This window comes from Luteimonas yanweni (genome assembly GCF_039548475.1).
GTDB lineage: Bacteria > Pseudomonadota > Gammaproteobacteria > Xanthomonadales > Xanthomonadaceae > Luteimonas.
Genome location: NZ_JBCLVC010000012.1, coordinates 1 through 56,036, shown reverse-complemented (window position 1 = coordinate 56,036; position 56,036 = coordinate 1). Strand labels below are relative to the sequence as shown.

At 69.5% G+C, this 56,036-nt stretch carries 50 protein-coding genes, 1 tRNA gene and 1 pseudogene; 39 read left to right on the top strand and 13 right to left on the bottom strand.

Annotation, left to right across the window (positions count from 1 at the left end):
- The 3 genes and pseudogenes from WCE39_RS08425 to WCE39_RS08415 all read left to right on the top strand — a co-directional run.
- Positions 1–1,027 (top strand): OmpA family protein (locus tag WCE39_RS08425; protein ID WP_343276239.1); only part of this gene is annotated, 1,027 nt, incomplete at its 5' end.
- 184 nt (positions 1,028–1,211) lie between these two features.
- Positions 1,212–2,300, top strand: a complete 1,089-nt coding sequence (locus WCE39_RS08420; protein WP_343276238.1) for an OmpA family protein — start codon at positions 1,212–1,214, stop codon at positions 2,298–2,300.
- A gap of 106 nt (positions 2,301–2,406) precedes the next feature.
- A pseudogene (locus WCE39_RS08415) lies at positions 2,407–2,910 on the top strand (hypothetical protein); the annotation flags it as partial.
- A 144-nt stretch (positions 2,911–3,054) separates the two neighbouring features.
- Here the strand turns inward: WCE39_RS08415 and kbl are convergent.
- Together kbl and tdh are read right to left on the bottom strand one after the other, a co-directional pair.
- The gene (gene kbl / locus WCE39_RS08410; protein WP_449284002.1) at positions 3,055–4,248 is read right to left on the bottom strand and encodes a glycine C-acetyltransferase; all 1,194 of its coding nucleotides are present in this window, start codon (positions 4,246–4,248) and stop codon (positions 3,055–3,057) included.
- A gap of 150 nt (positions 4,249–4,398) precedes the next feature.
- Complete coding sequence (gene tdh / locus WCE39_RS08405) at positions 4,399–5,430, bottom strand: L-threonine 3-dehydrogenase (protein ID WP_343276242.1); 1,032 nt, start codon at positions 5,428–5,430, stop codon at positions 4,399–4,401.
- A 159-nt stretch (positions 5,431–5,589) separates the two neighbouring features.
- On the opposite strand from tdh, the gene WCE39_RS08400 reads away from it, so the two are divergent.
- The 7 genes from WCE39_RS08400 to WCE39_RS08370 all read left to right on the top strand — a co-directional run bounded on the left by WCE39_RS08400 (position 5,590) and on the right by WCE39_RS08370 (position 15,463).
- On the top strand, positions 5,590–7,791 hold the full coding sequence (locus tag WCE39_RS08400; RefSeq protein ID WP_343276236.1) for a S46 family peptidase: 2,202 nt from the start codon (positions 5,590–5,592) through the stop codon (positions 7,789–7,791).
- Between the two features lie 37 nt (positions 7,792–7,828).
- On the top strand, positions 7,829–10,000 hold the full coding sequence (locus tag WCE39_RS08395) for a S46 family peptidase (protein ID WP_343276235.1): 2,172 nt from the start codon (positions 7,829–7,831) through the stop codon (positions 9,998–10,000).
- Positions 9,997–10,641 (top strand): histidine phosphatase family protein, encoded by a 645-nt coding sequence (locus tag WCE39_RS08390; protein ID WP_343276234.1) that lies wholly within the window; start codon positions 9,997–9,999, stop codon positions 10,639–10,641. Before WCE39_RS08395 ends, WCE39_RS08390 begins: the two co-directional genes overlap by 4 nt.
- 3 nt (positions 10,642–10,644) lie before the next feature.
- Entirely contained in the window at positions 10,645–11,946 is a 1,302-nt protein-coding gene (folC, locus tag WCE39_RS08385; RefSeq protein ID WP_343276233.1) for a bifunctional tetrahydrofolate synthase/dihydrofolate synthase, read from the top strand.
- A 29-nt stretch (positions 11,947–11,975) separates the two neighbouring features.
- The gene (locus tag WCE39_RS08380; protein ID WP_343276232.1) at positions 11,976–13,064 is read left to right on the top strand and encodes an SPOR domain-containing protein; all 1,089 of its coding nucleotides are present in this window, start codon (positions 11,976–11,978) and stop codon (positions 13,062–13,064) included.
- Positions 13,065–13,145: 81 nt separating this feature from the next.
- Positions 13,146–14,618 (top strand): amidophosphoribosyltransferase, encoded by a 1,473-nt coding sequence (purF, locus tag WCE39_RS08375; protein ID WP_343276231.1) that lies wholly within the window; start codon positions 13,146–13,148, stop codon positions 14,616–14,618.
- A gap of 8 nt (positions 14,619–14,626) precedes the next feature.
- Positions 14,627–15,463, top strand: coding sequence for a ferritin-like domain-containing protein (locus tag WCE39_RS08370; RefSeq protein WP_343276230.1), 837 nt, complete (start codon positions 14,627–14,629; stop codon positions 15,461–15,463).
- Between the two features lie 173 nt (positions 15,464–15,636).
- Here the strand turns inward: WCE39_RS08370 and lpxH are convergent, their stop codons facing one another.
- Positions 15,637–16,389, bottom strand: coding sequence for a UDP-2,3-diacylglucosamine diphosphatase (gene lpxH, locus WCE39_RS08365; protein WP_343276229.1), 753 nt, complete (start codon positions 16,387–16,389; stop codon positions 15,637–15,639).
- Positions 16,390–16,584: 195 nt separating this feature from the next.
- Here lpxH and gltX point away from each other — a divergent pair, with 195 nt between their 5' ends.
- On the top strand, positions 16,585–17,985 hold the full coding sequence (gene gltX / locus WCE39_RS08360) for a glutamate--tRNA ligase (RefSeq protein ID WP_343276228.1): 1,401 nt from the start codon (positions 16,585–16,587) through the stop codon (positions 17,983–17,985).
- Between the two features lie 166 nt (positions 17,986–18,151).
- Positions 18,152–18,640, top strand: a complete 489-nt coding sequence (locus WCE39_RS08355; RefSeq protein WP_343276227.1) for a transcriptional repressor — start codon at positions 18,152–18,154, stop codon at positions 18,638–18,640.
- 55 nt (positions 18,641–18,695) lie between these two features.
- On the opposite strand, the gene WCE39_RS08350 is transcribed toward WCE39_RS08355, so the two are convergent.
- Positions 18,696–20,906 carry a TonB-dependent receptor gene (locus WCE39_RS08350; protein WP_343276226.1) on the bottom strand — a complete coding sequence of 737 codons (2,211 nt, stop codon included), beginning with the start codon at positions 20,904–20,906 and terminating at the stop codon, positions 18,696–18,698.
- Positions 20,907–20,976: 70 nt separating this feature from the next.
- Between WCE39_RS08350 and WCE39_RS08345 the strand changes: the two genes are divergently transcribed.
- Positions 20,977–21,378 (top strand): MerC domain-containing protein, encoded by a 402-nt coding sequence (locus tag WCE39_RS08345; protein ID WP_343276225.1) that lies wholly within the window; start codon positions 20,977–20,979, stop codon positions 21,376–21,378.
- 77 nt (positions 21,379–21,455) lie between these two features.
- Positions 21,456–21,647, top strand: coding sequence for a 30S ribosomal protein THX (locus WCE39_RS08340; protein ID WP_343276224.1), 192 nt, complete (start codon positions 21,456–21,458; stop codon positions 21,645–21,647).
- Positions 21,648–21,725: 78 nt separating this feature from the next.
- On the opposite strand, the gene WCE39_RS08335 is transcribed toward WCE39_RS08340, so the two are convergent.
- On the bottom strand, positions 21,726–22,940 hold the full coding sequence (locus tag WCE39_RS08335) for a dipeptidase (RefSeq protein WP_343276223.1): 1,215 nt from the start codon (positions 22,938–22,940) through the stop codon (positions 21,726–21,728).
- A gap of 96 nt (positions 22,941–23,036) precedes the next feature.
- Positions 23,037–24,266 carry an imidazolonepropionase gene (hutI, locus tag WCE39_RS08330; protein ID WP_343276222.1) on the bottom strand — a complete coding sequence of 410 codons (1,230 nt, stop codon included), beginning with the start codon at positions 24,264–24,266 and terminating at the stop codon, positions 23,037–23,039.
- 106 nt (positions 24,267–24,372) lie between these two features.
- Between hutI and WCE39_RS08325 the strand changes: the two genes are divergently transcribed.
- Positions 24,373–25,674, top strand: coding sequence for a formimidoylglutamate deiminase (locus tag WCE39_RS08325; RefSeq protein ID WP_343276221.1), 1,302 nt, complete (start codon positions 24,373–24,375; stop codon positions 25,672–25,674).
- Positions 25,675–25,756: 82 nt separating this feature from the next.
- On the opposite strand, the gene WCE39_RS08320 is transcribed toward WCE39_RS08325, so the two are convergent.
- A complete protein-coding gene (locus WCE39_RS08320) occupies positions 25,757–26,677 on the bottom strand; it encodes a hypothetical protein (RefSeq protein WP_343276220.1) in 921 nt (306 codons plus the stop codon).
- 235 nt (positions 26,678–26,912) lie between these two features.
- Here WCE39_RS08320 and WCE39_RS08315 point away from each other — a divergent pair, with 235 nt between their 5' ends.
- From WCE39_RS08315 to WCE39_RS08300, 4 genes are all read left to right on the top strand, one after another.
- Complete coding sequence (locus WCE39_RS08315; RefSeq protein WP_343276219.1) at positions 26,913–29,036, top strand: N-acetylmuramoyl-L-alanine amidase; 2,124 nt, start codon at positions 26,913–26,915, stop codon at positions 29,034–29,036.
- 151 nt (positions 29,037–29,187) lie between these two features.
- Positions 29,188–29,658: an RNA polymerase sigma factor gene (locus WCE39_RS08310; protein ID WP_343276218.1), complete on the top strand. Its 471-nt coding sequence runs from the start codon at positions 29,188–29,190 to the stop codon at positions 29,656–29,658.
- Between the two features lie 2 nt (positions 29,659–29,660).
- Positions 29,661–30,248 carry a hypothetical protein gene (locus WCE39_RS08305; protein WP_343276217.1) on the top strand — a complete coding sequence of 196 codons (588 nt, stop codon included), beginning with the start codon at positions 29,661–29,663 and terminating at the stop codon, positions 30,246–30,248.
- Between the two features lie 68 nt (positions 30,249–30,316).
- Entirely contained in the window at positions 30,317–31,978 is a 1,662-nt protein-coding gene (locus tag WCE39_RS08300; RefSeq protein ID WP_343276216.1) for a serine hydrolase, read from the top strand.
- A 162-nt stretch (positions 31,979–32,140) separates the two neighbouring features.
- Here the strand turns inward: WCE39_RS08300 and WCE39_RS08295 are convergent, their stop codons facing one another.
- From WCE39_RS08295 to WCE39_RS08285, 3 genes are all read right to left on the bottom strand, one after another.
- A complete protein-coding gene (locus WCE39_RS08295; RefSeq protein ID WP_343276215.1) occupies positions 32,141–32,641 on the bottom strand; it encodes a methylated-DNA--[protein]-cysteine S-methyltransferase in 501 nt (166 codons plus the stop codon).
- Positions 32,638–34,194 carry a DNA-3-methyladenine glycosylase 2 family protein gene (locus WCE39_RS08290; protein WP_343276214.1) on the bottom strand — a complete coding sequence of 519 codons (1,557 nt, stop codon included), beginning with the start codon at positions 34,192–34,194 and terminating at the stop codon, positions 32,638–32,640. Before WCE39_RS08290 ends, WCE39_RS08295 begins: the two co-directional genes overlap by 4 nt.
- 89 nt (positions 34,195–34,283) lie before the next feature.
- A complete protein-coding gene (locus tag WCE39_RS08285) occupies positions 34,284–35,585 on the bottom strand; it encodes an alkaline phosphatase family protein (RefSeq protein WP_343276213.1) in 1,302 nt (433 codons plus the stop codon).
- A gap of 281 nt (positions 35,586–35,866) precedes the next feature.
- Between WCE39_RS08285 and WCE39_RS08280 the strand changes: the two genes are divergently transcribed.
- The 20 genes from WCE39_RS08280 to WCE39_RS08185 all read left to right on the top strand — a co-directional run bounded on the left by WCE39_RS08280 (position 35,867) and on the right by WCE39_RS08185 (position 53,886).
- On the top strand, positions 35,867–36,277 hold the full coding sequence (locus WCE39_RS08280; RefSeq protein ID WP_343276212.1) for a hypothetical protein: 411 nt from the start codon (positions 35,867–35,869) through the stop codon (positions 36,275–36,277).
- A gap of 43 nt (positions 36,278–36,320) precedes the next feature.
- Positions 36,321–37,160 carry a virB8 family protein gene (locus WCE39_RS08275; protein ID WP_343276211.1) on the top strand — a complete coding sequence of 280 codons (840 nt, stop codon included), beginning with the start codon at positions 36,321–36,323 and terminating at the stop codon, positions 37,158–37,160.
- Complete coding sequence (locus tag WCE39_RS08270) at positions 37,157–37,921, top strand: TrbG/VirB9 family P-type conjugative transfer protein (RefSeq protein WP_343276210.1); 765 nt, start codon at positions 37,157–37,159, stop codon at positions 37,919–37,921. Before WCE39_RS08275 ends, WCE39_RS08270 begins: the two co-directional genes overlap by 4 nt.
- Positions 37,918–39,078, top strand: coding sequence for a TrbI/VirB10 family protein (locus tag WCE39_RS08265; protein WP_343276209.1), 1,161 nt, complete (start codon positions 37,918–37,920; stop codon positions 39,076–39,078). Before WCE39_RS08270 ends, WCE39_RS08265 begins: the two co-directional genes overlap by 4 nt.
- Positions 39,079–39,095: 17 nt before the next feature.
- Positions 39,096–40,151 (top strand): P-type DNA transfer ATPase VirB11, encoded by a 1,056-nt coding sequence (virB11, locus tag WCE39_RS08260; RefSeq protein WP_343276208.1) that lies wholly within the window; start codon positions 39,096–39,098, stop codon positions 40,149–40,151.
- Positions 40,148–40,888, top strand: coding sequence for a lytic transglycosylase domain-containing protein (locus tag WCE39_RS08255; RefSeq protein ID WP_449284001.1), 741 nt, complete (start codon positions 40,148–40,150; stop codon positions 40,886–40,888). The genes virB11 and WCE39_RS08255 overlap by 4 nt, the downstream gene beginning before the upstream one ends.
- A gap of 48 nt (positions 40,889–40,936) precedes the next feature.
- On the top strand, positions 40,937–41,323 hold the full coding sequence (locus WCE39_RS08250; RefSeq protein WP_343276207.1) for a TrbC/VirB2 family protein: 387 nt from the start codon (positions 40,937–40,939) through the stop codon (positions 41,321–41,323).
- Positions 41,316–41,621: a type IV secretion system protein VirB3 gene (locus WCE39_RS08245; protein ID WP_343276206.1), complete on the top strand. Its 306-nt coding sequence runs from the start codon at positions 41,316–41,318 to the stop codon at positions 41,619–41,621. Before WCE39_RS08250 ends, WCE39_RS08245 begins: the two co-directional genes overlap by 8 nt.
- Complete coding sequence (locus tag WCE39_RS08240) at positions 41,618–44,116, top strand: VirB4 family type IV secretion/conjugal transfer ATPase (RefSeq protein ID WP_449284000.1); 2,499 nt, start codon at positions 41,618–41,620, stop codon at positions 44,114–44,116. The genes WCE39_RS08245 and WCE39_RS08240 overlap by 4 nt, the downstream gene beginning before the upstream one ends.
- 40 nt (positions 44,117–44,156) lie before the next feature.
- Positions 44,157–44,894 (top strand): hypothetical protein, encoded by a 738-nt coding sequence (locus WCE39_RS08235; protein WP_343276205.1) that lies wholly within the window; start codon positions 44,157–44,159, stop codon positions 44,892–44,894.
- A gap of 11 nt (positions 44,895–44,905) precedes the next feature.
- Positions 44,906–45,913 (top strand): type IV secretion system protein, encoded by a 1,008-nt coding sequence (locus WCE39_RS08230; protein ID WP_343276204.1) that lies wholly within the window; start codon positions 44,906–44,908, stop codon positions 45,911–45,913.
- Between the two features lie 228 nt (positions 45,914–46,141).
- Positions 46,142–48,046, top strand: a complete 1,905-nt coding sequence (thrS, locus tag WCE39_RS08225) for a threonine--tRNA ligase (RefSeq protein WP_343276203.1) — start codon at positions 46,142–46,144, stop codon at positions 48,044–48,046.
- 93 nt (positions 48,047–48,139) lie between these two features.
- Positions 48,140–48,661, top strand: a complete 522-nt coding sequence (gene infC, locus WCE39_RS08220) for a translation initiation factor IF-3 (RefSeq protein ID WP_343254984.1) — start codon at positions 48,140–48,142, stop codon at positions 48,659–48,661.
- A 248-nt stretch (positions 48,662–48,909) separates the two neighbouring features.
- On the top strand, positions 48,910–49,107 hold the full coding sequence (gene rpmI, locus WCE39_RS08215) for a 50S ribosomal protein L35 (RefSeq protein WP_055249161.1): 198 nt from the start codon (positions 48,910–48,912) through the stop codon (positions 49,105–49,107).
- Between the two features lie 13 nt (positions 49,108–49,120).
- Positions 49,121–49,480, top strand: a complete 360-nt coding sequence (gene rplT, locus WCE39_RS08210) for a 50S ribosomal protein L20 (RefSeq protein ID WP_343276202.1) — start codon at positions 49,121–49,123, stop codon at positions 49,478–49,480.
- A gap of 153 nt (positions 49,481–49,633) precedes the next feature.
- Complete coding sequence (gene pheS, locus WCE39_RS08205; protein ID WP_343276201.1) at positions 49,634–50,659, top strand: phenylalanine--tRNA ligase subunit alpha; 1,026 nt, start codon at positions 49,634–49,636, stop codon at positions 50,657–50,659.
- A 43-nt stretch (positions 50,660–50,702) separates the two neighbouring features.
- Positions 50,703–53,078, top strand: a complete 2,376-nt coding sequence (pheT, locus tag WCE39_RS08200) for a phenylalanine--tRNA ligase subunit beta (RefSeq protein WP_343276200.1) — start codon at positions 50,703–50,705, stop codon at positions 53,076–53,078.
- Between the two features lie 13 nt (positions 53,079–53,091).
- Complete coding sequence (locus tag WCE39_RS08195; RefSeq protein WP_343276199.1) at positions 53,092–53,394, top strand: integration host factor subunit alpha; 303 nt, start codon at positions 53,092–53,094, stop codon at positions 53,392–53,394.
- The gene (locus WCE39_RS08190; protein WP_343254937.1) at positions 53,387–53,743 is read left to right on the top strand and encodes a MerR family transcriptional regulator; all 357 of its coding nucleotides are present in this window, start codon (positions 53,387–53,389) and stop codon (positions 53,741–53,743) included. Before WCE39_RS08195 ends, WCE39_RS08190 begins: the two co-directional genes overlap by 8 nt.
- A gap of 66 nt (positions 53,744–53,809) precedes the next feature.
- A tRNA-Pro gene (locus WCE39_RS08185) sits at positions 53,810–53,886 on the top strand.
- Positions 53,887–53,969: 83 nt separating this feature from the next.
- On the opposite strand, the gene WCE39_RS08180 is transcribed toward WCE39_RS08185, so the two are convergent.
- From WCE39_RS08180 to WCE39_RS08170, 3 genes are all read right to left on the bottom strand, one after another.
- Complete coding sequence (locus WCE39_RS08180; protein WP_343276198.1) at positions 53,970–55,076, bottom strand: tyrosine-type recombinase/integrase; 1,107 nt, start codon at positions 55,074–55,076, stop codon at positions 53,970–53,972.
- Position 55,077: 1 nt separating this feature from the next.
- Positions 55,078–55,269 (bottom strand): hypothetical protein, encoded by a 192-nt coding sequence (locus tag WCE39_RS08175; protein ID WP_343276197.1) that lies wholly within the window; start codon positions 55,267–55,269, stop codon positions 55,078–55,080.
- Positions 55,269–56,036 (bottom strand): phage antirepressor KilAC domain-containing protein (locus WCE39_RS08170; protein WP_343276196.1); only part of this gene is annotated, 768 nt, incomplete at its 5' end. The genes WCE39_RS08170 and WCE39_RS08175, both read right to left, overlap by 1 nt.

The window sequence follows — 56,036 nt, the reverse complement described above, 5'->3', positions numbered from 1 at the left end:
CGCCCAGGAATTCGACGATCGCTGGTATCTGACCGGTGGTGCCGGCTTCAACCTGCAGGACAACGATCGCGGTACGCGCGACGCGCCGTTCGCGACGCTTGGCGTGGGCAAGTTCATCGCCCCGGAGTGGTCACTGGACGCGGAGCTGAACTACCAGAACCCGAACAATGACGCGAACCAGGACCTGAACTGGAGCCAGTACGGCATCTCGCTCGACCTGCGCCGCCACTTCATGGCCGAGGGTCGCAACTGGGCCCCGTACGTGCTGATGGGCGTGGGCTACCAGCGTTCGGAAGAAGAGTACGACGCGTTCCCGAGCACGATGTCGCCGGGCCAGCGCGAGGACGGCAACTTCGCCGCCAAGGTCGGCGTGGGTGCGCAGGGCGGCGTGGGCCGCGTGAAGATCCGCACCGAGCTGGCCTACCGTGCCGACTTCGACGACACCAGCGTCAGCGCCCCGAGCGAGGACTGGTTCGGCGACGTGCTGGCTTCGGTTGGCGTGGTGATCCCGCTGGGTCCGGAGCCGACCGCCCCGGTGGCCCCGGCGCCGGTGGCCCCGAGCTGCGCGGACATGGACAGCGACGGTGACGGCGTGAACGACTGCGACGACCGCTGCCCGGATTCGCAGCCCGGCCAGACGATCGGTCCGGACGGCTGCCCGGTGCCGGTGTCGATCGACCTGAAGGGCGTGAACTTCGACTTCGACAAGTCGACCCTGCGTCCCGACGCGGTGTCGATCCTCAACGAGGCGATCGAGATCCTGAAGCGCTACCCGGAGCTGAAGGTCGAAGTAGCAGGCCACACCGACTCGAAGGGCACCGACGCGTACAACCAGTCGCTGTCGGAGCGCCGCGCGACCGCGGTGTACGACTACCTGGCCTCGAACGGCATCGACTCGTCGCGGATGGTGGGTCCGACCGGTTACGGCGAGAGCCGCCCGATCGCGCCGAACACCAATGACGACGGTTCGGACAACCCGGACGGCCGCGCGCGCAACCGCCGCACGGAGCTGAACGTCCAGAACTGAGGACGTCGCTACAGGTGACACCACGAAGCCCGGCCCAGTGCCGGGCTTCGTTTTAATGCATGGTTAACATCTACCTGAATTGTGTATGATTGCGCCGCGACTGGCAGGTTGGGCGGCCGGGTGGCCAGTCCCCCCATGCCCACCGCCTTCCCCCGATTCATTCCTGACTGGTTAGGAGTAACTAATGAAAATTCGCGTCTTGAGCACTGCCCTGTTGGCAGGCCTGGTTTTCTCGCAGGTCGCTTCCGCCCAGGAATTCGACGATCGCTGGTATCTGACCGGTGGTGCCGGCTTCAACCTGCAGGACAACGATCGCGGTACGCGCGACGCGCCGTTCGCGACGCTTGGCGTGGGCAAGTTCATCGCCCCGGAGTGGTCACTGGACGCGGAGCTGAACTACCAGAACCCGAACAATGACGCGAACCAGGACCTGAACTGGAGCCAGTACGGCATCTCGCTCGACCTGCGCCGCCACTTCATGGCCGAGGGTCGCAACTGGGCCCCGTACGTGCTGATGGGCGTGGGCTACCAGCGTTCGGAAGAAGAGTACGACGCGTTCCCGAGCACGATGTCGCCGGGCCAGCGCGAGGACGGCAACTTCGCCGCCAAGGTCGGCGTGGGTGCGCAGGGCGGCGTGGGCCGCGTGAAGATCCGCACCGAGCTGGCCTACCGTGCCGACTTCGACGACACCAGCGTCAGCGCCCCGAGCGAGGACTGGTTCGGCGACGTGCTGGCTTCGGTTGGCGTGGTGATCCCGCTGGGTCCGGAGCCGACCGCCCCGGTGGCCCCGGCGCCGGTGGCCCCGAGCTGCGCGGACATGGACAGCGACGGTGACGGCGTGAACGACTGCGACGACCGCTGCCCGGATTCGCAGCCCGGCCAGACGATCGGTCCGGACGGCTGCCCGGTGCCGGTGTCGATCGACCTGAAGGGCGTGAACTTCGACTTCGACAAGTCGACCCTGCGTCCCGACGCGGTGTCGATCCTCAACGAGGCGATCGAGATCCTGAAGCGCTACCCGGAGCTGAAGGTCGAAGTAGCAGGCCACACCGACTCGAAGGGCACCGACGCGTACAACCAGTCGCTGTCGGAGCGCCGCGCGACCGCGGTGTACGACTACCTGGCCTCGAACGGCATCGACTCGTCGCGGATGGTGGGTCCGACCGGTTACGGCGAGAGCCGCCCGATCGCGCCGAACACCAATGACGACGGTTCGGACAACCCGGACGGCCGCGCGCGCAACCGCCGCACGGAGCTGAACGTCCAGAACTGAGGACGTCGCTACAGGTGACACCACGAAGCCCGGCCCAGTGCCGGGCTTCGTGCGTCTGGAGGCTGCTAGACTCTCGCCCTGTGCACGACGAAGCGGGGCAAGAGCAATGAAGCGGTCAGCGTTGATGGGTGTGGCGGCAACGGGACTCCTGGTTCCTGGAATGGCCCTGGCGGCGATCGACTGCGGCAGCCTGCCGAGCGCGGGCGTGGCCTCGCAGCGCGTCACGGTGCTTGCGCCGCTGGCGACCGAACTGGCCGCGCCCTCGTACATGCTCGGCGCCAACAGCGGCGTGCTGGGGCATGCGTACGACGAATCACAGACGGTGGACGAAGTGCTGCTGCGCCGGCGAATCGAAGGCTGCCGCAACGTGGCGATCGCAGCGCCCGCGAGCGTGGCGGATCCGAACGACCCCGGTGCCTACAAGCCCAAGACCGAATTCGACAACACGCCCTGGCGTTTCGACATGAACCAGAACGGCCGGCAGATGACCGCCGACGAGTTCGATGCCTGGATGAAGACGCGCGGCGTCCGGATCGCTCGCGGCCGGGCTCCCGTGCCGGCGGCGGGCGCCGTGGCCGCCCCGGCCGGCGATGCGCTGCCGACGGTCCCGGGCGTGCCTCCCGGGACCGCACCTGTCGAAGCAGCGGCAAAGGAAACCCAGCCTGCACAGGTTCCGGCGGACGACGGCTCCGAGCCGCGCTGACCCCTTTGCGGCATGGCGGCCCGCGGCGAAGCTGCGCCGCGGTGTCGCGCATCAGTCCTTGATGACGCCCAGCTCGCGCCCGATGCGGGTAAAGGCGTCGATGGCCCGGTCCAGGTGCTCGCGCGTGTGTGCGGCCGACAGCTGCGTGCGGATGCGCGCCTGGCCCTGCGGCACCACCGGGAAGAAGAACCCGATCGCGTAGATGCCTTCCTCGAGCAGGCGCTCGGCGAAGCGCTGCGCCAGCGGCGCGTCGTACAGCATCACCGGGCTGATCGGATGCGTGCCGGGCTTGATGTCGAAGCCGACCGCGGTCATGCGTTCGCGGAAGTACGCCGTGTTCTCCGCCAGCCGCTCGCGCAGTTCGCCGGCGGCGTCGAGCATCTGGAAGGCCTTCGTGCCCGCGGCCACCACGTGCGGCGGCAGCGAGTTCGAGAACAGGTAGGGCCGCGAGCGCTGGCGCAGCAGCTCGATCACCTCGGCCTTGGCCGTGGTGAAGCCGCCCAGCGCGCCGCCCATCGCCTTGCCCAGCGTGCCGGTGATGATGTCGATCTTTTCCAGCACGCCCTTGACCTCGGCCGAGCCGCGGCCGGTGGCGCCGATGAAGCCGGTGGCGTGGCATTCGTCGATGTGCACCAGCGCGCCGTACTTCCCGGCCAGCGCGGTGATCTCGTCCAGCGGCGCGATGAAGCCGTCCATCGAGAACACGCCGTCGGTGGTGATCATGATCGTGCGCGCGCCGTCGGCCTTCGCCTGCTTGAGCTGCGCTTCGAGCTCGCCCATGTCGCAGTTGGCGTAGCGGTAGCGCTTCGCCTTGCACAGGCGCACGCCGTCGATGATCGAAGCGTGGTTGAGCGAGTCGCTGATGATCGCGTCGCCTTCTCCCAGCAGCGGCTCGAACAGGCCGCCGTTGGCGTCGAAGCAGGCGGCATAGAGGATCGTGTCCTCCTTGCCGAAGAAGTCCGAAATCGTCCGCTCCAACTCCTTGTGCAGGTCCTGGGTGCCGCAGATGAAGCGCACCGAGGCCATGCCGAAGCCGTGGGTGTCCAGTGCATCCCGCGCGGCGGCGATCACGTCCGGATGGTCGGCAAGGCCGAGGTAGTTGTTGGCGCAGAAGTTCAGCACCCTGCGGCCGTCGGCAAGTTCGATCTCGGCCGACTGCGGGCTGGTGATGATGCGTTCTGCCTTGAACAGGCCGGCCTCGCGGATTTCGGCAAGGGTCTCGCTGTAGCGTGTGGTGAGGGACACAGGACACTCCTCGATGGTTGGGGAGGCAGATGGCGCCGCTGCGGCGCGACCTTCGGCGGCATGGAAGCCGCCGATGAGCCTACATGGGCGTATTCACGGCGTGTCGCGCCGCGGCGGCTCCACCTGCCCGCCGGGACGGACGACCGCCGGCTACCAGCTCAGGACCACCTTGCCCGACTTGCCGCTTTCCATCAGGTCGAAGCCCTTCTGGAACTCGTCGGCGGGCAGCTGGTGGCTCAGCACCTTGTGCAGCGGGAAGCCCGACAGCACCAGCTGGGTCATCTTGTACCAGGTCTCGTACATGCGCCGGCCATAGATGCCGTGCAGGGTGAGGCCCTTGAAGATCACCCGGTCCCAGTCGATGCCCGCGCCCTTGGGCAGCAGGCCGAGGAGTGCGACCTTGCCGCCGTGGTACATGCAGTCGAGCATGTCGTTGAAGGCCGCCGGGTTGCCGCTCATCTCCAGGCCCACGTCGAAGCCGTCCATGTGCAGCTCGGCCATGACGTCCTTCACCGAGGTCTTGCTGACGTTGACCACCCGCGTGGCGCCCATGTCGGCGGCCAGCTTCAGGCGGAAGTCGTTGACGTCGGTGACCACCACGTTGCGCGCGCCGATGTGCTTGCAGATGCCCGCGGCCATCACGCCGATCGGGCCGGCGCCGGTGATCAGCACGTCCTCGCCGACCACGTCGAACTCCAGCGCGCAGTGCGCGGCGTTGCCGTAGGGGTCGAAGAATGCGGCCAGCTCCGACGGGATCTGGTCCGGGATCGGCCACAGGTTGCTGGCCGGCATCACGATGTACTCGGCGAAGGCGCCGTTGCGGTTGACGCCGATGCCAACCGTGTTCGGACACAGGTGCTGGCGGCCGGCGCGGCAGTTGCGGCACTGGCCGCAAACGATGTGGCCTTCTGCGGACACGCGCTGGCCGATCTCGTAGCCGGTCGCGCCAGGACCCAGCTTCACCACGCGGCCCACGAACTCGTGGCCGATGACCAGGCCCTGCGGGATGGTGCGCTGCGCCCACTCGTCCCAGAGGTAGATGTGCAGGTCGGTGCCGCAGATCGCGGTCTTTTCGAGGCGGATCAGGACCTCGTTCGGGCCGGGTTCCGGCACCGGAACCTCTTCCATCCAGATGCCGCGGGCAAGCTCGCGCTTGACCAGCGCCTTCATGGTGGCGGGGATGGTGGATTGCTGGGACTGCGACATGGTTGGGCCGGTCGATGGTCGAAAGGCCCATTGTACCGCCGCGGGGGCGTGCCACCCGGGTCGTGACCGGCGGCATTTGCACCCGGTCGCCGCGCCGGCCTATGGTCGCGGGCTGTCCAGCCCACCGGGAATCCCATGCGCCTGAGCTCCATCGCCACGGCCCTCGCCGCCGCCCTGCTGCTGCCCACCGCCGCCCTGGCCGACGAGGGGATGTGGCTGCCCTCCCAGCTGCCGGAGATCGAATCCGCAATGCGCGCGTCCGGCTTCCAGGGCGACCCGAACGACCTGTCCGACCTGTCGAAGCCGCCGATGAGCGCCGTGGTCTCGCTGGGCGGCTGCACGGCGAGCTTCGTGTCGCCGCAGGGCCTGGTGGTCACAAACCATCACTGCGCGCATGGTGCGATCCAGCTGAATTCGACGCCTGAGAACAACCTGATCGCCAACGGCTTCAACGCCGCGACGACGGCCGACGAAGTGTCGGCGGGCCCGGGCGCGCGGGTGCTGGTGACCGACCGCTTCGAGCGCATCACCGACCGCATCCTTGCCGATGCCCGCGGCAGGACCGGCCGCGCCTACCACGACGCCGTCGAGGCCGCGTCCAAGGCCGCCGTGGCCCAGTGCGAGGCCGAGGAGCCCGGCTACCGCTGCAGCGTGGTCGACATGTATTACGGCACCGATTTCGACCTGGTGCGCCAGCTCGAGATCCGCGACGTGCGCCTGGTGTACGCGCCGCCGGACGCGATCGGCAGCTACGGCGACGAGATCGACAACTTCATGTGGCCGCGCCACAGCGGCGACTTCACCTTCTACCGCGCCTACGTCGGGCCGGACGGCAAGCCCGCGGCGTATTCGCCGGACAACGTGCCGTTCAAGCCCGCCGCCTGGCTGACGGTCTCGACCGATCCGCTGGCCGAGGGCGACTTCGCCATGTTGGCCGGCTATCCCGGCCGCACCTTCCGCCATCGCACCGCGGCCGAGTTCGCCGACCAGGTCGAATGGCAGCTTCCCTCGCGCGTGGAGCTGATGACCGCGCTGCTGGGTGCGGTGGAGCGCGGCAGCGCGGGCGATGCCGATGCCGAAGTGCGCTATGCCGCCCAGGTGGCGAGTCTCAAGAACACGCTCAAGCGGGCCCGGGGTGAGCTCGACGGCCTGCGCCGCAGCGATGCCGTCGCCGGCCGCCGCGCGGAAGAGGCGGCGATGGCGAAGTGGCTGTCCGGCCAGCCCGATGCCGCCGCGACGCGGGCCGACATCGAAGCCGCGGCCGCGGTGATCGCCTCCGCCCGGGCCACGCGCGAGCGCGACCAGCTGTTCGGCCTGATGCAGGCCCAGACCCAGCTGCTGGGCGGCGCGATGCGGCTGCAGCGCCTGGCGCTTGAGCGCGGCAAGCCCGACGCCGAGCGCGAAAGCGGCTACCAGCTGCGCGACGAGGCCCGGATCGAAGCCGCCCTGCGCCAGGCCCAGCGCCGCTACGCGCCGGCAGTGGAGCGCGCGATCCTGGCCGAGCTGCTGGGCCGCCATGCCGCGCTGCCGGCGGAGCAGCGCGTGCCCGAGGTCGATGCCGTCTTCGGTACCGACGCAGCGACGATCGCGTCGCGCCTGGAACGCCTGTACACCGGTGCCGCCCTGGCCGACGAAGCCGAGCGCCTGCGCCTGTTCGCCGCCGCCCCGGCCGAGGTCCAGGCCGCCACCGATCCGCTCATGCAGGCCGCCGCGACCCTGCAGCAGGCCGACCTGCGCTTCGAGGGCGAGGCCAAGGCCCGCGCCGGCGAGCTGCTGCGCCTGCGCCCGGCCTATATGCGCGGCATGATCGGCCACGCCCGCAGCGAGGGCAGGGCGGTCTACCCGGATGCCAACTCCACCCTGCGCGTGAGCCACGGCCGCATCCAGGGCCTGCAGCCGCGCGATGCGGTCAGCTGGTCGCCGCTGACCACGGTCGAAGGCATCGTCGAGAAGCACACCGGCGTGGCGCCCTTTGACGCGCCGCAGCCGCTGCTCGATGCCATCGCCCGCCGCGACTTCGGCGCCACCGTCGATCCCGGCCTCGGCACCCAGACCGTGAACCTGCTCACCAACCTCGACACCACCGGCGGCAACTCCGGCTCGCCGGTGATGGACGCGCGCGGCCGCCTGATCGGCCTGAACTTCGACAGCAACTGGGAGGCGGTCAGCGCCAGCTGGAAGTTCGACCCGCGCTACAAGCGCGCGATCCACGTCGACGCCCGCTACATGCGGTGGATCATGGCCCGCGTCTATCCCGCGCCGCAGCTGCTGCGCGAGATGGGGCTGCCGCTCGACCAGGCCGACCGGCAGGCTCCCGCCGCCGCCGGCGGCCGTTAAACTCCGAACCATCCAACCCGTCCAGGACACCGAACCTATGGGCAAGACCCTTCTCGCCGCCGCCGTCGCGGCCTTCGCGGCCGCTGCCGCCAGTCCCGCCCACTCCGGCGAAGGCATGTGGGTGCCGCAGCAGCTCCCCGAGATCGCCAAGCCGCTGAAGAAGGCAGGACTCAAGCTCAAGCCCGAACAGCTTGCCGACCTGACCGGGGACCCGCTCGGTGCCGTGGTCTCGCTGGGCGGCTGCACCGCGAGCTTCGTCTCGCCGCAGGGCCTGGTGGCGACCAACCACCACTGCGCCTATGGCGCGATCCAGCTCAACTCCACGCCCGAGAACAACCTCATGCGCGACGGCTTCTACGCCGCGGCGATCGGCGACGAGATCAGCGCCGGCCCGAACTCGCGCATCTTCGCGCTGGAGTCGATCGAGGACGTGACCGCCAAGGTGCAGGCCGCCGTGTCCGCGGCGCCCGATGCGATCGGCCGCACCAATGCGCTCGACGCGATCGAGAAGTCGCTCGTCGCCGGCTGCGAGGCCGACGAAGGTTACCGCTGCCGCCTGTACAGCTTTGCCGGTGGCAACACCTACCGCCTGTTCAAGAACCTCGAGATCAGCGACGTGCGCCTGGTCTACGCGCCGCAGGGCAGCGTAGGCGCCTACGGCGGCGAAACCGACAACTGGATGTGGCCGCGCCACACCGGCGACTTCGCCTTCTACCGCGCCTACGTCGGCAAGGACGGCAAGCCGGCCGCGTTCGCCGAAGACAACGTGCCCTACCAGCCGAAGCGCTGGCTGGAGTTCGCCGACAAACCACTGGGCGAGGGCGACTTCGTGATGGTCGCCGGCTATCCCGGCCGAACCGCGCGCTACGCGCTGGCCAGCGAGTTCAAGGACACGCAGGACTGGCAGTACCCGACCGTGGTCCGCCACTACAAGGCGCTGCAGAAGATGGTCGCAGAGGCCGGCAAGGCGAACCCCGACATCGAAGTGAAGTACGCCAGCACCATGCGCGGCTGGGAAAACGTCTACAAGAACTACGACAGCCAGCTCGCCGGCTTCGAGCGCACCAAGGCGATGGCCACCAAGGAGCGCCAGGAGGCCGAAGTGCTGGCATGGGCGCGGGAGGAGGGCGAAGCCGGCCAGGCCGTGCTCGACGCCTACGCGCGCATCCTCGAGCTCAACGAGGCCAGCCGCGCCACCCGCGAGCGCGACCTGGTGTTCGGCCAGTTCAACGGCACCGGGGTGCTGTCGACCGCGATCCGCGGCTACCGCCTGGCGATCGAGCGCGAGAAGCCCGACGCCGACCGCGAGCAGGGCTACCAGGAGCGCGACCTGCCCACGATCGAGGGCGCCGTGCGCCAGATGGAGCGTCGCTACGTGCCGGAGATGGACCGCGGCCTGCAGCGTTACTGGCTGGACCAGTACGTCAAGCTGCCGGACGCGCAGCGCCTCGAGGCCGTTGACGCCTGGCTGGGCGGAAGCAACGACAAGGCCATCGACGCCGCGCTCGATCGCCTGGGGCGCAGCGAGCTTGCCGACAGCACCGCGACCCGCCTGAAGTGGCTGAAGGCCGACCGCACGGCGTACGAATCCAGCAAGGATCCCGCGATCCGCTACGCAGTGGCGGTCATGCCCACGCTGCTGGCGCAGGAAGCCGAGCGCAAGGCGCGCGCCGGCGACGCGCTGCTGGCGCGCCCGGTCTACCTGCAGGCGGTGGCCGACTACAAGGCCAGCAAGGGCGAGTTCGTCTATCCGGACGCCAACTCTTCGCTGCGCATCACCTTCGGCAACGTCAAGCCCTACACCAAGCTCGACGGCACGCCGCAGAAGCCGTTCACCGTGCTCGAGGAGATCCCGGCCAAGGACACCGGCGTCGATCCGTTCGATGCGCCGAAGGCGCTGCTCGATGCCGTGGCCGCGAAGCGGTACGGCGGCCTGCAGGATCGCCGCCTGAAGTCGGTGCCGGTGAACTTCCTCGCCGACCTCGACATCACCGGCGGCAACTCCGGCTCGCCGGTGCTCGACGCGCAGGGCAAGCTGGTCGGCCTCGCCTTCGACGGCAACTGGGAGTCGGTGGCGTCGAACTGGGTGTTCGACCCGGTGATGACGCGCATGATCTCGGTCGACCAGCGCTACATGCGCTGGATCATGCAGGAGGTCTACCCGGCGCCGCGCGTGCTGGCCGAGCTGGGGCTGGAGCCGAAGCGTTGAGGATCCTGCTCGCGCGCCATGGCGAGACCGAGTGGAACCGCGCCGGCCGCTACCAGGGGCAGGAGGACATCCCGCTCTCCGATACCGGCGCAAAGCAGGCGCTGCGCCTGGGCGAGCGCCTGCACGACGTGCGCATCGACCGCGCCGTGGCCTCGCCGCTGTCGCGTGCGTACGACACGGCGCGGCTGGCGCTGGGCGAGGCGCGCGCGGACATGCTCGAGGTCGACCAGGGGCTGATGGAGATCGCCCACGGCAGCTGGGAGGGCAAGCTTGCCAGCGAGATCCGTGAAGTCGACCCGGAGCGCCTGGCTGCCTGGCGCGATACGCCGGACAAGGTGCAGATGCCGGGTGGCGAGTCACTGAAGCAGGTGCTTGAGCGTGCCTGGCCGGCGTTCGCGAAGGCCTGTGAAGGCCTGGGTCCGGAAGACACCCTGCTGGTGGTGTCACACGACGCGGTCAACCGCGTGCTGCTGTGCCGGGTGCTGGGCCTGCCGCTGTTCCGGCTGTGGACCTTCCGCCAGGCGCCGGCCACGCTCAACCTTCTGGAAGGACCCGATGTCGGGCACCTGGACGTGGTGCGCATGAACGACTGCGCGCACCACACCCTGCTGTTCGGCGAAGCGGTGCACCGGGCGCTCTGAACCATGGCCGCAGCGCGCAGCCTGCAGGACTGGCTCCGTGACATCGAGGGCCGGCATCCGCGCGAGGTCGACCTCGGCCTTGATCGCGTGCGCGACGTGGCCGCGCGCATGGGACTCGGCCGGCCGGCGCGCCTCGTGGCAACCGTCGCCGGCAGCAACGGAAAGGGCTCGACGGTGGCCTTCATCGAGGCCATCGCCGCGGCCGCCGGGCTGCGCGTGGGCGCCTACACCTCGCCGCACCTGCTGGCCTACAACGAGCGCGTGCGCATCGATGGCGAGGACGTGGACGATGCCGGCCTGGTGGCGGCGTTCGAAGCGGTCGAGGCCGCGCGCGGCGCGACCACGCTGACGTATTTCGAGTACGGCACGCTTGCCGCGCTGTGGCTGTTCGAACGCGCAGGGCTCGACCTCGCGGTGCTCGAGGTCGGGCTGGGCGGGCGCCTGGACGCGGTGAACCTGGTCGACCCCGACGTCGCGGTGGTCACCACCGTCGACCTCGACCACCAGGACTGGCTTGGCGCCGACCGCGAGGCCATCGGCACCGAAAAGGTGGGCATCGCGCGGCCGTGGACGCCGCTGGTGCTCGGCGAGGACGACCCGCCGTCGAGCGTGCTGGGCCACGCCTATGCCATCGGTGCCTCCGCGATCCGCGCCGGCAGCGATTACCGCTTCGGGCCGGACGACGCCGGCGACGGCTGGTGGTGGCGCGAGCCCGGGTTTGAACTGGCGCTGCCGCGGCCGCGCATGGCTGCGCCGGCGCAGCTGCGCAACGCCGCCGCCGCGATCGCCGCGCTGCGCGCGCTGGACGTCGAGATCGACGACGGCGCCTGGGCGGGCGGCGTGGCAACCGCACACGTTCCGGGGCGCCTGCAGCGCTTCGCGCGTGGGGGCGTGGAGGTGCTGGTGGATGTCGGCCACAACCCGCAGGCGGCGCGCGCGCTGGCCGAATGGCTGCGCGGGGCGCCGGCCATGCGCACGGTGGCCGTGTACGGCGCGCTGGCCGACAAGGACGCCGCCGGCGTGGTCGCGGCGATCGCGCCCTGCGTGGACGCCTGGCACCTTGCGGGCCTCGCCGGGGCCGGCGGCCGCGGCCGTGATGCCGATGCCCTGGCAGACGCCCTGGCCGGAACCACGGCGGCGAGCGGCCGGCGCCACGCCGACGTGCCCACGGGCCTGGCGGCGGCCCTGGAGGACGCCCGGCCGGATGGGCGCGTGATCGCCTTCGGCTCGTTCCACGTCGCCGGCGCGGCGCTCGCGTGGCTCGCTGCCGGGGATTCAGAAGCGGAGCCGGACGGGGCCGTATAATTCAGCGGCCCCCGTTGCCTCGAGCCCCCATGGACTCCGGACTGAAACAGCGCCTGATCGGCGCCGCGGTACTGATTGCGCTGGCCGTGATCTTCCTGCCGATGCTGGTGCAGGGTCCCGCCCCCGACAGCGGCGTGTCCGATCTTTCGCTGCACGTCCCGGACGCGCCCTCGGGCGACTACGTCACCCGGGACCTGCCGCTGGTGGTGCCCAGCGCCACGACCAGTGCCGGCCTGCTGGCCGGTGACGGCAGCCTGGCAACCGTGGACACCGCCACCGCAGCGCCGCAAGGCGACGCGCGCCTGGAGGACGCGGCCGACCTCGCATCCGACGTGGACGTGGTCCCGCTGGCGGACGGCGACGCGGCCGATGTGGAGGCCCCGCTGCCGGTGCAGGAGCGCCCCGTCGCGGACCCCGAGCCTCTCGCGCCACAGCGCCCGGTCGCGGCGGCCGAGCCCGAACCCGAAGCTCCTGCGCCGGCGAGGCCCGAACCTCCGAAGCCCGAACCTGCGGCGGCTCCCGCGCGCCTGCCTGCGGCCACCGCCGGCGGCGACTACGCGGTGAACTTCGGCGCCTACGGCTCGCGCGCCGATGCAGGCACCGTCGTCAACCGCCTGCGCCAGTCCAACCTCCCGGCCTACGTGGAAGAAACCCGCGTGCGAGATCGCGACGCCTGGCGGGTGCGCATCGGTCCCTACGCTTCGCGCGCCGATGCGGAATCCGCGCGCGTGCGCGCCGGCAGCATCGACTCGCGCGCCACTGCCGCGGTGGTCGCGCTGGACACGGCCGCGTCCGGCAGCAGCGCGGCGGCATCGAGGCCGGCGGCTCCAGCGGCCGCACCCCCGGCTGCGGCTCGCACACCCGCCTCAACGGCTGCGGCCGGCACCGGTTTCGCCGTGCAGCTTGGCGCCTATAACAACGCCAGCGAGGCCAACGCGCTGCGCGACCGGCTGCGCGCCGCGGGCATCGGTGCCTTCACCGACACCGTGCAGACCGACAAGGGCACGCTGACCCGGGTCAAGGCCGGTCCGGTGGTCACGCGCGGCGAAGCCGACCAGCTCAAGGCACGCGTGAAATCGAGCTTCAACATCGACGGTCTCGTGCGCTCGCATCCATAGCCGCGCTCGCGAAGCTGCGCGGCCAGCGCCGTCTTGCCCAAACCCGCCTTTCCACTCCAGACACACGCAGGACCCATCCCCATGTGCGGCATTGTCGGCATCGTCGGAACCACTGAAGTCGCACCCGCGCTGTACGACGGCCTGACGGTGTTGCAGCACCGCGGGCAGGACGCCGCCGGCATCGCCACGGGCTACGGCACGCGGCTGCGCGTGCACAAGGGCAACGGCCTGGTGCGCGATGTGTTCGACGATGCGTCGATGGCGCTGCTCCAGGGCCGCGTCGGCATCGGCCACTGCCGCTATCCCACCGCCGGCAGCGAGGGCCATGACGAAGCGCAGCCGTTCTACGTCAATTCGCCCTATGGCATCGCGCTCGCCCACAACGGCAACCTGATCAACACCGATGCGCTGCGCCGCGAGGTGTTCGAGACCGACCGCCGCAACGTCAATACCGAGTCCGACTCCGAGGTGCTGCTCAATGTGTTCGCGCACGAGCTCGACCGCGAGCGCGCGCTCACGCCCGAAGCGGCGCTGAAGGCGGTCGAAGGCCTGCACCGGCGTGCGCGCGGCGGCTATGCCGGCGTCGCCCTGGTGCTGGGCCTGGGGCTGGTCGCATTCCGCGACCCAAACGGCATCCGCCCGCTGGTACTTGGCAGGCGCGAGACCGGGGCCGGCACCGAGTACGCGGTGGCATCGGAGTCTGTGGCGCTGGACATCCTCGGCTTCGAGCGCGTGCGCGACGTCGAGCCGGGCGAAGGCATCGTCATCACCGCGAACGGCGAGCTGCACGCGCGCCAGTGCGTGGAAGCGGGCGAGCACGCGCCTTGCATCTTCGAGTACGTCTACTTCGCGCGCCCGGACTCGATGATCGAGAACATCTCGGTGCACAAGGCGCGGATGCGCATGGGCGTGACGCTGGGCGAGAAGATCCTGCGCGAGCGGCCCGACCACGACATCGACGTGGTGATCCCGATCCCGGACACCTCGCGCGATTCGGCGATGGAGATCGCCAATGCGCTGGGCGTGAAATACCGCGAGGGCTTCGTCAAGAACCGCTATGTCGGCCGCACCTTCATCATGCCGGGGCAGGGCGAACGGGTGAAGTCGGTGAAGCGCAAGCTCAACCCGATTCCGCTCGAATTCCGCAACCGGGTGGTGCTGCTGGTCGACGATTCGATCGTGCGCGGCACCACCTCCAAACAGATCGTGCAGATGGCGCGCGACGCCGGTGCGCGCAAGGTCTACCTGGCGTCGGCGGCGCCGCCGGTGCGGCATCCCAACGTCTACGGCATCGACATGCCCTCGGTGGACGAGCTGGTGGCCAACGGCCGCAGCGAGAAGGAGATCGAAGCGGTATTGGGCTGTGACTGGCTGATCTACCAGGACCTGGCCGACCTCGAAGCCGCTGTGGCCGGGCACAAGTTCCCCGGCAGGAAGTTCGACAGCTCCTGCTTCAGCGGCGAGTACGTGACCGGGATCGAGCCGGGCTACCTGGAGACGCTGCGCATGGCCAGGTCGGACGAGGCGAAGAAGAAGCGCCGCGTCGGCGCCTGAGCGTGGCGATGTCGCTGTTCGACGCCGCGGACGACTGCCTTGCCGCGGCGTCACCCGAGGACAAGGTCGCGGCCACGCACGCCGCGGCCGCGGCGTTCCGGCGCGGCGAGATTGTCATCGACACCGGCAGCGGATCCGGTAGCGGAGATGGGAGCGATGCCTGCGCGTCCGGGCCGGAGCCGATCCGCATGCCCGGCCGGCCGCCGCGGCCGCGCCTGGTGCATCCACGCGAACTGCCGCGACGCGGCTTCGGCAGCGACGAAGGCCGCGCCGCCTTCATCCACGCCATCGCCCACATCGAGTTCAACGCCATCGACCTCGGCTGGGACGCGGTCTACCGGTTCCGCGGCATGCCGGCGCAGTACTACGCCGACTGGGTGATGGTGGCCGACGACGAGGCCCGGCACTTCACCATGCTGCGTACGCGGCTGCAGGCGATGGGTTTCGACTATGGCGACTTCGACGCCCACAACGGGCTGTGGGAGATGGCGGAGAAGACAGCGCACGATGTGCTGGCGCGCATGGCGCTGGTGCCGCGCGTGCTCGAGGCGCGCGGCCTGGACGTGACGCCGGGGATGATCGTGAAGCTGCGCGCGCTGGGCGACGAGGCCACCGTCGAAATCCTCGAGGTGATCCTGCGCGAGGAAGTCGCCCACGTGGCCGCTGGCAGCCGATGGTTCCGCTGGTGCTGCGAACGTGCGGGCGTCGAGCCGGAGCCGCGGTTTCGCGAACTGTTGGCGGAGTACGCGCGCGCCGTGCTGCACGGTCCGTTCAATGTGGATGCGCGCAGCGCGGCGGGTTTCAGCGAGGACGAGCTGGCGGCGCTGCAGCAGCTCGCAAACTGACGCAGGGCGCCCCGCTGCCGCGCCCGGACGGAATCGTGGGAGCGGCTATAGCCGTGGTCGGCGTCCTGGCAACTCCTCTGGCGGCTTGCGGCTACAGCCGCTCCCAGGCCGTTTCGTGCAACCGTTCCTGACCTCGTCCCTGCAGCCGCCCCTGGAACCACGCCGCAGCCACGCTAGGGTGCGAGCCGGGACGTTGCCAGCGCCTGCAGCGCCAGGCCTGCAGCGTCCACGCGCAGCACCGAACCCTGCTCGTACCAGTCGCCCAGCACCACGCGGGTTTGGGCGCGGCCAGCCACCGTGTGCGTGTGCACTGCAGGACGGTGGGTGTGCCCGTGGATCAGCAGGTCCACGCCATGCGTACGGAACGCGGCATCGACGGCGTCGGGTGCGACGTCGGTGATGGTTTCCATGGTGCCGGCGTCACGCAGCTCGCCCTGGCGCGCCTGGCTGGCGGCGCGCGCCTGGTGGGCGAATGCGAGCCTGGCCTCCAGCGGTTGCGCGAGGAACTGCGCTTGCCACGCCGGGTCGCGCGTCTGCATCCTGAACTGCTGGTAGGCCACGTCGTCGGTGCACAGCGTGTCGCCGTGCATCAGCAGCGCGTGCCGTCCGTGCAGGTCGACGACGGTCGGATCCTCCAGCAGCACCATTCCCGCCCGCCGTGCGTAATCGGCACCCAGCAGGAAGTCGCGGTTGCCGTGCATGAAATGCACCGGCACGCCCGATGCAGCGAGCGCTGCGAGCCGGTCCGCTACGAGCGCGCCGACCTGCGACGGATCATCGTCCCCGACCCAGGATTCGAACAGGTCACCGAGGATGTAGAGCGCGTCGGCCCTGCGCGCCTCGCCGTCGAGGAACTCGCCGAACAGGCGGGTGATGTCCGGGCGCGCGGGGTGGAGGTGCAGGTCGGAAACAAAAAGGGTGGCCATGGAGCGATTGTAGTGCGCCGCGGCTTCAGTCCGCTCCAAGTTCGCGGCGCAGCCAGGCGCCGCCCATGCGCCATTCGCGCCGCACGGCAGCGGAGGAGAGGCCGGTCGCGGCGGCGATCTGCCCGCCGTGCGTCTGCGGCCCGCCCGGTCCGGCCGCCGGGCTAAAATGCACGGCCCTGCCCGCATCGACCCGCCATGACCGTCCGCACCCGCTTCGCCCCCAGCCCCACCGGCTACCTGCACATCGGCGGCGCCCGCACCGCGCTGTACTGCTGGCTGGAGGCGCGCCGCCGCGGCGGCAGCTTCATCCTGCGCATCGAGGACACCGATCGCGAGCGCAGCACCCAGGCGGCAATCGACGCCATCCTCGAAGCGATGGCATGGCTCGGCCTGGACTATGACGAAGGCCCGATCTACCAGACCTCGCGCGTGGAGCGCTATCGCGAAGTGGCCGAACAGCTCGTCGCGGCGGGCCAGGCCTACTACGCCTACGAGTCGAAGGACGAGCTCGACGCCATGCGCGAGGCGGCGATGGCCAAGGGCGACAAGCCGCGCTACAACGGCGCCTACCGCGACCAGGGTGCGCCGTACCGCGACGATCCCGACCGTGTGATCCGCCTGAAGAATCCGCTCGACGGCGTGGTGGCCTGGGAGGACAAGGTCAAGGGCCGCATCGAGATCAGCAACGCCGAGCTCGACGACCTCGTCATCTTCCGTCCCGACGGCTACCCGACCTACAACTTCGCCGTCGTGGTCGACGACCTGGACATGGGCATCACCGACGTCGTCCGCGGCGACGACCACGTCAACAACACCCCGCGGCAGATCAACATCTATCGCGCGCTGGGCGCTGATGTGCCGTCGTTCTCGCACCTGCCGATGATCCTCGACGAGCAGGGCGCCAAGCTGTCCAAGCGCACCGGCGCGGCGGACGTCATGCAGTACCGCGATGCCGGCTACCTGCCGCACGCGCTGCTCAACTACCTGGTGCGCCTGGGCTGGTCGCACGGCGACCAGGAGATCTTCTCGATCGAGGAGATGAGGTCGCTGTTCGACCTCAAGGACGTCAACGCAAAGGCCGCGCGCCTGGACATGGCGAAGCTGGGCTGGCTGAACCAGCAGTACCTGAAGGACGACGCGCCTGCGGACGTCGCGAGGCACCTCGAATGGCACCTGCGCGAGGCCGGTTACGACCTCGCCGCCGGCCCCGCCCCGGCCGACGTCGTACTGGCCCTGCGCGACCGCGTGCAGACGCTGAAGGACATGGCTGAACGCGCCGCGGTCTGGTACCAGCCGCTCACGGATTACGACGACAAGGCCGTGGCCAAGCACCTGAAGTCCGAGGCGAAGGCGCCGCTGGCCGAGGCGCGCCACCGCATGGCCGCGCTCGCGGAATGGAACGTCGAAGCGATCGCCGGAGCCCTGCAGGCCACCGCGGAAACGCTTGGCCTGGGCATGGGCAAGGTTGCGCAGCCGCTGCGCGTGGCGATCACCGGCACCCAGGTCAGCCCGGACATCGCACACACCGTCTACCTCGCCGGCCGCGACCAGGCCCTCGAACGCATCGATGCCGCGGTCGAACTCATTCCCGGGTAAGCCCTGTGGGAGCCCTTGTGGGAGCGGCCATGGCCGCGATGCTCTTGCGCCGCTCCACCGCGGAGCGATCGCCGCTATAGCGGCTCCCACATATGCGCATGGCAGTCGGTGATGGCAGCGGGCAGGGCGGCTTGAGTCCCTGCCTGTTCGGCACCATCATCGCTGCATGCCAGCGCATGCCTGCACCGATCCCAAGCACCACGTCCACGACGCCCCGGCCTTCGTGGCCGCGGTCGAGCGCGCCTGCCGCGAGCGCGGCCTGCGGCTGACGCCGATCCGCGCGCACGTGCTGGGCCTGATCGCGGAGACCGAACAGCCGATCAAAGCCTACGACCTGCTCGACCGCGTGCGCGAAGGCAAGGGTCCCGGGGCCGCCGGGCCACCTACGGTCTACCGCGCGCTGGACTTCCTGCTCGCCAACGGCTTCATCCACAAACTGCAGTCGGTCAACGCCTTCGTCGCCTGCCACCACCCGAGCACCGCGCAGCATTCGGTGCCGTTCCTGATCTGCGACAGCTGCCATTCGGCGGTCGAGCTCGAGGACAGCAAGATCGTCGCCGCGCTCGACGATCGCGCGCGTGGGCTCGGTTTCCGCCCGCGTGCGCAGACGCTCGAAGTGCATGGCACCTGCGCCGACTGCGCAGGGAAGGACTAGGCCGCCAGGCGACGCCGCGCGATCGAGCACGACGCCGCAAGCGGGCGCCTGACCGCTAGAACAGCACGCGCACGCCGGCGCTCGCGCCCCGGCCGGCCATCGGCGCCAGGTCCTTGAGGAACGAGGTGTGCACCCGGGCCTCCCTGTCGAGCAGGTTGGTGCCGTTGACGAACAGTTCGACCGCGTTGCCGCTGGCGGTGTCCATGTGCCAGGCCAGGTTCGCGTGCACCAGCGTGTGGCCCTGCGTGGCGTCCTCGAACGCGGCCACGTCGTCCTGCCGCGCATAGCGAACCGCGCCGATGCCCGCGCGCCACTGGTTGCCGGTCCAGCGCAGGTCGGCGCCGATGCGCGCGGGCGCGATCCGGGGCAGGTCGCCTTTGAGCGCCAGCTCGGCCACGTAGTCGTGCGCGTGGTCTCCGTGGGGCACCGACACTTCGATCGTGCGCGTCCCCTGGCCGGCAAGCCGCCCGCGCACCACGTCGGCGAAGGCGCTCAGGGTCCACGCGCCGCTGTCGTTGTCGATGAAGGTCCATTCCGCGTCCAGTTCACCGCCGCTGAAGCGCGCGTCAGCCTGGGTCCAGGCCCGCACCGGCAGGCCGCCGTCGACGATCCCGGTATCGGCCAGGTAGATGAAGTCGTCGTAGCGCACGTGGTAGAGCGCCGCGCCCACGCGCAGCGGGCCGCGGTGCCAGTGCAGGCCGACCTCGGCGCGGTTGGCGGTCTCGACGTCCAGGGCCGAATCGCCGAATTCGTGGCTCTGCGTCGCCACGTGCATGCCGCTGGAATACAGCTCCTCGGCGGTGGGCGAGCGCTGCGCACGGTCCAGGCCGAAGGACGCGTGCACGTCCGGCGTCAGGTCCCAGCGCGACGCCAGCGACAGGCTGGTCGTGCTGAAGTCCCGCGAATGCCCGGCGTCGGCCGCGATGTCGATGCCGTTGCGGTCGTGGCGCAGGCCGAGTTCGAGGCTGGCAGGACCGAAGTCCCGTTCGCCGATCCAGAACATGCCGGCGTCGCGCGATTCGGAGTCGGGCACGAAGGCTTCGGCGCCCGCCGCGGCGAAGTCGCGCTGCGACCACTGCAGGCCGAAGGCGCCTTCCCAGCCGCCGAGGGGCCGGTGCGCGAGCTCAAGCCGGCCCTCGATGGTTTCGTTGTCGAACACGGTGCCGACCTCGTCGCCCTCGTATTCGGTGTGGGTGTAGTCGGTGTGCGCGATCCTCGCGCGCAGGCTCTGGAAGGGGCCGACGTCGTCGAGCCCGCCGCGTAGTTCGGTGCGGCGCTGGTCCATCACGATGTGGACGCCGCCATGGCCTTCGGCGTCGTGGTCGTGGTCATGATCCCCGCCGTGCCCGTGGCCGTCGTCCTCTTCGGCATGGACATGGCCGGGCACGCCGTAGCGTGTGTTGAACAGGCTCTGGCCGACACCGATGAAACCGCGGTCGCCGACCCAGGACAGGCCCAGGGCGCCGCTGTCCGTGCGCACGAAGCTGTTGGGCAGCGTGCCGCGCGCGTCGTCGTCGCCGAGGTCGTCGTGTTCGTGCTCAGCACGCAGGGCGGCGCTTTCCGCATGGCCGGGAATGTCGACGTCACCCGTCTCCCGGTGCAGCGCGTCGACATGGAACACCAGCCGCCCCGAGGCCGAAGTGCCATCCAGGCGAAGCATGCCGGTGCGCTCGTCGTTGACGCTGCCGGCGCGCAGCTCGGCACGACCCTCGAGCGGCCGTGACGTGGCGGTTTCCGGAATGCGGCCATCGACCACGTTGACCGCGCCGCCGATGGCGCCGTTGCCGTACAGCAGGCTGGCCGGGCCCTTCAGCACTTCGATCTGGTTGGCCAGGAAGGGCTCGATGCTCACCGCGTGATCGACGCTGACCGTCGACACGTCGCCGGCGGCAAGCCCGTCACTGAGCACCTGCACGCGCGCGCCTTCCATGCCGCGGATGATCGGGCGGCCGACGCCGGCGCCGAAGAAGGACGACTGGACGCCGGGCAGGCGCGCGACGGTTTCGCCGATGGAGTTGGCCTTTGCATCGTCAAGGCGCTCGCCGGCAAGGACGGCCACGGGCCGGGCAAGGTCTTCGGCGGTGCGGGCGATGGGGTTGGCGCGGACCCTGATCGTGTCGAGTTCGGTCACGCCGTGCTCGTGGCCGGCCTCTTCCCGGGGCGCGTCCTGCGCCGTTGCGGGCAGGGCCATGACCAGCAGGATCGCGGTGGCGAGTACGCCGGGGCAGTGAGCAATGGCGCGGGAGTTGCGTGTATTCGTGGTCATTGGGGCCGGTGTGGTGAATTCGAATGAAATGTTATACTGTTTCAATTCCGACGCCAGCCCCACGAAAGTCATGGCCACTTCATGCAACCTCAATCGAGCGGACCGGGTCGGCTTCGCGGCGTCCTTCCTGTGCGCGCTGCACTGCGCACTGCTGCCGCTGGCGCTGGCCGTGCTGCCCACGTTCGGGCTGTCGGTGGGCGGCTGGGTGGACATCGACCAGGCGGTCACGGTATTCGCCACGCTGCTGGGCGCCACCACGCTGGCCATCGGCTTCCGGCGTCACCGCGCGTTCCGGGCATGGGCGCTGCTGGTGCCGGGCCTGGCGCTGGTCTGGCTGGGGGCGTTCAGCCCGCTGCATGACCATGGCATGGTGCATGCGGCGGTGATGACCCTGGGCGGCCTGATGATCGCCGGCGCGCACCTGCTGAACCTGCGCCTGACCCACGCCGCCGCCGCCCGCGCGACGCCGTGAAACCCGCGCCCGTGCTAGGATGCGCGCCCTGTGGCGTGCAAGGGCGCGCCTGACAAACGGACTACCAGGAGCATCAGATGGGCAAGGGCGACCGCAAGACGGCCAAGGGCAAGCGCTACAACTCCAGCTACGGCAACGCCCGCAGCCAGGCCACCTCGAAGGCGACCGGCTCGACCGCGGCGCCGGTCGCGAAGAAGGCCGCTGCCAAGAGCGTGGCCAAGGCCCCGGCGAAGAAGGTCGTGGCCAAGAAGACGGTGGCCAAGGACTGAGGTCCTGCGCCGGCGTTGATGCACGAAGCCCCGCGAGACGCGGGGCTTCGTCGTTTCAGGGGCCTTGCCGGGCGGCGATCAGCGCGCCGCCGCTCCCGCCTCGATCTCCGCCCACACACGCAGCAGGTTGCCGCCCAGGATCTTGCGGATGTCCTCGTCCGAATGCCCCCGTGCCTGCAGCCCGGCGATGAAGTTGGGGAAGTCGGCCACGGTGCGCAGGCCTTCGGGCAGCTCGCCGTCGACGCCGTCGAAGTCGGAGCCAATGCCGACGTGGTCGACGCCGATCAGCTTGACCGCGTAGTCGATCTGGTCGAGCACGTCGCTGATCGGGGCCTCCACCTTTGGATGGTCCAGCTCCCACTGCGCTTCGAAGGCCTTGCGGTCAAGCGCCGGTTCGCCGGCGGCCACGGCCGCGGCGCTGCGCCGGTCGAATGCGAGCGATTCACGGAACCAGTCGCGGGTATTGGCCGCGGCAGTCGGATTGACGAACGCGGTGCCGAACGGAATCTGCACGACGCCGCCCTTCGCCGCGATGGCCTTGGCCAGCTCGTCGCTGAGGTTGCGCTCGAAGTCCGGGGTGAAGTGGCGCAGCGCGGAATGGCTGGCGATCACCGGCACGCTGCTGAGCTCGATCGCCTGGCGCACGGCGTCGTCGGACAGGTGCGAGACATCGACCATGATCCCGAGCCGGTTCATTTCCCGCACCACTTCATGTCCAAAGGGGCTCAGGCCGTTCCAGCGCTTCTCCACCGTGTAGGAGGAATCGGAGATGCGGTTGTTTCCACTGTGCGCCAGGGTGATGTAGCTCACCCCGCGGTCGCGGAAGAAGGCGAGCTGCGCGAGGTCTTCGCCCAGCGGCGCACCGTTCTCGAGTCCCAGCGGCAACAGCACGCGGCCACCGGCGCGCAGGCGCTCGACATCGCCCGGGGAGGTCAACAGGGCGAAGCGGTCCGGGTGGCGCGCGACCAGGGCCTCCACCGCGTCGATCTGGATGTTGGCCGCCTGCCAGGCGCTGCCGGACTCGTCCTGGCGCGCGGAGGTGTAGATCGACATGAAGGCGACGTCCAGGCCGCCTTCGCGCGCGCGCGGGTAGTCGAACTCGCGGTCGGGCGCGGCCTGGCCGAGGTCGGCCCAGCTGGAAACCAGCACGCCGGGCGCGTCGATGTGCGTGTCGACGATGACGGCGTCGGCGGCCAGGGCGCGCGCGGCATCGGTGGCCTGGGCCAGCGCGGTGAGCGGGAGGGCCAGGGCCAGGGCGAAGGCGAGTGCATGGCGGCGTGGGCTTTGGGGCATCGGGAGGCTCCTTGTCGGGCGGAAGGATCTTTCGCGGCTGTAGCCGCTCCCACAAAGGCGTGCGGCTTCCGTGGGCGGTATTTCATGGTTTCGCGATCAGGCCACGCTGCGGCCGCCGGAATGGACGGACACGGCCAGATCCCCGCCCAGCCAATAGCACAGCGCCGCCGGCTCGCGCACGCGCCAGCGCACGAAGTCGGCCCGCATGTCGGCGCGCAGCATGCCGCGGTCGTCGAGTCCGAGCGCGCGCGCGGCGTGCACTGTCGCGCCGCGCAGTGCTTCGGCGGGCGTCAGGCGGAAATGGGTGCAGGCCAGCTGCATGGCCTGGCGCAGCGACAGCAGGGGCGACGTTCCGGGATTGCAGTCCGTGGCCACCGCCATCCGCACGCCGTGGGCGCGGAAGGCGTCGATCGGCGGCAGGGTCGTTTCGCGCAGCACGTGGAAGGCGCCCGGCAACAGCACCGCCACGGTGCCGGCGGCCGCCATCGCGCGTACGCCGGCCTCGGAGCTGTGTTCGACGTGGTCGGCGGACAGGCCACCGAATTCCGCCACCAGTGCTGCGCCTTCGCCGTCGCTGAGCTGGTCGGCGTGCAGCTTCACCGGCAGGCCGAGCGCCCGCGCCGCCTCGAACACGCGCCGGGTCTGCGCGTTGCTGAAGCCGATGCGTTCGCAGAAGGCGTCCACCGCATCCACCAGGCCTTCGGCATGCAGCCGCGGCAGCCAGCCGCAGACGGCGTCGATGTAGCCGTCGGGATCGCCCGCGTACTCGGGCGGCAGCGCGTGGGCGCCAAGGAAGCTGGTGCGCACGCCAATGCCGAGCGCGTCGCCGAGTTCGCGCGCGGCGCACAGCATCTTGCGCTCGTTGGCGAAGTCCAGGCCGTAGCCGGATTTCACTTCCAGCGTGGTCACGCCATCGGCGACCAGCGCGCGTGCGCGCGGCAGTGTCTGCGCCAGCAGCGCCTGCGCGTCGGCGGCGCGGGTGGCGCGCACGCTGGAGACGATACCGCCGCCGGCGCGCGCGATGTCTTCATAGCTGGCGCCCATCAGGCGCTGCTCGAACTCGGCGGCGCGATCGCCGGCGAACACGATGTGGGTGTGGCAATCGATCAGGCCGGGAGTCACGAGGTCGCCGCCGCCGTCGATCACGACGTCGGCAAGCTCGTCCGGGCGGCCCTGCAATGCATCGGCTGCTTCGGCAAACACGATCCGGCCGTCGCGCCAGCCCAGAGCGCCGTTTTCCACCATGCCGTAAGCGTCGGGACCATTCCCGTCCAGCGTGGCCAGGCGCGCGTTGACCAGCAGGCCGTCCCAGCGCTCAGCGGCCATCGGCAGGCGTCCGGACGAGGCTGGTGGCTGCAGTGAACGTCATGTCGGAACCTCGGCTGGCATTGACGCGGTAGCCTATCGCACCCCACCGCCGGAACGTGCCGCCATGTCCGCAATCCCAGTACCCGGAGCGCCCGTTGTGCCCGACGCCGGCGATGTACCTGCTACCCGGGATGCGCCGGCTGCACGGGCGGTCGCGGCCGGCTGGCAGCTGCCGGTGATCGCCAACCTGCATTCGCACGCCTTCCAGCGCGCCATGGCCGGGCTGGCCGAACGGCAGACGCATCCCGAGGATTCGTTCTGGACCTGGCGCGAGACCATGTACCGCATGGCCGCGCGCTTCGATCCCGATTCGCTGTACGCGGTTGCCTGCCAGCTCTACGTCGAGATGCTGGAAGCCGGCTACGGTAGCGTCTGCGAATTCCACTATCTGCACCACGCGCCCGACGGCCGGCCCTACGCCGATCCGGCGGCGATGTCGCAGGCGCTGGTGGCCGCCGCGCGCGACACCGGCATCCGCCTGACTTTGCTGCCGGTGCTCTACATGACCGGCGGCTTCGACGGCCGCGCGCTGGGCGCGCGCCAGAAGCGCTTCGGCCACGACGTCGACGGCTACCTGCGCCTGTTCGAGACGCTGCATGCGCAAAGCGACGACTTGCTGCGCGTCGGCTGCGCCCTGCACAGCCTGCGCGCGGTGCCGCCGGATGCGATGCGCGCGGTGCTGGCGGCGCTGCCCGCCGATGCCCGCATCCATATCCACATCGCCGAACAGGTGGGCGAGGTGCAGGACTGCGTGGCCATCCGTGACCTGCGTCCGGTGGAGTGGCTGCTGCAGAACGCCGACGTCGATGCGCGCTGGACGCTGGTGCATGCGACCCACCTCAACGACTGGGAAGGGGCGGGCATCGCGAAGAGCGGCGCCACCGTCGCCATCTGCCCGACCACCGAGGCCAATCTCGGCGACGGCCTGTTCCGCCTTCGCGATTATCTCGACGCCGGCGGCGCCTGGGGCATCGGCTCGGATTCGCATATCTCGGTATCGCCGGTGGAGGAGCTGCGCTGGCTGGAGTACGGCCAGCGGCTGGTGAAGCGGCGCCGCAACATCGCCGTGGGCGGTGCATCGCCCAGCGTCGGCGAGGCCCTGCTGCGCGGCGCGTACGCGAGCGCGACGAACGCGACCGGCTTCGTTGCCACCGGTGACATGCTGGTGCTTGACGCGGAGGCGCCGCTGCTTGCCGCTGCGACCGCCGGTGACGTCGCCGATCGCTGGCTCTTCAGCGGAAACCGGCCTTGCGTCAGGGAAATGCACGTGGCCGGCCGGCAGGTGGTGGCCGACGGCCGCCACGCCGACCGCGATGCCGTGCTTGCGCACTATCGGACTGCGCTGGCGAAGCTTTCAGGAACGTAAGCGACCGGCGGCTGGCTGAAGCAGTGCTTCCGGCGTCAGTGCGGATATCCCTTGCAACGCGGCGGTGCGGTCATGAAGAGCTTCAGATGATGGGCGGCGCGACGATCCGCCACGCATTCGCGATGACCGAGGTCAGCGCCGAATAGACGTCCTGCAATGCACGCTCCAGCGGGTCGGTGGTTTCGATCCGATACGACGCACCCTGCTCGATCGCCGCCTTCACCGGCCCGATGAGGTGGTTGCTGCCGATGTTCTGCAGGCCTGCCGGATCGTTGAACTGGAAGTGGGTGCCCAGCGGGTTGGGCAGCATGTCGAGGACCGGGACCTGGCGCTGCACGCCGGTCGCCCAGTCGCCGTCGATGCTGTAGTGGCGCATCTGGCCGTTTTCGGCGCCATGGCGGATGGCCCCGGCATCAAGGCCATGCTGGCGCAGCGTGTTGTCGTGGATGCCCTGCGCGTTGAACGTGACCGCGGTGCTGCCGGTCGCCGCCGCTGCCATGGACGCGAGGCCGCCGCCCAGCGAGTGCCCGGTATAGACGACGTTGTCGCCGCCGAAGGCGTTCTCCGCCTGGTGCGCGAGCGTGACCGCGGTGTCGTACTGGCGGGTCTGGAAGCCCGCCGACTGCGCGATCACCGTGCCCACGTCCTCCACGCCGCCGGTGTCGTTGCCGGCATAGGCCACCACGTAGTTGCCCATACCGTCGGTGTAGATGCCCGCCTCCATGCCGCTGCTGTACTGGAGGTTCGGATCGATCCCGGCTGCGGCGAGTTCGCCGTCGCCCATCCGCTGCCAGCCCTCCGCGTCCTGGCGCAGGTAGACGGCCTCGGCCACGCCCGCCATCTTTCCGTCGAATGCCTGGTCCATCCCGGTGCCGCCCACGGCCTGGTCGAAACCGCCGTCGCGTCCAGGCACGTTCCCCGTGTTCGGGTTCAGGGCTTCGTGGACCTGGCGGAAGAAGAGGTCGGCGGCGTGCAGCGCGTTGTTGATGATGGGCTGGAACATGTCGGGACGAACCTCCACGGGGGGCAGGGATGCGGGATGCGGGATGCGGGATGCGCCGAGTCTCGTCGCGGGTCCCTGCGCCGACAACCTAGGGCTGACTGCAGGTGTCGACGACCACCGTCACGTTGCAGCGCAGCGCTGTCGCCGCATGGGGCTGGCCCCACTGCCGCCGCCGGGACCGATGTGGCCAGCTGTCGGCCAGGGGATGGACCACATGACCGGAAGGGAGAGTCAGATGAGGAAGAACATGATGTTGTCGGCCGCAGCGATGCTGCTGGTCGCGCTGGCGGCGCCAGTCGCCGCAACGGACCGGCACGACCTGGCGGAGGCGATGGAGGCCACCGAAGTCGAACGCCAGTCAGCGACGGCGGTGCTCGCGCGGCAGCGCGCGGATTACCCGGCGTATTTCCAGCGCGCCTACGAGCGCTACCCTGCGGTTCCGCGCGGCGTGCTGGAGGCGATCGCCTATGTGGAAACCCGCTGGGTCCACGTGGAGCCCGGCGCCCACGGCAAGGCCGGCCACCACCACATGCCGGCCTCGTACGGCGTGATGGGCCTCTATCGCGGCGGTGGATTCGACAACCAGGTGGCCGAAGGCGCGAAGCTTCTTGGTGTCAGCGAACGCCTGCTCCTGGTGGACCCGGAGACCAATATTCTCGCCGCTGCGGCGCTGCTGGACCGCGCGCTGAAGAAGGATGGTGCGAGCAGCCGGGCCGGCGGCGTGGAGGCCGCGGCAGGTGCGCTTGCACGCTACGCCGGCTACGGCAGCGGCGACGGCAACATCCAGGGCTTCGCCCGGCAGAGCTTCGCCTACGAGGTGCTGCAGACGCTGGCCCGTGGCGTGAACGAAAAGGGCATCCGGATCGCGGCCATGCCCATCGAAATGAAACTCGCCTTTCCCGCCGATCGTCTCAAGCTGCTCGGCGCACCGGCGCTCAAGCTGGACCATGGCACCGACACCATCGGCGCCACGGACGAGCTGGTGGAAGAGCATCCGGCGCGCGCAACAGGGCGCGTGGAAGCGCAAGCCTCCGACGTCGGCATCGCCATGGACTTCGGCGAGGCGTTGTGGAACCCCGCGCACTCCAGCAACTACAGCACCGCCTCCAACGGCCGCTCCGCCGTGATCATGCATACGATCGAGGGCAGCTACGCCGGCGGGATCTCCTGGTTCAAGAACCCCGCCTCGAACGTCTCGGCGCACTACGTGATCCGCAGGTCCGATGGCCAGGTCACGCAGATGGTGCGCGAGCACCACCAGGCCTGGCACGCGGCGTACCACAACCACTACACCATCGGCATCGAGCACGATGGGCGCGCGGGGGACGCCGGCAACTGGACGTCGGCGATGATCAACGCTTCGGCGCGCCTGACCCGGAGCATCTGCGCGCGCCAGCCGGTCAACTGCGCGTCGGCATGGCGGGGTCCCGGCTACGACTACTGGCACGTGGTCCCTGACAGCGTCCGCATCAAGGGCCACGGCATGCTGACCAGCAACCAGAACCGCTACGACCCTGGCCGCTACTTCCCCTGGGCAAGCTTCTACAACCTGATCAACAACGGCGCACCGCCGCCGGCCACGGCACCGACCTACTGGGTCGACACGTACGCCAGCGCGCCCGGCTTCCCGTCGCCGACCGGTGGCGCGCAGAGCGGCAGCCTGCACGCCGGCACCAACTATGTGTACTGCAAGGCCTGGGGCCGCGAGATCCGCAGCGGCGCGACGTTCAACCGCTGGTGGCTCAAGACCGACCTCGACGTGGGCCCGGCCGCGCAGTACGTGTCGGCCTACTACCTCTCGCGCTGGGGCAATGACGAAGCGCGCGACAACGACGGCTACGACCTGCCGCGCTGCGACGTCCTGCCCCATGGCGAGATCGGCAGGAAGTTCTACGCCATGGGCGGGGTGCGCAGCCATCTTGGCGTGCCCGAACTGGCGGAAATGGCAGCGCAGGCGGGCGGTCGCTACCAGCAGTTCAGGAACGGCATGATCCTGTGGCATTCGCGCACCGGTGCGTTCGCGGTTGCCGGCAAGATCCTGGAGCATTACCGGGCCACGGGTTCGGAAACACGCTGGGGCTTCGCGATGATCGACGAGCTCGACGCCGCCGTGTCTCCGGTCTCGGGGCAGCGCGGCAAGTTCCAGTACTTCGAGGACGGCCTGTTCCTGTGGACGCCCGCCACCGGCGCGCACGCGGTGCACGGCGCGATCCTGGCGCACTTCGAGGGCAACGGGCGCGAAGCGGCGCTCGGCTATCCGAAGACCGACGAGCAGGCACACGGCAGCAACGGCCGCAAGCAGCAGTTCGAGCGCAGGACGCTGTACTGGACGCCCGAGCGCGGGGTCTGGGCGCAGTGAGCCGGATCGCTTGAACCAGGGCGGCCGGCATTCGCGTGCCGGCCGCCTTCCACGTGCACCATGTTCCGGTCGCGCCGCGCGACCGATGAAAATTTCCGTCGGCCGCTGCGACTAAATACTCAGAGACCCACGCAGCAGGCATCTTTTCAGGATGGAAATCGAAACGGCGTTCACCGCCATGGTCCAGGACAATCGCGGGGCGCTGGTGCGCCTGGCGCGGCGCTATGCCGGCCCCGACGACTGGCAGGACCTGCTGCAGGAGATGCAGCTCCAGCTCTGGCGCAGCTTCGGCAGTTTCGACGGCCGCGCACAGCGTTCCACCTGGCTTTACCGGGTGGCGCTGAACACCGCTCTGAGCCACGTGCGCAAGCCGCGCCGCGAGCACCGTTCGCTGGACGACGTGCCCGAGCAGGGCGACACCGGCCACGCGGTCGATCCGATGGATGTGCTCGACGAGTTCCTCGCGATGCTCGACCCGCTGCAGCGCAGCGTCATCCTGCTTGACCTGGAAGGGTTGCCGCGGGAGCAGGTCGCCGACGTGCTGGGCCTCAGCGTCAACGCGGTGGCCGTGCGCATGACGCGCCTGCGCCAATTGTTCGAACAGCGCTTCCTGGAGGACTGAGCATGGACTGGGACAAAATGAGGAACGCGTGGCGCAGCGACACGCCGACTGTGCACCTGTTGCCAATGGACGAGCTTCAAAAGCGCGGCCAGACGCTGTGGAAGAAGGTGCGCCGGCGCGACCTGATCGAGACGATTGCAGCGGTGCTCGTCGCCGTCTTCTTCGCCCTGATCACGCTGGCGGCGCTCGTCGACGGCGAGTGGCTGCAGGCCGGATTCGCCCTCCTGATCACAGCCTGGGGCGTGGCGCTGCCGTTCCGGCTGCGCCGGGCCAGACAGCTGGCACCGGAGCCCGACCATGGCGTTTCACTGCTGGCCTACCTGCAGCGGCAGCGCGATGCCACGCTGGCGCAGGCGCGCATGCTCGAACAGGTCTGGCTCTGGTACCTGACTCCTCCAGCGATCGGGCTGACCGGGCTGACCCTGGCGCGCGACGGTGCGACTGCCGGCTCACTTCGCTATCTTGCGGTGATGCTGGTGCTGTACGGGGCCCTGGCCTGGATCAACCGCCGCGTGGCGCGCACGCAGTTCCGTGCCCACGCCGAAACGCTGCAACGCCAGATCGACGGCCTGACGAATGACGACGCATGACCACGGACAGCGTCATTCCAGGAACACCGTCCAAGCCCGTGAACACCACCCATGCCAAGGAGAGCTCCATGCCAACCCGCCCTGTTTCTTTCTTTCCGGTGCTTGCCGGACTCGCGCTGGCCGTGAGCGGCAGCGCTCATGCCATGGACAACGCTACGCTTGCGACGCTTGTCGACCAGCGACTGGCCGGTGACCGCACCGGCGCCTGCATGGCCGTGGCGGTGATCGACAAGAGTGATGTCGCGCGCGCGTTCCGCTGCGCCAACCCGGATAGCGCAGCGCGCATCGGCCCCGACAGCGCGTTCGAGATCGGTTCGGTCACCAAGACCATGACCTCCACGCTGCTGGCGGACCTGATCGTGCAGGGCAAGGCTTCGCTGGACGATCCGCTGGTTGAATACCTGCCCGAAGGCACGAAGCTGCCGCAGTTCGAAGGGGCCCCGATCCTCCTTCGCCACGTGGTCACGCACACCAGCGGGCTGCCGGCGCTGCCTGCGCGGATGGCGGTCACCAATCCCGCCGATCCGTACGCCGCGCTCACGGTGGATGACCTGCTCGCCTCGCTTGGTGACGTGACGCTGGCGCGGGCGCCGGGCACGCAGTTCGAGTACTCCAACTTCGCCTCGACGGTGCTGTCCTATGCGGTGGCGCGCCGCGCGGGCAGCGATTTCGAAACCGTGTTCCGGCAGACGCTGTCCGCACCGCTGGGCATGGACACGGCCTACATCGCAAAGCGGCCCGATGGCGTGCGCGCCGCGGGCGGGCACACGCCGAACGGCCTGCCGGCCGCAGCCTGGACGTTCCCGGTGGATTTTGCCGGCGTCGGCGGCGTACGCGCCACGCTGGATGACATGGTCCGCTACGTGCAGGCCAATCTCGACCCCTCCGGGACGCCATTGGAAGCCGCGATCGAACTCGCACAAACGCAAATCAACCAACAGCCGCCCATGGCGATGAACTGGATGATCATGCCCGTGGCCGACCGCAGCGTGCTGGCGCACGAGGGCGGAACCGGAGGCTTCTCGTCGTTCGTGTCGTTGGACAAGACCCGGCAGCGCGGCATCGTCATCCTGTCCGACACCAACTGGAATTCCATCGGCGGCTTGGGCAGCCTCGGCCTGCACCTGGTCGACGCTTCGTTCCCGCTGGGCGAGCCGCGCACGCTGGTGGTTCCGTCGCAGGCGCTGCTCGACGGGCTCGTCGGCGAATACCAGCTGCAGGGCATGATGAAGATGAGCCTGCGCCAGCGCGACGGCAAGCTGTTCGCCCAGGCCGAGGGCCAGGGCGAGTTCGAGCTGTTCCACGACAGCGCCGGGGATTTCTTCCCGACGGTGGTGGATGCCGTGCTGCGGCCGCAGAAGAAGGCGGACGGCGGGTATGCGTTCACCTGGATGCAGGGCGGTGGCGCGATTCCGGCGACGCGCCTGGACGAGGCTGGCGAAGACGGCAAGGTTGCGCAGCAGCCTGCGCCTTCGGACGGGGACCTGGCGGCTTATGTTGGCGAATACCCCCTGATGCCGAACTTCGTCCTGACGGTGCGCGGGCGCGACGGCGCGCTGCATGCCCAGGCCACGGGGCAGGGCGAGTTCCCGCTCCAGGCGGCCGGCAAGGACACGTTTGAAGCGCCGGCCTTCGGCGTCGAAATCGTGTTCAAGCGCAGCGCCGACGGCAGCGTGGAATCGCTGGAGCTGCACCAGGGCGGCCAGGTGCTTCCCGGCAAGCGGAACTGAGCGCGCCTGGTGGCAGGCAAGACCTGAAAGAGCCTGTGGGAGCGGCCACGGCCGCGATATCTCCAATCGCGGCTATAGCCGCTCCCACAGTGGCGGGCTGCCAATCATGACCATGGCTGCTCCCACACACGATTGCCGATCGAGGGTTGTGCCAAAGCCTTTTCAGCCAAACAGGTCGTAGCCGGCCGGCAGTGCGCCCTCCAGCTTCAGCAGGAACTGCTTGGTCGGCAGGCCGCCGCCGAAGCCGGTCAGCGATCCATCCGCGCCGATCACGCGGTGGCAGGGCAGCACGATCGGCAGCGGGTTGCGGCCGTTGGCGGCGCCGACTGCGCGGGTCGCGGTTGGCCTGCCGATCCTGTGCGCGAGATCGCGATAACTCCAGGTCCCGCCGTACGGAATTTCCGCAAGCGTGGTCCAGACCGCGCGCTGGAAGTCGGTGCCGTGCGGCGACAGCGGCAGGTCGAAGTGCATGCGCTTGCCAGCGAAGTACTCGCCAAGCTGCTGCTGCGCTTCGAGCAGCACGTCGCTGCTGCCTGTCTGCCAGCCGTCGCCCGGCGGTGGCCCGTGCGGCGGCGGGAAGTCGATGCGGCGGAGTCCGTCTTCGTCGGCCGCCAGGGTCAGTACGCCGATGGGCGTGTCCATGTGCAGGAAGATGATGGTCATGGGCTTGCCTCGTGCGTTATGGATCGCGCGCGGAGGCGCGGCGTTGCGGCGCGTGCCGGTGTCGTGGGGGGTGCCGCGGTGGCGCGCTCCATCGCGTCCTTCCACAGATGGATCGCCGCATAGGCGCGCCACGGCCGCCAGGCCTCGGCGCGTGCACCCAATGCCTTGGCCGTGAGTCGCGAGCCATCCGTCGGCAGCGTCTTCTGCAGCACCAGGTCTTCGGCCGGGAATGCGTCCGGGTGGCCGAGCGCGCGCATCGCGATGTACTGCGCCGTCCACGGGCCAATGCCGGGAAGCGCCACCCAGCGCGCGGCGAACTCATCAAGCGTGCGTTCCGGGTGGAAGTCGACCCGGCCGTCGATCAGCGCACGCGCCACCCCACGCACCGTTTCCGCGCGCGCACGGGTGAGTCCGATGCGGCCGAGGTCGGCTTCCGCAAGCGCGCCAGGCGTGGGGAACAGCTGGCCAAGGCCGTCGTCGGACGGCGCCGGCAGCATCTCACCGAAGCGCTGTACCAGGCGCGTGGCCATGGTGCGCGCCGCAGCCACGCTGACCTGCTGGCCAAGCACCGCGCGCACCGCGATTTCGAAGCCGTCCCAGCCGCCGGGCAGGCGCAGTCCGGGGCGTGCATCCAGCAGGGGGCGCAGCCGCTCGTCCACTGACAGGGTGGCGGCGATCATCCGTGGGTCGGCATCAAGATCGAACATGCGCCGCAGTCGTTGCACGATGTCGGGCAGGCGCGCCGCCTGCGCTCCGTGCAGCTCCAGTCGCAGCGCATGCTCGCCGCCGGGCCATGCCGACACGCGCAGCCACCCGTGCGGCGCACCGTCCACGCCGGCGACCACGCGCGCATAGTGCCCATCGCCCACCGATTCCACGCCCTGCAATGCGCGGCCGCGCAGGAACGCCAGGGTTGCCGAGAAGTCGCAGGGCGGGCGATAGCCAAGGCGGAGCACCAGCGCATCACCCGGCGCCTGGCGCGCGGTGCCAGGTTGGCGGCGGAGGTCGCGTGGTGCCATGCGGTACGCATCCTTGAAGCTTGTGTTGAAGCGCCGAAGGCTGCCGAAGCCGGCTGCGAGCGCCACCTCGGTGACGGGCAGGGCGGTCTCGGTCAGCAGCTGCTTGGCAAACAGCAGGCGCCGCGTGCCATGCACGGCGACAGGCGGCGCGCCCACGCGTTCCACGAACAGGCGTCGCAGCTGGCGTTCGCCCATGCCCACGCGCTCGGCCAGCGCCGACAGCGGCGCATCGGCCAGCGCGCCCTGGTCGATCAGCAGCAGAGCGCGCGCCACCGCGGCATCACCGCGCCGCCAGGAACCATCCGACGGCGACAGCTCCGGACGGCAGCGCAGGCAGGGGCGGAATCCCGCGGCCTCGGCCGCGGCCGCGCTGGGGTAGTAGGTCACACGCTTCGCATACGGCGCCGGGCACACCGGCCGGCAATAGATCCGCGTGCTGTGGACGCCCGTGAAGAACAGGCCGTCGAAGCGCGGATCGCGGCTGCGGCGGGCCTGGTCGCAGACGGCGGCGGCGGGGAGCAGTGGCGTGGCCATGGACGCAGGCTAGCACCGCGGCCGCGGCTGGACTCGCCGCTTTCGGACATCAGCGTCGCGGCCACCCGCGGAGGCCTGGCGAGCCCGGGTCAGTGCGCGGAGGGCGCGTCCAGCGCCGGCAGCAGCGCCGCCGGATCGCCGTCGTGGTCGGCGGCGGGAATGCCCAGCAGCCGGACCAGCAGCGGATAGACATCGATATTTTCGATCGGCCCGATCACCGCGCCGCGGCGGAACGCGGGGCCGGATGCGATGAATACCGCGCGCATCGACGGCAGGGCCGGGTCGTAGCCGTGCGAGCCGCGCATGCCACCGGCGGCGCGGCGCTCCAGCATCTGCGGAAACAGGGCGTCCCAGCCTTCGTCCATCTGGCAGACGATGGCGGGGATGCGCGGATGCGTGCCGTAGTGCCAACGCGCGGGCAGCTGGTCGCGACGCCAGCATTCATAGCGGTCGTGGCGGCCAAGCAGGCGGGCCTCGACCCCGGCTTCGAAGCCGGGATTGGGCTGGACCTGGACCACCTGGCCGATGCTCGTGATGCGCGCCTCTTCCAGCGTCACCATTTCACCGGTCGAGACCTGGTTTCCGGGCGGCACGGGGGCCATGCCGTGGTCGGAGACCAGCACGATGTTGGTGTGCTGCAGGCGCCCGCCGCGCTGCAGCCGTGCAAGCAGGCTGCCGATGGCGGTGTCGATGTCGGCCAGCGCGGCGCGCGCTTCCGCGGACGCGGGGCCGAAGGTGTGGGCGGCGGTGTCGACCGAGTGGAAGTAGAGCGTGGCCAGGCGTGGCCGCGTGGCCTCGGGCTCGAGCAGCCAGCCGGCCACCGTTCCGGCGCGTTCCATCGCGGGTACGGACTCGTCGTAGGCATGCCAGCGCGTGGGCCGCACGCCGTTGATCTCGGCCTCCGTGCCCGGCCAGAACATGGTGGCCGTGCGCAGGCCCGCGTTTTCCGCGCCGACCCAGACCGGTTCGCCGCCCCACCAGGCCGAGGTGCCCACGGCGTCGCGGTCGGACAGGCGGAAGGTGCCGAGCTCCTCGTCGGACATCGAGTTGTGGACGATGCCGTGGCGGTCCGGGCGCAGGCCGGTGGCGATGGTGTAGTGGTTGGGGAAGGTCAGCGTGGGGTAGGACGGGGTCATCCAGCGTGCCCGCACGCCGCCGGCGGCGAGGCGGGCGATGTTGGGCGAGTCGGTGGCGTTGATGCGGTCCGGATGCAGGCCATCGATGGAGATCAGCAGCAGCGGGTCGGTGGCGGCGGCCGCTTCGGCATTGGCGGCGACGCCTTGGCGTGCAGAGGTCGCGGCCGGCGCGCCGGGACTACTGCAGGCACCCAGAACGGAAAGGACGGCGAGGAGGGCGGCGGACCGTGCCGCGGGTCGGACATTGAATGGCATGGCCGAATGATACGGCGCGTGGATGACATTGGTAATCGCGCTCGTAAGCCCTAAAACGCCATCGGAATTTTCTGTTCTCTGGACGCGGTCACACATCCATTGGCAAATGCTATTGAACGGCCTGATGCAGGCGGGTAGCGTTCAGTCATGGCACGCGGGGAGCGGTGCCGCGGCGGCCGCCACGTAACACGGCGGCATCCACAGGAGTTCCACGGCCGAGGACAAGGATCGTTCCGGCCTCTTTCATTTGATATGTCCGGAGTACGGCCAGGGAGGGTGGCATGGACATGCGGCATCGAAGCGTTTCATCGATCGCGATCGCGGCGTCTTTGGCCATGGCGACGGCCTGCGCGGGGCGCGATGCCCGTGATTTTTCCGGGCGATGGACGCCGGTCAACACCTACGCCGACAGCAGCGAGCCCATTCCACTGCGCGCTGCCTACCTGTTCCAGGCATCGCCCATGGATGGCACGCTGCGCAACCTGCTGGCGCGCTGGGCGCGCGACAGCGGCAGCGAGCTCGACTATCGGCATCCTTCCGACTTCACCCTGCACCAGCCAGTGCAGGCCGTGCATGCACGCACGCTGGCCGATGCGCTCACGCAGCTTGGCGCGGCCTTCCGCGCACACGGCGTGGTGATGCGCGTGGACGGCGGCCGGCTGGTCGTCGCCGAACAGAAAGGGGGAAGTTGACCGGCACTCGAGGCACCCCTACCGACTTTGCATGGATTGCAGAATGTCTGAAGAAACGAAGCCGGCGCAGGCGACCAGGGATGCGGTCGCCCGCGCAGTCAACTACGAAACCAGCATCGCCGACCTCGCGCGTCGCAGCGAGCGCCGCGCGTGGTGGGTGGCGGGCGTCGCGGCGGTCGCGGCCCTGCTGCTGGCGGCGAGCTACCTGCTCGTCATGCCGCTGAAGGAGCGCGTGCCCTTCCTGGTCATGGCCGACGCCTACAGCGGCAATGCCACCGTGGCCCGGCTCGACGCCGACTTCCGCCATCGCAGCATCACCGCCAGCGAGGCGATCGCACGCGCCAATGTCGCCCGCTTCGTCAGCCTGCGCGAATCCTACGACGTGGCCATGATGAACCTGCGCGACTGGCGGGCTGTACACGGCATGTCGGCGCCGGAGGTGGGACGTGAGTACGCGTCGCTGCACGCGGCCAACAATCCGCGCAGTCCGTTCAACACGCATGGCCGCAGCCGTGCGATCCGGGTGCGGATCCTGAGCATCCAGCTCATCGACGGCCCCGCCGGCGCACCGGCCGGCGCCACCGTGCGCTTCCAGCGCAGCGTCTACGACAAGACCAGTGGCGCGACGCGACCGCTCGACAGCCGTATCGCGACGCTGGGTTTCTCCTACAACCTCGGACTGAAGCTGGACGAGCCGGACCGGCTCGAGAATCCGCTCGGCTTCCAGGTCACGAGCTATCGCGCGGACAACGATTACGCGCCGGTGCCGCCGGCCGAATCGGAGCCTGCGCACTACGAGGCGGCGATGGCCGCGGACATCACGCCGGCCGGCATCGAGGCGCCATCGGTCGAAGGCACGGATGCGCAGGAATCAGCGCCATGAGAACCCGCATCGCCCTTACGATCATGTTCGCCGCCGGGCTCGCGACACCCGTGGCCGGCGCCCAGCCTGTATCGGCCACGCCGCAGGTCGACGTCTACGAATACGTGCCCGATGGCGTCTATCCGGTCCGCACGGCGCTTGGGATCACCACCCAGCTCGAACTGGATCCTGCCGAAGACATCCTCGACTTCAGCACCGGCTTCAGCACCGGCTGGGACCTCATCCGCCGTGGCAACGTGTTCTACCTGCGGCCGCGAGGCGCCGACGTCGACACCAACATGCTGGTGCGCACGCAGTCGCATTCCTACATCTTCGAGCTGAAGGTCGTGGCCAGCGACTGGACCTCGCTGGAGCAGGCGCGGCGTGCCGGCGTGCAATACAAGATCGCCTTCAGCTACCCGGCCGACGCCAGCTTCGCGCCGCCGGTGGACGAAGTCGTGGATGCGGGACAGAGCGTCGTGCTCGACAGGGATCGCAGCTACCACTTCGACTACGACGTTTCGGCCAGGCGTGCGTCGCCGTGGCTCGTGCCGATGAACGTGTACGACGACGGTCGCTTCACCTACCTGCGCATGGGTGCGCAGGCTGCACTACCCAGCGGGAACTTCCCCGCGGTGTTCGCGCGCAGGCGGCGCGACGGCGAGGACTTCGTGGTCAACACCACCGTGGAGGGCGACGTGCTGGTGGTCCATGGCACCTATCCATACCTGGTCATGCGCCATGGTCGCGACGTCGTCGGGCTGAGGAGGAACGCGCGATGAGCGGAGAACGGCAAGCCACTGCACAGGGTCAAGGCGCCGCCGGCGCGGGCCGCGGCCACTATGCCGAGCGCCAGGCCGCACCGGACCTCGATGCCGCGGCACCGGTGCTGCGCGCCGAGGACGTGCAGCGGCTCAATCGCAAGGCGCTGGGCTTCCTGGCCGGGATCGTCCTGCTCCTCGTACTGGCGATCTTCGCGATGATGCGCGCGATGGGCGGCGACCGCGACGCTGCAGCCGCACCGCGCGAGCAGGCCGTGGTCATTCCAGAACTGCCGAGGGTTGCGGAGCCGTCCACGGTCCCGGCGCCGGACCTGCCGTTGGCACTGGTCCCCGAGCCGGTCTCCCCGGTGTCCACCGTGCCGCCCTCCGCGATGCTGCCCCGGACGGTTCCCGGGTTCCCGCCGTCCCTGCCGGCGCCGGGTGCGAGCCTCGTGGATCGACGCAGCGCCGGAGGCGAGGCGACGTCGTCCAGTGATCCCTATATGCAGGCCATGCTGGCAGGGCTTCCGGGCACCGAGGCTGCACCGCCGCCCGGGCCGGCGCAGGCCGCGACGGCGGCTCGGCCGATCACGCGGCCAGAATCGCTGCTGGTCCGCGGCACCTACATCCGCTGCGTGCTGGAAACGCGCATCGTCACCGATGTGCCGGGCTACACGTCCTGCATCGTCACCGAGCCGGTGTACTCGATCAACGGGCGCCGGCTGCTGCTGCCGAAGGGATCCAAGGTCCTCGGTCGCTACGATGCCGAGCCGCGCGGCCCGCGCGTCGCCGTGGTCTGGGACCGGATCACCACTCCGACCGGCATCGACATCAGCATGGCCAGCCCGGGCGTGGACGGACTTGGCGGAGCGGGGCACCCGGGCCGTTACAGCGCCCACTGGGGCTCGCGGATCGGCTCCGCGCTGCTGGTCAGCCTGATCAGCGACGCGTTCAAGTACGCGGCGGCGGAAGAGGGCCCGGTGGGCACGATGGTTGGCGAGGGCGGCGTGGTGGTGCAGTCGCCGTACGAAAGTACGACCGCGCGGACGCTCGAGCGGCTGGCAAACCAGGCGCTGGATGCGCGTCGCCCGCCGACCGTCACCATCCAGCACGGCACCCTGCTGAACGTGTATGTTGCGCGCGACGTCGACTTCTCGGCGGTGGTGGCGCAGCTGTGACGGGCGGGGCCGCCAGCATGGCGGGCGAGGTCACGCCGGTGGCGGTGGGGCAGGATTTCCTGGACTACCAGTACCAGGTGCTCGGGATCCTCGGCCACATGGCCTCCGCGGACGTCACCGAAATCTGCATCAACCGCCCGGGCGAAGTCTGGCTCGAGACGCGCGATGGCTGGCGTCGGGAAGAGGTCGCCGGGCTGAGCTTCGAGCGTGCCCGGCAGTTCTGCAATGCCGTCGTCAACGCAAGCAATACCGGCCAGCGGATCACCGATGCCGAGCCCGTGGTGTCGCTCACCTTCCCCACCGGACAGCGGGCGCAGTTCGTCATTCCGCCCGCCTGCGAGGCGGGCACCGTATCGATCACCATCCGCCTGCCTTCGCGCGGGGTCCGCCGACTGGACGACTACGAGGCCGAAGGGTTCTTTGCCAGCCTCCGCGCCGGGCGCGGCGCGCAAGACGGGGATGGTGAACTCGCGGCCCTCCATGCCGGCGGCCACCACGCCGAATTCTTCCGGCGTGCGGTGCAGCTGAGACGCAACATGGTGGTGTCGGGCGCCACGGGCAGCGGCAAGACCACCTTCATGAAGGCGCTGGTCGAACACATCCCGCCCAGCGAGCGTCTGGTGACCATCGAGGATGCGCGGGAGCTGTTCATCAGCCAGCCCAACGTCGTCCACCTGCTGTATTCCAAGGGCGGCCAGGGCTCGGCCAAGGTCACCGCGAAGTCCTGCATGGAGGCCTGCCTGCGGATGAAGCCTGACCGGATCATCCTCGCCGAGCTGCGTGGCGACGAAGCCTTCTACTTCATCCGCAACTGCGCGTCCGGCCATCCGGGTTCGATCACCAGCTGCCACGCAGGGAGCACCTCGCAGACCTGGGACCAGCTTGCACTGATGGTGAAGGCCTCGGAAGAAGGATCCGGCCTGGAGTTCGCGACCATCCGCCGCCTCCTTGCCATGACGATCGACATCGTGGTCCACATCGGTGCCGGGGGTGGTCGACGGCACATCAGCGGGATCGAGTTCGGTGGTGCCGGTGCCGGTGCCGGCCTGCCTGCATCGGGGCCATCGCCATGATCCCGGGCCTGGAGCTGATGGCCTGCCAGGACATGGCGGTGCCCATGGAAGTCATGGAGCACGTGGTGCGGGTGGAATCGTCCTTCAATCCCTATGCCATCGGCGTGGTCGGTGCGCGCCTGGCACGCCAGCCACGCAGCCTGGAGGAGGCGGTCGCCACAGCGGCCCGCCTCGAGCGTGACGGCTACAACTTCTCGCTCGGGCTTGCGCAGGTCAATCGCCACAACCTCGCCGCCCAGGGACTCGCGAGCTACGAGGAAGCCTTCGCGACATGCCCGAACCTGGCGGCCGGTGCACGCATCCTGGCCGATTGCCACGCACGGTCCGGCGGCGATTGGGACAAGGCATTCAGCTGCTACTACTCGGGCAACTTCACCCGGGGCATCCGCGACGGCTACGTGCAGAAGATCCGCCGCTCGATGTCGGCTGCGGGGGTGGGCCCGGTCGTCGACGGGCGCGCGTCGATCCCGGTGCTTGTGTCCGGCCAGCAGCCCGCACAACCGCGCCCGGCCGCCGACCTGCGTGCACGGCGGTCGGCAACAGCGAGGCCGGTAGCGACATTGCCCGATCCAGGCGACGGTCCTGCGATTGGCGATGCCCCGTCGACGGACTTGGCGGGGGGCGCAGCCGGGCCTGCCACGGCCGCGGCGGGACCCTTTGTTCCGCGCGTATCGGGACCGGGCACTCCGCCGGCGCCATGGGCCCCCCGCGGCGGGGATTCCGCATTCGTGTTCTAGCCCGCGGCCGGACGCCGCGCATCACATCACCCAACGCAAGGACGCACCATGGACGCACATACGCACACCAGCCGCCTTCTCCGCCATGCCGCACGGCTTCGCCGCACGGGTCGGAGGGCGGCGGCACTCCTGGCCCTCGCCCCCGCCGCGGTACTGGCACAGGGCTTCGGCGGCGCCGACGCCAAGGTCTGCGGCTTCTTCGACAACGTCAACGGACTGTTGAACATGGCGTCGATCGCGGTGGTGACGATCGCCATCATCTTCGCGGGCTACCAGATCGCCTTCGCGCACAAGCGCATCTCCGACGTCGCCCCGATCCTCGTCGGCGGGCTCCTGATCGGCGCCGCCGCGCAGATCGCGCGGATGCTGCTCGGGCCCGAGGCGGGGGAGTGCACGGCCATGCTGGGCACGGCGCTGCCGGTGTTCCATGCATAAGGACGTGCTTTTCCGGGGCTGCACGCGGCCCGCTATGTTCCTTGGCGTGCCCTATGTCCCCTTCTTCGTGGGTGCGGGTGCCTGCCTGTTGCTGGCGGTGTACATAAATCTGCTGCTCCTGGTCCTCATGCCCCTGGTGATCCTGGGCATGCGGCAGATGGCGCGGCGGGACGAGATGGTCTTCCGCCTGCTCGGGCTGCGGTGGCAGTTCCGTGCCAAGGTGCGCAACCGCGCGCTCCGCGACGGCGACTGGTCGTTCGCGCCGCTGCCCGGGCGCCTCCGGGGGGCGCGTCGGTGAGTGCACTGCCGGCCGACGCAGCGGTGGGCGGATTCGTCCCGCTCTCGAGCCACGTCGCCACGGACGTGGTCAAGACCACGGGGGGCGACTACCTGCTGGCGTGGAGGCTCGGCGGCCTGCCCTTCGTGGGCCGCGAGGAGTGGGACCTCGAACATCGGCATGCCACGTTCAACCGCATGCTGCAGACCCTGCGTGCACCGGACTTCGCCAACGTCGCGTTCTGGACCCATGACATCCGCAGGCGCAGGAGTATCCAGGGCGGTGGCCAGTTCGAGGGGATGTTCAACCAGGCCCTGTCGGATGCCTACTTCGCCTCCCTTGCGGAGAAGGAATCGCTGCAGAACGATCTCTACCTGACCATGGTCTACCGCCCCGTCGTGGCCGGGAGGCGACTGGTCGAGCGTTCGTCGGACCTCGCCCGGCTGGCCGCCGCCGAACAGCAGGCCGTCGGCCGCCTGCATGAGCTGGCAGGCAGCGTCGAGGCGGTGCTGAAGGATTACTCGCTGGAACGCCTGGGCATCTACGAAGGCGGCAATGGCGTCGCCTTTTCGCGCCTGCTCGAGCTCTACGCCTATGTGCTCAACCGCGTCGCGGAGCCGGTGCCCGTGCTGTCCGCGCCGATCGCGGACTACCTGCCGGTCAGCCGCGTCACGTTCTCGGCGCGGACCGGCGATTTCGTGGTGGCAACCCCGTCGGGGAAGCACCACTACGGCGCCATCCTCAACATCAAGGAGTACACCGATGCCACGTGGCCCGGCATCCTCAACGGCCTGAAGTACATGGGGTTCGAGTACGTGCTCACGCAGTCCTTCAGCCCGATGGGGCGGCAAGACGCGCTCCGCGTCCTCGACCGCACCAAGGGGATGATGGTCTCGTCCGGTGACCGGGCGGTCAGTCAGGTCGCCGAGCTCGACCAGGCGATGGACCAGCTGGCGTCCGGCAATTTCGTCCTCGGCGAATATCATTTCTCGCTCGCCGTCCATGCCGAGAACCAGGCGCTGCTGTCGCGGCACGTGGCCGAGGCGCGGGCGGAGTTGTCGAATGCGGGTTTCGTGTCCGCCAAGGAGGACCTGGCGGTGGCCCCGGCGTTCTACGCCCAGCTGCCGGGCAACTGGCGCTACCGGACGCGGCTGGCCAACGTCAGTTCGCTCAATTTCCTTGGCCTGTCGCCCTTGCATAATTTCGCCGCCGGAAAGCGCGATCGCAACCCGTGGGGCGGGTGCGTCACCACCCTGCAGGCAAGCAACGGGCAGCCCTATCACTTCAATTTCCACGCCACCCATCCGGCCGAGGATTCGTTTGGGGAGAAGGCGCTGGGCAATACCCTGGTGATCGGCAAGTCCGGTACCGGCAAGACGGCGCTGGTCAACTTCCTGCTGAGCCAGGCGCAGAAGCTCGACCCTGCGCCCACCGTGTTCTTCTTCGACAAGGATCGCGGCGCCGAGATCTTCGTGCGCGCGTGCGGTGGCAACTACCTGGCGCTTGAGAATGGTCGCCCGACAGGCTTCAACCCGCTGCAGTGCGAGCGCACCGAGGCCAACGTGCAGTTCCTTGGCGAGCTGGTGAAACTGCTGGCCGGAAAGGACGCCTACACCGCCCGCGAGGACGAGGATGTGTTCCGTGCGGTCGAGGGAATCCTCGACACGCCCATGCACCTGCGCAGCATGGCGAACCTGCAGAAGAGCCTGCCCAACATGGGCGACGACGGCCTCTATGCGCGCCTGCGCAAATGGACCGCGGGCAACAGCCTGGGTTGGGTCTTCGACAACCCCGTGGATACCGTCGACCTTTCGCGCGCGAACATCATCGGCTTCGACTACACGGACATCCTCGACAACCCGGAGGTCAGGGTGCCCGTGGTGCGCTATCTGCTGCACCGCCTGGAAGGGATCATCGACGGCCGGCGCCTGGTGTACGTGATGGACGAGTTCTGGAAGATCCTGGAGGGCGGCGGCGCGCTCAAGGACTTCGCGCGCAACAAGCAGAAAACCATCCGCAAGCAGAACGGGCTGGGCATCTTCGCCACCCAGAGCCCGGAGGATGCGCTGGCGAGCGACATCGCCGCCGCCCTGGTCGAACAGACCGCAACCCTGGTCCTGCTCCCAAACCCCAATGCCAGCCGCGAGGACTATGTCGAGGGCCTCAAGCTGACCGATGCCGAATACCGCGTGGTGGTGTCGCTGGACGAGCGCTCGCGCTGCTTCCTGGTCAAGCAGGGCCACGCGTCCGCGGTGTGCCGGCTCGACCTGGGTGGGCTTGATGACGTGCTCGCCGTGATTTCGGCGTCGACCGACAACATCGAGGTCATGCACCGGGTCCTCGGTGACGCATCCGCTGCGCTGGGGGTGCCGCAGGATGCGCTGCGCCCGGAGCAATGGCTTGCCGGATTCCAGGCGCAGCGCAAAGGCAGGCGCGGAGCGCCCTCTGGCGGTTCCTCCGGCGCAGCAGGCACCCCCGCCGTGTCTGTCGCCACCGGCACTGTCGGCCGGAGCTGAGGCGGTCCGGATCACATGCTTTCAACCCAAGGAGTGGGACATGGACGACAGGGAAGTCGAAGGGCCGCGCATGCGGCGCACGCGGTTCGCGGGATGGGCGCTCTCGCTGCTCGGCACGTTCGCCGCCGGGCCGGCGGCGGCGCAGTGGGCGGTGGTGGACGTTCCGCATACGGTGAAGACGGCGCTCGGCTGGGTGGCGCAGTACCAGCAGACAGTCGATGACCTGCAGAAGCAGGCGGAACAGTTGCGGACGCTGGACAAGCAATATGAGCAGGCCCTGGTGACCGGCAACGCCTACTCGGGCACCAGCGGCCACCGCGAGAACTTCCAGGCGCGCGATGACGATGCCGGCCTGGCTGAGCGCTGTGGGAGCCGCCCGGCGGGCCACCGCAAGGGCACCGAGCAATACGCGTATTGCAGGTCCATCGTGCGAACGGAAAACCGGCGGTTCAACGCCCTGGTGGCCATGCTCGAAGACGTCGGGGAGCGCGACGACGAGCTGCGCGCGGCCTACGCGGAGCGGGAGGGAATCCGCCCGGAAGAGGAAGGGAAGCTCGCCTCCAACACCAACCGGATCCTGTCCATCCAGGGACAGCTGCAGAACGACGTGCAAAGCGGGGAGCGGCTCATGTCCGCCTACGACACGGCCCTGCGCGTGCTGCGCGAAAACCACGTGCGGGTGGCGAACGAAGCGCTCTCGGAGACGGGCCCGGGGGCGGTGGTCGCAGGGCTCGCGCTGAAGGTGGCACTTCAGGGCGCGCGCGCGCGCGACCGCTAGGAGGGCGTCCCATGGCGATCGACGGCGCAGCGGGACTCGCGATGGCGGCCATGGACTGGGCGCAGGCGCAGTCGCTGCCGAACATGGTGTTCTTCCGCGAGATCAACAGCTTCCTCGATGACGAGATCAGCGAGTTCGCGGGCAACCTGTTGGGGCGCGTGGTGGCCGTGGCCGGAACCGCGGCGCTGAGCGTGCTCACGCTGTGGATCCTGGTGCAGGGCTATCGGATCGCCACCGGCCTGTCGCGCGAGCCGATGATGGCGCTGGTCGGTGATGCGCTGAAAGCGGTGCTGGTGATCGGGATCGCCACCGGGGCCGCCGCCGGCTCCGGCTCGACCTACCGCATCCTGACCGAAGGCCTCGGCGAGGTGGTGGCGGAGGTCGTGACCGGCCGGGACGACGGCGGCCCCTACGAGGACATCGACCGGAGCCTGGCCATCCTGCAGGCGGCGCTCACGGTCATCGACTCGATCGACGGAGGCGGCGACCTGCTCACCGAGCAGCGCAAGTCGCGGGCCATGTGGTTCACCGGCGTGGGCCTCGGCGGGCCGGCAATCATCGCCTCGGGCATGCTGCTCCTGAACAAGGTGGCGATCGCGCTGTTCGTCGGCCTGGGTCCCATCTTCATCCTCTGCCTGTTGTTCCGCGCAACCCGCCAGCTGTTCAGCAAATGGCTGTACCACGGACTGGGCACCCTGTTCTCGCTCGCGCTGCTGACGGTGATGGTGACGCTGGCGATGGATATGCTGATCGCGGTCGGCCTCGCGTTCTGGGTCGCCGACCTGGTCCCCGGCGGAGGGACGCAGGAAAGCATGTCGTCGATGGCCATGCAGCAGGGCGGCATGGGCCTGATCCTGACCATGCTGATCGTCAGCGCGCCGCCGATGGCGGCGATGTTCTTCAACGGCGTGCTGGGCCAGTTCTCGCCCTACAACGCGGTTGGGGTGGCGACCGGTGGCGGCCAGGCGCCTCCGCCGGGCTCGGGCCTTCCCCCGGGCGTGGCAGGGCGGGGCGGTTGACCCGTGCGCGGCGCCGGCGGGCGCGCCGCACGCGGCCGGCAATGGGCTAGAATCGAGGGCGACACCGTTTCCGGACAGGTGGCCCGCGCCAACGCGCCGGCCGAGCGTGTGACATTAGCACTACCACCGCCCACTGCTGATCCTTGCCCGCGGCCGATCCGGAAGGCGCCCGCGTGGCGCCTTTTTCATGCCCGCGGGCCCACCCGCCAGACCAGAACGCCAGCCCACATGATCACGATCACGCTCCCCGACGGCAGCCGCCGCGAATTCGACGCCCCCGTCACCGTCATGCAGGTCGCCGAGTCCATCGGCCCGGGCCTGGCCAAGGCGACCGTCGCCGGCAAGGTCGACGGCCGCCAGGTCGACGCCTCGGACCTCATCGACCACGACGCCAGCCTGCAGATCCTGACCCCCAAGGACGCCGAGGGCCTGGAGATCATCCGCCACTCCAGCGCACACCTGGTCGGGCACGCGGTGAAGCAACTCTACCCGGACGCCAAGATGGTGATCGGCCCGGTGATCGACGAGGGCTTCTACTACGACATCTGGCGCGAACAGCCGTTCACCCCCGAAGACATGGCCGCGATCGAACAGCGCATGCGCGAGCTGATCGACACCGAGTACGACGTCATCAAGCGCGTGACCCCGCGCGAGGAGGTCATTGAAACGTTCAAGGCCCGCGGCGAGGACTACAAGCTGCGCCTGATCGACGACATGGGCCCGGAGGTCACGGCCATGGGCCTGTATCACCACCAGGAATACGTCGACATGTGCCGAGGCCCGCACGTGCCGAACACGCGCTTCCTGAAGGCGTTCAAGCTGCTGCGCACCTCCGGCGCGTACTGGCGCGGCGACGCGAAGAACGAGCAGCTGCAGCGCATCTATGGCACCGCCTGGGCCGACGCGAAGCAGCTCAAGGCCTACGTCCTGCGCATCGAAGAGGCGGAGAAGCGCGACCACCGCCGCATCGGCAAGGCCCAGGAGCTGTTCCACCTGCAGGAAGAAGCCCCGGGCCTGGTGTTCTGGCATCCCAAGGGCTGGGCGCTGTGGCAGGTGGTGGAGCAGTACATGCGTGGCGTGTACCGCACGAGCGGCTACGGCGAGGTGCGCTGCCCGCAGATCCTGGACGTAAGCCTGTGGCAGAAGTCCGGCCACTGGGACAACTACAAGGAGAACATGTTCTTCACCGAGTCCGAGAAGCGGACCTACGCGCTGAAGCCCATGAACTGCCCCGGCCACGTGCAGGTGTTCAACCAGGGCCTGCACAGCTACCGCGACCTGCCGATCCGCTACGGCGAGTTCGGCAGCTGCCACCGCAACGAGCCCTCCGGCGCGTTGCACGGCATCCTGCGCGTGCGCGGCTTCACCCAGGACGACGGCCATGTCTTCTGCACCGAGTCGCAGATCGAGTCCGAGGTCACCGACTTCCACGCCCAGGCGATGAAGGTCTACCGGGATTTCGGCTTCACGGAAGTGCAGGTGAAACTGGCCCTGCGGCCCGAGTCGCGCCTGGGCGACGACGCTACCTGGGACAAGGCCGAGGGCGCCCTGCGTGCCGCGCTGGCCGCCGCCGGCGTCGAGTGGGAGGAGCTGCCCGGCGAGGGCGCCTTCTACGGTCCGAAGATCGAATACCACCTGAAGGACGCCATCGGCCGCACCTGGCAGCTGGGCACCATGCAGGTCGACTTCATGATGCCGGGCCGCCTTGGCGCGGAATACGTCGACGAGGCCAGCCAGAAGCGCACGCCGGTCATGCTGCACCGCGCCATCGTGGGCTCGATGGAGCGCTTCATCGGCATCCTGATCGAGAACCACGCGGGCGCCTTCCCGGCCTGGCTGGCGCCGGTCCAGGCGGTGGTGATGAACATTACCGACGCCCAGGGCGACTGGGCTGACGAGGTCCGGAAAACCCTTGCAGATCAAGGCGTCCGGGTGGAATCGGATTTGCGGAACGAGAAGATCGGCTATAAGATCCGCGAGCACACGCTGCAGCGCGTGCCGTACCTGCTCGTGGTGGGGGACCGCGAAAAGGAACAGGGCGCAGTCGCCGTCCGCACGCGTGCAGGGGAGGACCTGGGTTCGATGCCGCTGGCCGATTTCACGGCCAGGATGCACGCGGAGCAGGGTCCCTGAGTATCATGTAGCCCGGTGCCTGCCCATGTGGCGGGCACAGTGGGTCCCGGAGCACGGGGCCTTGCCAGAAGTGCCACCCACGGAGATCGCAATATCAGTACCCCGGACAAGCAGAACCGCAGGAACCTCGACATCCGCGTACCCCGCGTACGCGTGATCGGCTCGGATGGCGAGATGATCGGCGTGCTTTCGCGCGACGAAGCCCTCGCCATGGCCGTTGAAGAGGGCCTGGACCTCGTCGAGATCCAGCCCAACGCCGATCCGCCGGTCTGCAAGATCATGGACTTCGGCAAGTTCAGGTTCGAAGCGCAGAAAAAGGCGAACGAAGCCAAGAAGAAGACCCGCCAGGTCGAGATCAAGGAAGTCAAGTTCCGTCCGGTGACCGACGAGGGCGACTACCAGATCAAGCTGCGCAAGATGCGCGCCTTCCTCGAGGAAGGCGACAAGATCAAGGTCAACATCCGCTTCCGTGGCCGCGAGATGAGCCACCAGGAGCTGGGTCGCGGCATGGCTTCGCGCATCGAGGCCGACCTGGGTGAAGACATCGTCGTCGAGTCCAGGCCCCGCCTCGAGGGCCGGCAGATGGTGATGATGATCGCGCCGAAGAAGAAGTGACCACGGGCACCGTCGGCGCCTGACCAGCGGCCCTCACCGCCACTCGGGACGGGCCCGCGCCGATTTGCCAGCAGCAGCCCCCGCCGTGCATAATGCGCGGCTCGGTTCGTCCGCATTGCGGGTGGGCCGGTTGGACCCGTCCCGGCTGCCTTCGGCACCCGGGGCCATCAAGCAGGCACGGGCAGGACGGAAAGCGTGGCGCAAGCCACCGCCCGGGCCAGTAGAGAGTCACCAACAAGGACATCGCAATGCCCAAGATCAAGACGCATCGGGGCGCGGCCAAGCGCTTCCGGAAGACTGCTTCCGGCAAGTACAAGGCGGGCCACGCCAACCGCAGCCATATCCTCACGAAGAAGGCGACGAAGCGGAAGCGCAATCTCCGCCAGACGAACCATATCCCGGCGTGCGACAGCGGTCGTCTCGACCGCATGCTGCCGTATCTCTGAGGAGGACTGAACAATGGCACGAGTCAAACGTGGTGTGCAGGCACGCCGCCGTCACAAGAAGGTCCTCAAGCAGGCCAAGGGTTACTACAACGCGCGCCGCAAGGTGTTCCGCGTTGCCAAGCAGGCCGTCACCAAGGCCCTGCAGTACGCCTACATCGGCCGCAAGCAGAAGAAGCGCAATTTCCGTTCGCTGTGGATCACCCGTATCAACGCGGCGGCCCGCATCAACGGCATGAGCTACAGCCGCTTCATGAACGGCCTGATGAAGGCCGGCATCACCCTCGACCGCAAGGTGCTGGCGGATATCGCCGTGCACGACGCGACGGGTTTTGCCGCGCTGGCCGAGAAGGCCAAGGGCGCGCTCGCAGCCTGAGTCCGCCCGGCGTCGTCCCGCCCTGCCACGGGGCCGCTCCGGCGGCACACCTGGCAGGACGACATCGCCGCTGTAGCGGCTCCCACGTGGGGAAGGGCGCAAGTCCTTCCCCATGTTCGTTTACGGCCCTGAAGGCCTTCCGATGGTGCCCCGATGACCGATATCGAATCCATCCGCGAGCAGGCGCTCGCCGACATCGCCGCCGCCGCGACGCCCGACGCCATCGAGGCATTGCGCGTGGCGCTGCTGGGCAAGAGCGGCAGCGTCACCGCGCAGCTCAAGTCGCTGGGCGCACTGCCCGCCGAACAGCGCAAGGCCGCCGGTGAAGCCATCAATCGCGCGCGCGATGCCATCGGCGGCGCGCTGTCGGCGCGCAAGGCCGGGCTCGACGCCGCCGCGCTCGACGCGCGCCTCGCCGGCGAGACCATCGACGTGACGCTGCCCGGCCGCGACGCCGAGGCCGGCGGCCTGCATCCGGTCAGCCGCACCATGGAGCGCATCGCCGACATCTTCGGCCGCCTCGGCTACGAGCTTGCCGACGGCCCCGAGATCGAGGACGACTGGCACAATTTCGAGGCGCTGAATTTCCCGCCGCACCATCCGGCGCGGGCCATGCACGACACCTTCTACACGGCCGACGACGGCAGCGGCGAGCGCCGGGTGCTGCGCACGCACACCTCGGGCGTGCAGGTACGCTACATGCAGGACCTGCTGGCCCGCGGCGGCCAGCCGCCGCTGCGCATGATCGCCCTGGGCAAGGTCTATCGCTCCGATTCCGACCAGACGCACACGCCGATGTTCCACCAGTGCGAGGGCCTGCTGGTCGACGAGCACGCGAGCTTCGCCGACCTCAAGGGCACGCTGTCGGAATTCGTGCGCGCCTTCTTCGAGCGCGACTTCGAGATGCGCTTCCGCCCCAGCTACTTCCCCTTCACCGAGCCATCGGCCGAGGTCGACATCGCCTGGGCGCAGCCCGACGGCAGCACCCGCTGGCTGGAGGTGCTGGGTTGCGGCATGGTGCATCCGAAGGTGCTGGCCAACGTCGGCATCGACCCTGAGCGCTACACCGGCTTCGCGTTCGGCCTGGGCGTGGAGCGTTTCGCGATGCTGCGCTACGGCGTCGACGACCTGCGCAGCTTCTTCGACAACGACCTGCGCTTCCTGCGCCAGTTCGCCTGACGCCGCTGCGTCAGTCCTTCGACCCTGACAACCGGGTGTTGCGATGAAATTCTCCGAGAACTGGCTGCGCCAGCACGTTCCCACCACGGCCACGCGCGACGAGCTGGCCGCGACCCTGACTGCCATCGGTCTGGAGGTCGAAGAGGTCACGCCGCTGGGCGAGGCGCTGGACGGCGTCGTGGTCGCGCGCATCGTATCGGCCGAAAAGCATCCCGAAGCCGACCGCCTGCAGGTCTGCCAGGTCGATGCGGGCGCCGCCGGCATGCTGCAGATCGTGTGCGGCGCGCCGAACGCGCGACCGGGCCTGGTCGCCCCGCTGGCGACGATCGGGACGACCGTCGGTGAGCTCACGATCAAGGCCGCGAAGCTCCGCGGCGTGGAATCGAACGGCATGCTCTGCTCGGCGAAGGAGCTCGGCATCGATGCCGATGCGTCCGGCCTGCTGGAGCTCGCGGAGGATGCGCCCGTGGGCACGCCGCTGGCGGACCATCTCGGCCTGCCGGACGCCAGTCTCGAGCTCAAGCTCACGCCCAACCGCGCCGACTGCTTCAGCGTGCGTGGCATCGCCTTCGACGTGGCCGCGGCCTGCGGCGGCGACGTGGCGGCGCTGGATGCCGCGCCGGTGCCCGTCGGCAGCCACGCCACCGTCGACGTGCGCCTGGGGGCCGGCGCGGATGCGCCGCGCTACCTCGGCCGCGTGATCGAAGGCATCGATGCCGCTCGCGCCACGCCGGTGTGGATGGCCGAGCGCCTGCGTCGCAGCGGGGTGCGGCCGGTATCGCTGCTGGTCGACGTGACCCAGTACGTGATGCTTGAACTCGGCCAGCCGATGCACGCCTACGACCGCGACCTGCTCACGGGCCCGGTGGGAGTGCGCCGTGCGCGTGGCGGCGAATCGCTCAAGCTGCTGGACGGCCGCGATGTCGCGATCGACGACGGCTTCCTGGTCATCACCGACGCCGACCGCGCCGTGGGCCTGGCCGGCCTGATGGGTGGCTTCGATACCCGCGTGACCGAGGCCACCCGCAGCGTGTTCCTGGAGGCCGCGCACTTCGCGCCGTCCGCGATCATCGGCCGCGGCCGGCGCCTGGGCCTGCACACCGAAGCCGGCCACCGCTTCGAGCGCGGCGTCGATCCCGAGCTCCCGCGCGCCGCGATGGAGTACGCGACGAAGCTGGTCCTCGACATCGCCGGCGGCACGCCCGGCCCCGTGACCGAGGCCGTGCTGGCCGATGCCCTGCCGCGCCCGGCGACGATCATCCTGCGCCGCGCGCGGCTGGCACGCGTGCTGGGCGTGGCCATCGCCGATGCCGCGGTCGAGCGCATCCTGCGCGCCCTCGGCCTGGGCGTCGAGGCCATCGGCGAAGGCTGGACGGTCACCGCGCCGACCCGCCGCTTCGACCTCGCGATCGAAGAGGACCTGATCGAAGAGGTCGCACGCATCCACGGCTATGACGCCGTGCCAACCACGCTTCCCGGCGGCGCGACCCGCCTGGTCGCACCCACCGAGGGGCGCGTGCCCGAGCACGACCTGCGCCGCGTGCTGGCGGGCCGCGGCTACCTTGAGGCGATCAACTACGCCTTCGTCGATGCCACGCTGCTGGAGCGCTGGCAGGTCGATGAGCCCCTGGTCGGGCTGGCCAACCCGCTCAGCGCCGAGCTGGGCGTGATGCGGCCGCGGCTGCTTCCCGGCCTGGTCGACGCCCTGGCGCGCAACGCCGCGCGCCAGCAGAACCGCGTGCGCCTGTTCGAACTGGGCAAGGTGTTCACCGCGACCGCCGCCGGCGAGGCACCGCGCGAAACCCCGCGCATCGCGGCCGTCGCCAGCGGCGACGCGGCGACCGAGCAGTGGGGCGTGGCTGCGCGCCGCGTCGATTTCCACGACCTCAAGGGCGACCTGGAGGCGCTCGCAGCGCTGTCCGGCACGCGCCTGGCGTTCCGTCCCGCGACGCCCTCCTGGGCGCATCCCGGCCGTGCCGCGGACGTGCTGCGCGACGGCGTGGTGGTGGGGGCGATCGCCGAACTGCACCCGCGCCTGCAGCAGGCGCTGGACCTGGACCATCCCGTGGTGGCCTTCGAACTCGATCTCGCCGCGCTCGTGGCGCGCAGGCTGCCGCGTGCGGGCGCGCTGTCGAAATTCCCCTCGGTGCGCCGCGACCTCGCCTTCATCGTGGCCGACGACGTGTCGTGGGGCGAGCTCGAGGCCACCGCGGCCGCTGCCGCCGGACCCTTCCTGCGCCGCCTGCAGCTGTTCGACGTCTACGCCGGAAAGGGCGTGGAAACGGGATTCAAGAGTGTCGGCATGGGCTTGATTCTGCAGGATGATTCGCGCACGCTGACCGACCGCGATGTGGATGCGGCGGTGGCTTCGGTCACCGGTGCGGCCGCTGAGGCGCACGGCGCAAGGATCAGGAGCTGACCAGGGGGCTGGCATGGCGTTGACGAAGGCAGAAATGGCAGAGCGGCTGTACGAGGAAGTGGGCTTGAACAAGCGCGAGGCGAAGGAATTCGTCGATGCCTTCTTCACCGCGCTGCGCGAAGCCCTGCAGGGTGGCCGCCAGGTCAAGCTTTCGGGCTTCGGCAATTTCGACCTGCGCCGCAAGAACCAGCGCCCGGGCCGCAACCCCAAGACCGGCGAGGAGATCCCGATCTCCGCGCGTACCGTGGTCACCTTCCGCCCCGGCCAGAAGCTCAAGGAGCGGGTCGAGGCGTACGGCGGAGGCAGCCATGCTTGACCCCGGAAGCAACCGCGAACTGCCGCCGATCCCGGCCAAGCGCTACTTCACCATCGGCGAGGTCAGCGAGCTCTGCGACGTCAAGCCGCACGTGCTGCGCTACTGGGAAACCGAGTTCCCCAGCCTCAGCCCCGTCAAGCGCCGCGGCAACCGCCGCTACTACCAGCGCCACGACGTGCTGATGGTGCGCCAGATCCGCGGCCTGCTGTACGAGCAGGGTTACACCATCGGCGGCGCCCGCCTGCGGCTGGAGGGCGACGATGCGAAGCAGGAGTCCGCCCTCAGCAGCCAGATCATCCGCCAGGTGCGGATGGAGCTGGAGGACGTGCTGCAGCTGCTGCGGCGCTGAGCACATCTGAAGTTTCGATGCCGGGCGGCTCCCATCGCGGCGCCGCGGCGGCTATAATTCTCCGACCGGGGTATAGCGCAGCCTGGTAGCGCACTTGTCTGGGGGACAAGTGGTCGTCGGTTCGAATCCGGCTACCCCGACCAAAATTGCTTGACGAATCAGCGGCTTGTCGATGACCTCGGCGGCCGCTTTTTCGTTGCAACCCTACTGCAACCCTATTGCAACCCTATCGGTTGAGCGAGAGCCCCGGCGCGACGTCGGTCCAAGGCAGGTCGTGACCGTCCAGGTAGACCGTGGTCATGGCCACATCGGCATGCCCCATCAGGGCCTGCACCTGTTCCTTCGTCCACCCGGCCTCCGTCATCAGGAGCGCGCCGCCAAGGCTGCGGATCTCGTGGAAGGTCGGCGGGTTGTCGCCCTCGATGCCGGCCGCGGCGCGCGCGTCGGCGAAGGCCCGGCTGATCTGCTCGGGCATCACCTGCGTGTGGTGGTCCCGATCGGCGGCCTGCTGGCCCTTCGGCCGCGCCCGGCCCGGGAGCCGGTGCACCAGGTACGGCGACAAGACCGAGTCGCGGCAGCGCGTCACCAGCGCCGCCAGCCCGTCGGAGACGGCGATCTTGAGCCGCACCGCGCTCGACCCTTCCGTCTTCTGCGGCACCACCCACAGCGCGCCATCGCGCACGTCCGAAAATCGCGCCGCAGCCACGTCTTCCCGGCGGAGCAGGGTGAGGAGGGACAGGTCCATCGCGTTCTGCAGCCAGGCCGGCGCCGCGGCGTGGATGGCGTGGTAGGCCTCGCGCGTGAGCCGCTCGCGCTTGCGGGTGTGGGCGAACTTCCGGGTCTGCTCGGCCGGGTTCGAATCGACGATCCAACCCTCCTGCAGCGCGCACGCCAGCACCCAGCCCAGCACCAGCCGGTACGTCTGCCTGCTGCGGGCCGACTCCGTGACGCCCCGGATGTAGTCGGCGCAGTCCTTGACGCTGAGCGACTCGAGCTCGCGCTTCCCCAGGTCAGCATCGATGCGCGAGATGTAGATCCCGTACCAGGCCGCGGTCTTCGGCGCCCAGCCGCGGTTCGGCACGTCGTCCTCGCGGAATACGCGCACCGCGTCGGCGACGGTCTTGCTCCCGCCAACCACGCGCGCCACCAGGTCATTGCTCGGGATCAGCAGGGCGTTGAGCTTCTTGGCCGCGGCGAAGACCCGGGCTTTGTCCGTGCCCATCCACGTCTCGGCCTTCGTCACCGGGTGGCGGTACTTAAAGCCGCCGCGGCCGGACGTGTAGAGGTTCGCCGGCCAGCCTGCGCGGGCCTTGGAGCGGGTTCTGGGCACCATCTCAGCTTGCCTCCTTGAGGACGCGCTCGACAAGGTCGTCGCCGTCGGCGAGCCAGACGCTCTCGTCGACGAACCAGGTGCCGCCGACCTTCCGGCAGGGGAGTACTCCATCCCGGGCCCAGCGCCCCAGGGTGACGTCGGACGGGCGGGACCCGTCGACGAAGTACTTGTCGGCCCAGGCCTGGAGGGTCATCAAGCGCACTTCCGCCCTCGCTCCCGATCCTGCTCGAGCAGCTCGGCCAGCTTCGCCAGCCCCTTCGGGGTCACCAGCACCTGGTCGTAGATCCGCTCCTCGATGCCCTCGCCGCGGGTGACCACTTTGTGGACCAGGTGGCCCGAGCTGATCCGCGGCTGGTAGGCCTTCCAGTTCGAGCCCTCGCGCTTGTGGATCCATGTGTGCTCCTGCATCCAGCCGATCAGGTCGCCGCGGCGCACCTGCAGCGCCTTGGCAGCGTCTGTCAGGCACACCGCGCCGCGCGCGCTGGCCAGGCGGTCCAGGGCCTCGACCTTCGGCGCCTGCTCGGCGACGGTCTGCTCGAGCGCGATCTGCCGGGAGGCGTAGCCCAGCAGCAGGTCGCGGAGCTGCGCGGGGTCCTGCAGCGCAGCGAGCGGGTCCGGCGCCGGCGGCGCGGTCACGAGCTGGTCGTAGGCGCGGATCACCTGCAGATGGAAGGCCGCCGAGATCCACATCGCGTAGGCGTAGACCAGCTCCTTGGCCACGTAGGTTCCGGGCGCGCTTCCTCCGTTGATCGTGTGGACAGGGGCACTGTGCAGATTTGCACACTGGAGCAGCTCGGCCACCAGCTCCTCGGTCTGGGCGTTTCGCAGCCAGAAGCCTGGGCGGTGGCGTCCCGGGGGGGGGGGGGGGGGGGGGGGGGGGGGGGGGGGGGGGGGGGGGAGGGGGGGGGGGGGGGGGGGGAAGGAAGGGGGGGGGAGGGGGGGGGGGGGGGGGGGGGGGGG

Excerpts from the sequence above, each read along its gene's own strand:
- rpmI (WP_055249161.1), top strand. The coding sequence starts at position 48,910 with ATGCCCAAGATCAAGACGCATCGGGGCGCGGCCAAGCGCTTCCGGAAG.
- WCE39_RS08325 (WP_343276221.1), top strand. The coding sequence starts at position 24,373 with ATGTCCGCAATCCCAGTACCCGGAGCGCCCGTTGTGCCCGACGCCGGC.
- WCE39_RS08270 (WP_343276210.1), top strand. The coding sequence starts at position 37,157 with ATGAGAACCCGCATCGCCCTTACGATCATGTTCGCCGCCGGGCTCGCG.
- WCE39_RS08305 (WP_343276217.1), top strand. The coding sequence starts at position 29,661 with ATGGACTGGGACAAAATGAGGAACGCGTGGCGCAGCGACACGCCGACT.
- WCE39_RS08180 (WP_343276198.1), bottom strand. The coding sequence starts at position 55,076 with ATGGTGCCCAGAACCCGCTCCAAGGCCCGCGCAGGCTGGCCGGCGAAC.
- lpxH (WP_343276229.1), bottom strand. The coding sequence starts at position 16,389 with ATGGCCACCCTTTTTGTTTCCGACCTGCACCTCCACCCCGCGCGCCCG.
- virB11 (WP_343276208.1), top strand. The coding sequence starts at position 39,096 with ATGGCGGGCGAGGTCACGCCGGTGGCGGTGGGGCAGGATTTCCTGGAC.
- thrS (WP_343276203.1), top strand. The coding sequence starts at position 46,142 with ATGATCACGATCACGCTCCCCGACGGCAGCCGCCGCGAATTCGACGCC.
- WCE39_RS08265 (WP_343276209.1), top strand. The coding sequence starts at position 37,918 with ATGAGCGGAGAACGGCAAGCCACTGCACAGGGTCAAGGCGCCGCCGGC.
- WCE39_RS08370 (WP_343276230.1), top strand. The coding sequence starts at position 14,627 with ATGTCGCTGTTCGACGCCGCGGACGACTGCCTTGCCGCGGCGTCACCC.
- WCE39_RS08350 (WP_343276226.1), bottom strand. The coding sequence starts at position 20,906 with ATGACCACGAATACACGCAACTCCCGCGCCATTGCTCACTGCCCCGGC.
- WCE39_RS08395 (WP_343276235.1), top strand. The coding sequence starts at position 7,829 with ATGGGCAAGACCCTTCTCGCCGCCGCCGTCGCGGCCTTCGCGGCCGCT.
- WCE39_RS08195 (WP_343276199.1), top strand. The coding sequence starts at position 53,092 with ATGGCGTTGACGAAGGCAGAAATGGCAGAGCGGCTGTACGAGGAAGTG.
- WCE39_RS08230 (WP_343276204.1), top strand. The coding sequence starts at position 44,906 with ATGGCGATCGACGGCGCAGCGGGACTCGCGATGGCGGCCATGGACTGG.
- WCE39_RS08345 (WP_343276225.1), top strand. The coding sequence starts at position 20,977 with ATGGCCACTTCATGCAACCTCAATCGAGCGGACCGGGTCGGCTTCGCG.
- hutI (WP_343276222.1), bottom strand. The coding sequence starts at position 24,266 with ATGGCCGCTGAGCGCTGGGACGGCCTGCTGGTCAACGCGCGCCTGGCC.
- gltX (WP_343276228.1), top strand. The coding sequence starts at position 16,585 with ATGACCGTCCGCACCCGCTTCGCCCCCAGCCCCACCGGCTACCTGCAC.
- WCE39_RS08250 (WP_343276207.1), top strand. The coding sequence starts at position 40,937 with ATGGACGCACATACGCACACCAGCCGCCTTCTCCGCCATGCCGCACGG.
- pheT (WP_343276200.1), top strand. The coding sequence starts at position 50,703 with ATGAAATTCTCCGAGAACTGGCTGCGCCAGCACGTTCCCACCACGGCC.
- pheS (WP_343276201.1), top strand. The coding sequence starts at position 49,634 with ATGACCGATATCGAATCCATCCGCGAGCAGGCGCTCGCCGACATCGCC.
- WCE39_RS08310 (WP_343276218.1), top strand. The coding sequence starts at position 29,188 with ATGGAAATCGAAACGGCGTTCACCGCCATGGTCCAGGACAATCGCGGG.
- folC (WP_343276233.1), top strand. The coding sequence starts at position 10,645 with ATGGCCGCAGCGCGCAGCCTGCAGGACTGGCTCCGTGACATCGAGGGC.
- WCE39_RS08420 (WP_343276238.1), top strand. The coding sequence starts at position 1,212 with ATGAAAATTCGCGTCTTGAGCACTGCCCTGTTGGCAGGCCTGGTTTTC.
- WCE39_RS08280 (WP_343276212.1), top strand. The coding sequence starts at position 35,867 with ATGGACATGCGGCATCGAAGCGTTTCATCGATCGCGATCGCGGCGTCT.
- WCE39_RS08400 (WP_343276236.1), top strand. The coding sequence starts at position 5,590 with ATGCGCCTGAGCTCCATCGCCACGGCCCTCGCCGCCGCCCTGCTGCTG.
- WCE39_RS08340 (WP_343276224.1), top strand. The coding sequence starts at position 21,456 with ATGGGCAAGGGCGACCGCAAGACGGCCAAGGGCAAGCGCTACAACTCC.
- WCE39_RS08315 (WP_343276219.1), top strand. The coding sequence starts at position 26,913 with ATGAGGAAGAACATGATGTTGTCGGCCGCAGCGATGCTGCTGGTCGCG.
- purF (WP_343276231.1), top strand. The coding sequence starts at position 13,146 with ATGTGCGGCATTGTCGGCATCGTCGGAACCACTGAAGTCGCACCCGCG.
- WCE39_RS08285 (WP_343276213.1), bottom strand. The coding sequence starts at position 35,585 with ATGCCATTCAATGTCCGACCCGCGGCACGGTCCGCCGCCCTCCTCGCC.
- WCE39_RS08190 (WP_343254937.1), top strand. The coding sequence starts at position 53,387 with ATGCTTGACCCCGGAAGCAACCGCGAACTGCCGCCGATCCCGGCCAAG.
- WCE39_RS08275 (WP_343276211.1), top strand. The coding sequence starts at position 36,321 with ATGTCTGAAGAAACGAAGCCGGCGCAGGCGACCAGGGATGCGGTCGCC.
- WCE39_RS08320 (WP_343276220.1), bottom strand. The coding sequence starts at position 26,677 with ATGTTCCAGCCCATCATCAACAACGCGCTGCACGCCGCCGACCTCTTC.
- WCE39_RS08255 (WP_449284001.1), top strand. The coding sequence starts at position 40,148 with ATGATCCCGGGCCTGGAGCTGATGGCCTGCCAGGACATGGCGGTGCCC.
- WCE39_RS08355 (WP_343276227.1), top strand. The coding sequence starts at position 18,152 with ATGCCAGCGCATGCCTGCACCGATCCCAAGCACCACGTCCACGACGCC.
- WCE39_RS08335 (WP_343276223.1), bottom strand. The coding sequence starts at position 22,940 with ATGCCCCAAAGCCCACGCCGCCATGCACTCGCCTTCGCCCTGGCCCTG.
- WCE39_RS08245 (WP_343276206.1), top strand. The coding sequence starts at position 41,316 with ATGCATAAGGACGTGCTTTTCCGGGGCTGCACGCGGCCCGCTATGTTC.
- WCE39_RS08235 (WP_343276205.1), top strand. The coding sequence starts at position 44,157 with ATGGACGACAGGGAAGTCGAAGGGCCGCGCATGCGGCGCACGCGGTTC.
- rplT (WP_343276202.1), top strand. The coding sequence starts at position 49,121 with ATGGCACGAGTCAAACGTGGTGTGCAGGCACGCCGCCGTCACAAGAAG.
- WCE39_RS08175 (WP_343276197.1), bottom strand. The coding sequence starts at position 55,269 with ATGACCCTCCAGGCCTGGGCCGACAAGTACTTCGTCGACGGGTCCCGC.
- WCE39_RS08300 (WP_343276216.1), top strand. The coding sequence starts at position 30,317 with ATGCCAACCCGCCCTGTTTCTTTCTTTCCGGTGCTTGCCGGACTCGCG.
- WCE39_RS08295 (WP_343276215.1), bottom strand. The coding sequence starts at position 32,641 with ATGACCATCATCTTCCTGCACATGGACACGCCCATCGGCGTACTGACC.
- WCE39_RS08380 (WP_343276232.1), top strand. The coding sequence starts at position 11,976 with ATGGACTCCGGACTGAAACAGCGCCTGATCGGCGCCGCGGTACTGATT.
- WCE39_RS08290 (WP_343276214.1), bottom strand. The coding sequence starts at position 34,194 with ATGGCCACGCCACTGCTCCCCGCCGCCGCCGTCTGCGACCAGGCCCGC.